Origin of the sequence: Rhodococcus sp. WS1, assembly GCF_003797745.1 — a bacterium.
GTDB lineage: Bacteria > Actinomycetota > Actinomycetes > Mycobacteriales > Mycobacteriaceae > Rhodococcus_F > Rhodococcus_F erythropolis.
The window spans coordinates 2,593,133-2,650,803 of the sequence record NZ_RKLZ01000002.1 but is presented as its reverse complement, the minus strand read 5'-3'; the positions used below and the strand labels follow the sequence as shown (position 1 = coordinate 2,650,803).

Genomic DNA, 57,671 nt, shown 5'->3' with positions numbered 1-57,671 from the left:
CAGTGATGGAGGCGACCGAAACTCCCCGCCCACCTCGATCACAACGCTAGGAACACTTGCTGTCGTAGTCGCCGGATAGAATCAAGATGATTCTGACTTCCGCCCCACGCCCAGTCACGACCACGGTTCGAGGGCAGATTCTCACAAAGACTTTCGTCGCGACATCTACACCAAACGAAAGGCTGTTCGCCATGAGCCACTCCGACCCGATCAGATCTGCATTCGACCAGCTACCTCTGAAGGAAATGGACGCAGCGACGCTGGTCTTCGCGATCGAGAGCGCCGTCGACGAGATGGCTCTCCCGGGTGAAACCTTGCGGCTCGCCATGGAGGTCGCGACCCTCGCGCACCTCGATCAGTTCAGAAAGAACGGGATCAAGTCAAACGAGGATCCCTACATCGTTCATCCCCTACGAAATGTGTTGCGGCTGCTTCGGTACGGGTGCTCTGATGTCGAGATCCTGAGCGCAACCGCGCTTCACGACACGGTCGAGGACCGACCACACGCCGTCATCGCACTCCTCGGTGGCCGGACTGCGGACGACATGTCTGCATCCGAAGCGCAAGAACGTGCGTCAACACTCATCGCCTCGCACTTCGGCCACAGAATCTCCGAACTTGTTGAGGCAGTGACCAATCCAATCGACTACCCGCACGACAACACCACCGGCTACCAGGATCACGTCATCCGCGCGATCGCGGATCCCGCAGTGTTCCTCGTGAAGTTCAGCGACTTCGTCGACAACGCGGGAAGCGTGAAGTACCTGAGCGAGACCGACAGGCTGAGGCTGGTCACGAAGTACGAACCACTCGTGGAGCACTTCAAGCGGGCTTCGCTTGCTCTCGCCAACGCATTGCAGCTCCCTCCCGCAGGACTCGACGCGATCGCACAGCACATTGCAACCATCGAAGGCGATTTCTCGAATACAGTCCGAGGGGACATAGAAAATACTCGCCAGTAGTACCGATCAGTAATAATCGAGCAATCGGGCGAATTCTCCGAATACGCGATTTTGTTACCAGTGAGTATTCACTTTCTTGCCAATTTCATTACCATCGTGATCCGCGTCACAGGGTCGAATTCCATTGCACTGCAATGATTTAACGCTATAAGTGTAACCGTGGTTCACGTTGACTAATATTCTTCAATTCGCCCAGGTGACATGAGCGTCGACATACTGCATTCTTAGATAAACCAGGGATTCCCTGGAAGCAGACACAATATGTTGCTGATTCGTGATTGGAGCGGTTCTGAGTCCACGCCTGCAGGGTGGCGTACAAGGCACGCCGTGCCTGAGCGCAGGGGACTCTACGAACCGGAAGGGCAATCACTTGCCGACGCGCAACCGGGGGAAACACAGCGCATCGCGGCGTAGTTCACGAACCAGGTAATCCGGGTATGTGGGACACGGTCGGCTCATATCGCAACGTACGTGACGAAGAATCTCATCAAGGACGGTGGCAGTGACAATGTTCAAACGAATCGCAGTGGTCAATCGAGGTGAGGCCGCGGTCCGGCTGATCAGGGCTGTACGCGAACTGAACGCCGAACACGACTGCGGCATTCGCGTCATTGCACTGCACACCGAGGCCGAGCGCCGCGCCATGTTCGTCCGCCAGGCCGACGAGGGTGTGACCCTGCGCGGCACCGGCACCGGCAGCCCGTATCTCGACTACGCCGAACTCGAGCGAGCACTCCTCGCAGCCAAGGCCGACGCAGTCTGGGTCGGCTGGGGCTTCGTGGCCGAGGATCCCGCCTTCGCCGAGATCGTCGCGAAACTGGGCATCACGTTCATCGGCCCGAGCGCCGACGCGATGCGCCTGCTCGGAGACAAGGTTGCCGCCAAGATCCTGGCCGAGAAGGTCGGCGTACCTGTCGCCCCGTGGAGCGGCGGACCGGTCGAAACGCGCGCCGACGCTCGTCGTCATGCTCAGTCCATCGGATACCCCCTGATCATCAAGGCCCGAAGCGGCGGCGGTGGACGCGGTATCCGCAAAGTCTGGGCCGAAGACGAACTCGAAGTTGCACTCGAGCGCACGCAGGGCGAAGCAGAGCGGTCCTTCGGCGACCCCGTCGTCTTCCTCGAACGCCTTGTCACCGATGCACGCCACGTCGAGGTACAGGTCATCGCCGACAACCACGGCAATGTCTGGGCTCCGGGCGTTCGCGACTGCTCGATTCAGCGTCGCAACCAGAAGGTCATCGAAGAATCCTCCTCCCCCGTCCTGACCGAAGAACAGTCTGACCACCTCAAGAAGGTGTCCGCCGAACTGGTCAAGGCAGCCGGATACCAGGGCGCAGGCACGGTCGAATACCTCTACCAGCCCGAGAACAAGCTCTTCACGTTCCTCGAGGTCAACACCCGCCTGCAGGTCGAGCACCCGATCACCGAGGTCACCACCGGAATCGACCTCGTCAAACTGCAGATTCTGGTCGCCAGTGGTGACGAATTGGTCGGTGACTGCCCGCCCGCATTCGGCCACGCCGTCGAAGCCCGTCTCAACGCCGAGGACGCGGACAACGATTTCGCGCCGGCACCCGGCACGGTTCAGCTCCTCAAGTTCCCGCTCGGCTCCGGCATCCGGGTCGACACCGGCATCGCTGCCGGGGACGTCATTCCGCCCGACTACGACTCGATGGTCGCGAAGGTCATCGCCTGGGGCCGCAACCGCTCCGAGGCACTTGCGCGCCTGCGTACCGCCCTTCGTGAAACCACAGTCGTACTCGACGGCGGCACCACCACCAAGTCGTTCCTCCTCGATCTACTCGATCGCGACGAGGTCATCTCGGCATCCGCGGATACCGGCTGGCTCGACCGCACGGGCGCCCTCACCGGAACCACGCGCCGCGCGGACGTCGCACTGATCGCCACCGCCATCGATGCTTACGACGCCGAGGAGTCCCTCGAGCGTGCGGCCTTCCTCGCCTCGGCACGTGGCGGCCGTCCCCGCGCCAATCACGCGATCGGCCGTAGTGTCGAGCTCAACTACCAAGGTCAGGCATACAAACTGACCGTCGGGCGTATCGGCCCGCACCGCTACCGCGTCGACGGAGACGCCGGCGACATCGAGGTCGACGTCGATCGTCTCGGCGACTTCGAGTCACGGCTGGTGATCGGTGATCGGCGCTTCCACGTCGTTTCCGTCGTGAGCCCGGCTCGCTATCTCGTCGAGGTCGACGGCATCAGCCACCAGATCAGCCAGGACGACGCCGGAGTGGTCCGCGCGCCGGCTCCCGCCGTCGTGGTGGCTGTACCGGTCGCGGTCGGCGACGACGTCGAAGCCGGCTCCACCCTGGTCGTACTCGAATCCATGAAGATGGAGACCGCAGTTCGCGCACCGTACGCGGGCAAGGTGCGTGAAGTTCTCGCTACCGTCAACTCTCAGGTCGATGCCGGCGCGCCGCTCCTGCGCGTCGACCAGGTCAGCGAGGAAGCTGTCACGGAGAAGGCTCCGCGAGTCCAATTCGATCTTCCGGCAGCAACTTCCGGTTCCGACGCCCGTGACGACGCGTTGGCACAGCTCGAAGCACTGACCGCGATGATCAGTGGCTACGACGTCAGCGGTAAGCACGCAAACGCTGTTCTGGCCGAGTACGACGCACTTCGCAGCGCACTCGAATCCGAGGACCGCGAACTGGTACAGGCCGAACTGGCTGTGCTGACCACCTTCGCCGACATCTGCGAACTCTCGCGCAACAAGCCCACCTCGGGTGAGTCCGCGAAGGACGAATCCGTCCACAGCCCCCGCGAGCACTTCCACACCTTCCTGCACTCACTCGACTCCGAGCGCGAAGGTTTGCCGGCGTCGTTCCGCACGAGACTCGAACGGGCACTTCGCCACTACGACGTCACCGATCTGGAAGATCGCCAGGCCGTAGAGGAAGCGGTGTACCGACTCTTCCTGGCTCTGCAGCGCATGGAAGCCCAGATCCCGGTCATTGCAGCACTTCTCGAAGGCTGGCTCGTCGGCGACAAGGCTCCCGGTTGCTCGGCTCAGGAGCTCAACGAGGTTCTCGATCGACTCATCGTCGCGACGCAGGTCCGCTACCCCGTCATCGGCGACGTCGCCCGCAACCTTCGCTTCCGGTTCTTCGACGAGCCGCGCATCCGCAAGGTTCGCGAAGACGTTTACGACGGAGTACGCGGCAACCTCGCCTACCTCGAAGAGCAGCCGGACGCTGCCGATTTCGACGAGCGAATCGCCAACCTCGTCGCCACTCCCGAACCGCTCCTGGACCTGTTGGGTCGAAAGATCGGCCTTGGCAACCGCGATGGCGGCCCTCTACTCGAGGTCATCACGCGTCGCTACTACAAGATTCACTCCTTCGAAGACGTCCGCGTTTTCGAGCACGTCGACCGCCGTTTCGTGACCGGTAACTTCGACCTCAAGGGCGACGGGCTGCATCTCGTCTCGACGGTGGCCGAATTCGACGCTCTCGGAACGGCTCTCGACGATGTCGCTACGATCGCGCAGGATGCTCCATCCGGTCGCGGCCTGGTAGTCGACATCTACCTCGACTGGCCGAATCAGCCCGCCGACGGCGACACGCTCGTCGAGACGCTGCGCACCGAACTCTCGCGCAACGAGACGATCACCCGGTCCCGCCGCGCGACTGTGATCATCTGCAATCCGAATGGGGAGCCGGTCCGCTGGGTCACCTTCCGCCCGATCGACGGTGAACTGGTCGAGGACAACATCATCCGCGACATGCATCCGCTCACGGGTCAGCGTCTGGACATGTGGCGCCTGAAGAACTTCAACGGCAAGCGTCTGCCGGCTCCGGAGAACACCTACCTGTTCCACCTCTCCGCCAAGGAGAACCCGAAGGACGAGCGCCTGATCGCTCTCGCGGAAATCCGTGACGTGACACCGCAGCTCGACGACGAAGGTCAGATGGTTGCGCTGCCGGCCATCGAGCGCACTCTTGCCGCCTGCCTCGACGGCATCCGCCGTGCGCAGTCCCAGCGCGGAGACAAGCGTCGACTGGCAGCCAACCGCGTCGTGCTCTACGTGTGGCCGGTCGCCGACGTTCCCAGCGAACGCTTCTCCGTGATCGCTCAGAACGCAGCCCGACTGACCGTCGGCGCCGGGCTCGAAGAGATCACACTCATCACCCGCCTGAAGGACCGAAAGGGCGGCGCGCCCAAGGAAGTTGCGCTGCGATTCTCCTACCGCGCAGGTGCCGGTGTGGTCATCAACAAGACCACGCCTCCCACTGAACCGCTGCTCCCCCTCGACGCGTACGCCCAGAAGGTCCAGAGTTCGCGGGCACGCGGCACGGTGTACCCGTACGAGCTGATTCCGCTCCTGACCGGCACCAAGGGCACCTTCGTCGAGCACGACTTCGACGAAGCGGGCGTCCTCTCACCTGTCGAGCGTCCGTACGGGCTCAACAAGGCCGGCATCGTCGTCGGCCTCGTGAACACTCCGACGCCGCGCTATCCCGAGGGAATGACCCGTGTCGCGCTCTTCGGTGACCCCACCAAGGCGCTCGGTACCGTGGCCGAGGCCGAATGCTCACGTGTGGTCGCTGCCATCGACCTGGCCGAGAAGTTGAACGCTCCGGTCGAGTGGTTTGCGCTGTCCTCGGGTGCCACCATCTCGATGGAGAGCGGCACCGAGAACATGGACTGGGTCTCCCGTGGCCTGCGCCGGATCATCACCTTCACCCAGAACGGTGGCGAGATCAACATCGTCGTCACGGGAATCAACGTCGGCGCTCAGCCCTACTGGAACGCCGAAGCCACCATGTTGATGCACACCAAGGGCATTCTGGTGATGACCCCGGACAGCGCGATGGTGCTGACCGGCAAGCAGTCTCTCGACTACTCCGGTGGCGTGTCGGCCGAGGACAACTTCGGTATCGGTGGCTACGACCGCGTCATGGGCCCCAACGGCCAGGCGCAGTACTGGGCCCCCGACCTCACTGCGGCGTGCGAGATCCTGTTCCGTCACTACGCACACTCGTACCTCGCTCCCGGCGAAAGGTTCCCGCGTCGCGCAGCGACCACGGACCCAGTCGATCGCGACGTGCGTAGCTTCCCGCACACCCACCCGTCGAGCGACTTCGAGACGGTCGGCGACATCTTCTCCTCGGCGAAGAACCCGGATCGCAAGAAGCCCTTCGACATTCGCACCGTGATGCGTTCGGTGGTCGACCAGGACCACTCGGTTCTCGAGCGTTGGGCCGACATGGCCGGCGCCGACACCTCTGTCGTTCTGGACGCGCACCTCGCCGGACATCCGGTCACAGTGGTGGGCATCGAATCCCGCGCGATCCCGCGTAAGGGTCACTTCCCCGCCGACGGTCCCGACACCTGGACGTCGGGAACGCTGTTCCCGAACTCGTCGAAGAAGACGGCCCGCGCGATCAATGCTGCGAGCGGCAACCGTCCGATCGTGGTGCTGGCCAACCTGTCCGGCTTCGACGGTTCACCGGAGTCACTGCGCAACATCCAGCTCGAGTACGGCGCCGAGATCGGCCGCGCCATCGTCAACTTCGACGGACCGATCGTGTTCTGCGTCGTTTCCCGCTACCACGGCGGCGCGTTCGTCGTATTCTCCGGTGCGCTCAACGACAACATGGAAGTTCTTGCTGTCGAAGGTTCGTTCGCCTCGGTACTCGGCGGCGCCCCCGCCGCCGCAGTGGTCTTCACCCGTGAGGTGAACACCCGCACCAACAACGACCCGAAGGTGCAGCAACTGGAAGCAGACTTGGCAGCAGCCAAGGACGACACGGAGAAAGCACACCTGCGCGTCGAACTGAACGCTCAGCGCATCGCCGTCCGCTCCGACAAGCTCGGCGAAGTGGCATCCGAATTCGAAGCGATCCACAACATCCAGCGGGCCCGAGAGGTCGGCTCGGTGGATGAGATCGTCCCTGCCGCAGAACTGCGTCCGCAGATCATCGCAGCAGTCGAACGCGGCATGAAGCGCGCACTCGCGCAGTAAGTTTCTCCGCACGTCGAGCGGTCCCGCGAAATGCGGGGCCGCTCGATTCGTGTCCGGACCGCGCCGGCTTCAGACGCCCTCGAGCGCCTCTCCGATCTCTTCGAGGACGTGATTGTGCTGCTCTGTTGCGAGCAGATGCCCCGCCGCGATGGTGACTGCCACGGGCCACTCGATGATCTCGAACGCAACCATCAGTCCCATCACCGCAAAATAGGCGATCTGCTCGGGTCTCGGAACCGGAATGGCACCGACGATCGGTAGCTCCAACTCGAAGCTCCGAGCCGAACGGACGGATTCCACTACCGCGCGGTGATCGACGGGGTTCGTGTGGTCGACGGTGTTCTGGGACATGTCACGATTCCTCAGGATTCATCTCGGGTCGCCCGGGAGTTCGGCGACGTGTCACTTCCAGCAGCGACGCTCACAAGCGTGTCCGATTCACCGGTTTCCGCTTCTTTGATTTCCGCTTCGCTGATTTCCACGCTGTCGCGAGCGCTGACTCCCCCGGTTCGGGAGGTGTACGCGGTGCTCGTCCGCGTCGGGATCTTGCGAATCGTCGACTGACCTTCCGCGCTCTCCTCAGTTCCAGTCTCCTCAGTTGCGGCGATCCGCTCCGACACCCGCGGAGCCAGCGCCGCCAGCAGCGTCGCTGCCGACGCACAGCCCACTGCTTGACCCCACCCAATCGGACCGAGCGGCGTGCAACCGAGAAATTGGCTCACCACCGGTGTGCTGACGAGCGTCGCCAGCGCCGCAGCGGACCCGGCAACTGTTGCGACCACCAGCGGACTGCGCGATTCGAGCAGCGTCTGCCCCAGTTGGGTGCCCACCAGGGCAACCAACGCCACCGTCGACGCTCGCCGCCGCCTGCCGCTCGTCCGGGCCATAAGCCACGCTGCCAGCGCACCGATTGCCGTGGCACCACCGCGGACAGCGATCGTCTGCCACAACGCATGAGTGTCCATCTGTTCGGACTTCTCGGATCCGTTCTCGGACGGGGTGCTCACCGCAAGCGCAGCAGCGGGCAAGGCGTCCGTCATCAGATTGACCAGTAGCAACTGCCTTGCGTTGAGCGGTGATTCGCCGGACAGCGCAGAACCGATCAGAGCGAATGCGACTTCACCCGCGTTGCCTCCGAGCAAAACCCCCACCGCTGATCTGACCCGCCGCCACAATTGACTGCCCTCGTCCAATGCGTCGGTCAATCCGCCGACACGGCCGTCGAGGAGCACGATGTCTGCGGCGCCGCGCGCCGGATCGCTGTCAGTCGACGCCACCCCGATTCCCACGCTGGAAACTCGGATCGCCGCAGCATCGTTCGCGCCGTCACCGACCATGGCGCACACGCGCCCGTCAGTCTCCAACGCTTGCACGATCTCGACCTTCTGCTCGGGTGTCACGCGCGCAAAGACGCTGCTGCCGCGGACGGCGTTCCGTCGTTCTGCGCGAGAGAAGTTCTCCCAGTCCGGACCGGTGACCACGTCCTCGCGCGCCACATCCATCCCCAGTTCGGTGGCGACCGCCGCCGCTGTTGTCGGATGATCCCCGGTCAGCACGCGCACTTGCTGTCCGTTGCCTTGAAGTTCTCGAACAAGTTGCGTTGCTTCGGGTCTGAGCGTGTCCGAGAGTCCGAGAAGGCCGACCGCTTCCAACCCCTCGGAGCAACACTGTTCGAGAAATTCCGAGTCCTCCGCAGCGCGTCGCGCATCGTGTTCCGACAACTCGCGCTGTGCGACGGCAACCACCCGCAGTCCGCGTCCGGCCATGCTCTGAACGTGGCTCGCCGACACAGCATTCGGATCCCGCCCTGCCTCCGCCACGAATTCCGGTGAACCCTTCAGTGCGATCCGTCTGCCCAGTAGGGCTGCCGAGTACGGCCGCCCAGACCTGAACGGAACGAGGTTGAGCGCGTCGGCATCACCGAAAACCCGAGCCTCGTCCAGAGCTTGTTCGGCTGCATCGACGACGGCGGCGTCCGTCGAATGAAAGACGCGATCGTCGCGACTTCCCAGAGCACTGCGCGCCGCAACTTCCAAAATCTCACTTTCGCCCCAACCGTCGACGCGTTCGACCGCGGCCACCCGTAGCTTGTTCTCGCTGAGGGTTCCGGTCTTGTCGAAGCAGACCACGTCGACACGGCCGAGCGCTTCGATCGAACGTGGAGCACGCACCAACACTCCTGCTGCAGTGAGCCTTCGAGCTGCCGCCTGCTGAGCCAGGGTCGCAACCAGAGGCAATCCCTCCGGCACGGCGGCCACGGCAACGGCCACGCCTCCGGTGACGGCGCGGCGCAGACCGGTACCACGAATCAGACCCGCGACTGTCACCAACGCTCCGCCTCCGATACTGGCCGGCAGAGTCGCCCTGGTGAGTTCGCGCAGTCTGTTGGTCAGGCCCACAGCAGGTCCGGATCGGGATACACCGACATCGGCGCGCCTGGTCACCGTTCGAGCTCCGGTGGCCGTGACCACGCCACGACCGGAGCCGGCAAGCACTGTTGTCCCGGTATAGGCCATGCACCTTCGCTCGGCCAGGGGCATCCCAGGGGTCGGGTCGGTCTGCTTGTCGACGGGCATGGACTCCCCCGTCAACGACGACTCGTCGACTTCCAGCGATTCGGCGCTCAACAGTCGACAATCGGCGGGCACGATGTCCCCGGACTCGAGGGCCACGACGTCACCGAGTTCGAGCGCGTCTGCCGCAGTCTCGACCGTGCCGGCGTTGGTTACTCGCCGAGCTACCGGTTCCTGAGTCCGCAAAAGTCGCTGCACTGCCCGTTCCGAATGAAGTCGTTGAACAGCGGACATCGCGGCATTGCCGACCAAAACCGAACCGACCAGGACGGCGTCTACCGGTGAACCGAGGACTGCACTGGCCGCCGAGCCGGTTGCCAACACCGGCGTGAGTGGATCCGCCAATTCTGTTCGCAACGCCGATAATCCGTCACGGATCAACCTGAAGCGTGCGGGCGCTCGCACACGAGCGTCGGCGCGGCGCGGTGTATGCCGGACGGATTCGGCGAGTTCGCGAACGACAGAATCACCGTCCATCTCATGCCAGGTATCGCTCGGAGTACCGACAGGGGCGGGAGCCTGAATCACAGATCGGGACAGGGTGTATCCGGTCCACAGTCCCGCGGCCGAACCAGCCGTGACCGGCCCCGGCCCAGCCCCTCGAATTCCCGGAAGCATAATCAAGGCACCCAATGCCGAAGAACCCGAGGAGAGTTCGACGCCGCGCCTCGTCGCTGTTCGGGCAGCCGAGAGCGCATGGACGACCCGCCACGCCCCGGCCAAGTCGGTGTGGATGTCGGCACTCACGTGCTCGCCACTCGGTGGTGAAATCCCGATGCGTAGCACTGCCTGCCCCGCTATCGCCCTACTCGACACGATCGCAACTGTCCGACCCTCGGCCACCAGTGCCGAGAGAGCTTCGCGCAGGCCGGCTTCGGGAGTCGATGGCGCCGGATAGAGCTCGTCGAATCCGCTTCGCAGTGATCCGAGCCCGTCGTCGTCGATCGTGGCCGCTGCGACTCCGCTCGCGCGTATCTCACCTATCAGTGATTCCGCCAACCCTTTTCGCACCGGTCTTACGACAACTTCGGCGCCGTCGATGCGGTGTCTTCCAACCCCGAGTGAGCCGGCGTCAAGCGCTTCCCTGGCATGTGCCCACACCACGACGCGGTCCGACTCGGACACCTCTCGTATGTCGGAAACCCGGAGCGCGTCTTCGAAGAGGACACTCGGATCGACGAGGACGGTATCGACACGATCGAGCATGCGTAGAGCCGCGGGGTCCGAAACGGCGACGTGGTGCGTCCGCCACAGACCGTATGACAAACCAGCAGCGAACGATTCGCGTGACATCCGAAGCGGCCGCGGCGCCGAAACCTTGATGCTCGTCGCAACGGTGTCACCGCCGGCAGACACGGTAGCCAGTGCAGCCCCAGCCGCCAGCTGAACCCCAGCGATCCTGTCGGCATAACGCTCCCCCGGACCACTCGGGTCACGCCTCGTGGAAGCACCGCGACCGCCAGATTCGAATGGCCGCACCCGCCGAGAGTTTCGCGCCGCCAGAGTTTCGCGTAGCAGCATCGTCCGCAGCCCGAAATCCACGCCCAATGACGCAGGCGCGTAGGTCAGAACATCCGCGAACGACGTCGCCGACTCCAATGCGAAGTCGGTGAGCGAACGGCCAAGGCGCTGTTCGATTCGCCGATGCACCCGGGGTTGATAATTGATCGCCGACGCCGCCGCCGAGACATAGGCGGAACCCGGCATTCGCGGGGCACGAAGAATCGATCCCGCTGCTGCAGGAATCATCCCGACGCCCGCCAGCGCAAGAGTGCCGGTCCGCAGCGCCACGTCACTGACAGCGGTTCGCGGAATCGTCGAACCACCGACCAACGCCAGACCCGACAACGCCAGGCGCGGCGGCAAAGTTGCCACCGACACCGCACGCCGGGCCATCGCTGAGAACATCAGGAAGTGGATCGAGTGTGCGAAGAACTGTGAGTTCGATCCTGCGACCGACTGGCCGCCTTGTGGGAGTTTCCGCTCGATTCCTTCTTGGCCGGTTCCGTCTTGGTCGCGCGCCCAACCGCCTTGACCGCACGATCGGGCCGCGCGCTCTTGCGATCCCATTCGTGAAGTACCAGGGCCGTGCCGCCGACCGCCAAGAGCACCGGCCACTCCACCAATCCCGCCGCGCCGACGGCGGCCATCGTGAGAACCGCGGTCGGCGTCGAGGAACTACCCGCACGAATTCCGTCTCGGACGCCCTCCGCCGTTCCGCGTATCCCGCCCGTCACTCCACCGATCACTCCGCCACCGACGGCTCCAGCCACCGTCGTCGTTGCGTCTGCCACACCACGAACGACGCGGGTGGCTTCGTCGACAATCATCATCGGACGCTCCTATCAGCAGTCCATCGAAGAATTCAGTATTTGAGGCCATACCCAACACCGACGGCGGCAATCACGATCCGATACATTTTTCGGCGAACCTGGCGAGGGCGCGCCATCGTCAGCGCCGTGAGAGGGTACGGTGCGGGATGCAGCGACCACCTTCATCGACGGGAGTTCCACACAGTGGCGATCATCGGAAATTCGGACCTCGACATCTTCCGACTTAGCTTGGGCGGCAACCCTTTCGGATGGACAGCAGACGAGAAGACGTCCTTCGAGATCCTCGACTCGTTCGCCGAAGCCGGTGCAAACTTCATCGACACCTCCGACTCGTACACGGCGTCGGCTCCCGGCAATTCCGGCGGGGAATCCGAAACGATCATCGGGAAATGGATCACCGATCGGGGACTGCAGAACGACATCGTCGTCGCCACCAAGGTGGGTAGCCATCCCGATTTCAAGGGACTGAAGGCCGACAACATCGCGGCCGCAGCTGAGGCGTCGCTGCAGCGCCTGCAGACGGACTGCATCGATCTGTACTACGCACATTTCGACGACCCGCAGACTCCGCTCGAGGAAACTCTCGAAGCCTTCAATGCGTTGGTCGTCGCGGGCAAGGTTCGCTATCTCGGAATCTCCAACTACAGCCCCGACCGCGTCCGGGAGTGGCTGCGGATCACCGAGGAGAACGGTTACGCCGCGCCCATCGCGCTGCAACCGCACTACAACCTGGTGCACCGCAAGTCGTACGAACCCGAACTCGCGCAGATCGCCACCGACAACAACATCAGCGTCTTCCCGTACTTCGCTCTCGCTTCCGGCTTCCTGACGGGAAAGTACAAGACCCGCGCGGACATCGAAGGCAGCTCCCGCGAACGGCTGACCGCCGGATACTTCAGCGACGCCGGACTCGACGTCGTCGCGGAACTGGCAACAATCGCGCAGGCACACGAAAGCGAGATCTCGACCGTCGCGCTGGCCTGGCTGCTGACTCGACCGGGCATCACCGCACCGATCGCGAGCGTCAGCCGGCCGGAGCAACTCCCGGCGCTACTGGACGCCCCGAATCTGGTGCTGTCGTCGAATGAACTGGACACTCTCGAACGGGTGTCGGCGGCAGTCGGCGCCTGAAATCAGGCAGTTTTGAGATGAGCGCCGAGGGCCGTGTTGTTGATCGTCCAGAACGACCAGCCGTCATGGCTCTCGGTGTCGCCTGAAATGTGACCGGTCACGGCATTGGCGGCCGCGGTCGGATCAGGGAATCGGCGGCCTTCCATCGGTCCGCGCATGATCTCGACGACCTCGGTACTTTCGTCGAAGCGTCCGACCCAGCGGTATCCATGGCAATCAGCCGTCATCTCGAGGCGATTGTCGACAACTTCGATCTCCTCGACACCGCTGGCGCGACGCTTCTTCGCGGCGACCGGCGACGTCTTGCGCTTGGTCGCAACCGGGGCCTCCACGTAAATGCTCGGATCCTTGACCGCAGCCAGTCCCAGCGCATCCCAACGATCGTGACCGTGTACGACGCGTCCGCGCGGAATCGCGTGATGTCCGGTGCGATTGCGTCCGGGGCTGTCCATGATCCACAGGTCGACCTCGGCACGGATGTCGTCCGCGACCTCGTTGGAGGGCAGCATGAAGAACTCGTGCGGGTCTGCAGCCAGGTCGACGAACACCCAGAACTCGGAGCGCGTGTCGTCGCTCTCGAGCGACTCGTCCTGACGCCTGGCCTGCCAGTCACCGTCGAGCTTGGAACGCACTCGGACGATTCGGCTGATGCCGTCTGCGCCCGTCACCTCGACGGGATTACGACGTGAGTGCGTGAGGCGGACAGCCTTGCCCCCACGCTGCGTAGCTTCGGAAATGAACGCATTGATGCCGCGGCTTGCGGTGTCTTCCATGATCGACCTGTCTCGAGCGGGTACGCCCGCATCACCGGATCGGCATCGGGGTCGAGCAAAGAGCGAATTCTCGGCCTGTTCTTCGATCGTGCGGCCGGTCAGTACCTTCGACCTTACAGCTCCGGCGACAGCCTGACTACGGCGCCCGACGCTCGTTCCCGGAGGTCAGCAGTGCAATGTCCCCGTAAAGAGCCGCCCGGTGAGCGAACATCAGTTCTTCCACACCGTCGAATTGATCCCCGACGTAGTGCGTGTTGGCAGCCGAAAGTTCACGTGAACCAGAGCGCGCGAGGAGGTCGTCGATCCGGCTGTCGAGGCTCGCTGCATGCGCAACCGCACGCTGCGAACTCAACTGATCCTCGGCCCGTGCGACCAGGTCACCGATCCGCGCGAGCGCCGCGACGCGCTCGACCAGCTGGTCCCAGACCGTGCCGAGCGCTTCCCTTCGCGAAGCGATTCCGGCTCGCGTTCCCTCGTCGCGTGCCAGCGCAGCCGCGTCGTCCAGCTCTGCGAGTATCGAACGCAGCGCTACGGTATCGACCGCGATCTGCGTGATCTCGTCTGCCAAGTCCAGTTGATTACGTTGAATGACGAAGTGATCGGAATGCCACGCGCTGGAACTCTCGATCCGGTCGAAAAGATTCCCGGCGAGGTAAAGCAGTGCGTCGTACTCACCGGCGCGTCCTTCGGGTTCGGAATCGACCAGTCCGTCGAGGACTTCCGCGATACGTCTTCCGGCATCGGCGACGACACCGGTTCCCTGGACCTTCCCGAACTGGGCGGCGAGTTTGTCGAGTGCTGCGTTTCCACTGCTGGCCACGACACCGAGACCCACCGGCAGCTTGGCCGGAACCGGCGTGCGGGTGAGCCCGGCAAAGAGAGCCTCGCGCTGCTCGACGTCGAGATGGAGACCGTCGCGGCGGTCCTTGCGGATGGCACGGACGCTGCTCGCGAAATGACGATTGGAATGCACGATCGCCGATCGCATCGACTGAACGCGCTTGTCCAGCGTCTGCACCCGCCGTTCGAGGACAACCTGAACGGGACCGATGCGTGTCGCGAGCAGTCGACGCCTGGTGCGGGCCAGCTCGTCGGTGAGATACCTCAACTCGGAAAATCCGCCGATCTCCGGGAACGAACGTCCGACAGTGCGCCGGTTCGCCAGGATCGACCGCGTCGACTCGTCCGCATAGCCGCCGGCGATCAGCAATGCGACATCGTCGGACAACTCCGGCCGGTTCGACTCGACGGTCCCCGCCGCACACCACTCCCTGACTCGGGTGGAGATGAGCGTTCGCCGTTCGGTCACCGACGCCACGACAAAGACGTCGCCATTTCCGTCTGCCATCTCACGGCCATCCGTCATCTCACGCCTCCTGCTGGGTGCCGGTTACCACTGTTCCAGAATCTGCCGACACGCGCCCGACCCCTGCTCCCGAAGCCGACGCACCTCTGCCATACCGTAGGCGGGTGACCTCCCTGCGATCAGACGCGCAAGCAGGTCACTCGCGCGCACCGCGGACTCCTCCAGCGGTTCAACCACTACTTCCCGATCTCGCGATCGAACAACTCCAGTCGTTGTTGCAGGTACGTTCCTGGACTCTCGCGGAATGGTTCGCGATGGCCGACCAACGCGGATTCCTCGCGCCCGCGGCCAGTGTTCCGCTCTTCATGGAAGCCGCGCTGAAGTATCCCGAGCACCGCGAGGCGCTCCTTCGCCTCGCCGGCCGACGCGGGCAGTACCTGGCGGAGCAGAATCCCGATTGGGCCCAATTGCGGCGGATCGGGTCACGCCGGGACGAACTGTGGCTATCGCCCGATCCGAACGACCGTACGGCCTGGTTCGATTACATACGTACGGTCGACCCGGAACTGGCGAGCGAGGAGCTCGAGATCGCCTGGGACGACGAGCCCACCGCAAACCGCCTGCACTTCCTCGATCACCTCGAGGTCGGACTGGGTGAACACGATCACACCCTCCTCGAGCGTGCACTCGACGATCCAGCCGTGCGGGTTCGTGAGCGTGCAATTCAACTACTACGGCAACTCCCCCGATCTCCTTTTGCCTCTCGCATGGTCACTCGGGCTAAGTCGTGGGTCCGGCTCGAGACGAAGCCGTTGCGACCGCGCCTTGCCGTCCGATTGCCGGGCTCGCTCGACGACCTCGCATTTCGTGACGGCATCGAAGACGTCCACTACAAGAACAAAGGCATCCGGCGCTGGTGGTTACGGCAAGTCGTGACCGCCACTCCACTGACGCTGTGGGAATCGATGGCCGGTTCGCCACGCGAGGCCCTCACCATCCCCATCGAGAAGCAATGGCGCACCGTGATGATCGAATCATGGACTGCTGCAACAGTTCTTCAGAAGAACACAGCGTGGGCGTCGGCATTTCTGGAGCGGGACGGGCGCACGACCGACCGGAGAATCGTCGCCATCGCAGACCCACGCGAGCGCGTCGAATACATCGTTGCCGGCCACGCGGACGAATACCTTCTGGGCGTCGACGGCAGCGCACTACTCGACGGCATCGACCGTCCATGGCCCCTCGCCGTCGCCGAAAAGTTGTTGAACGCCTTGGAGAACGAAGCGATGGAGCATGCTGCGACGGGTGAGGACTTGGGCATTCACTCGCGGCACAGTCACTTTTCCACTCTGCGAAGCGTGCAGGCGCGCTTCCCTTTCGATGCCGTACCGCTTCTGCAGGACGCGGCGGCACGAACGAGTGACCCCGGGTGGCAACAAGCATTCACCGACAGCGCCGTCAACATCGAGCAGCGTCAACTCCGCTTGGACGTCTTACGCTCTCACCGCTGAACGACGAAGGGTCGCACTCCGCGAACGGAATGCGACCCTTCGGTTGATCGTGAAAGATCAGACGACGCTGACCATCTCGTGATCAGCCACGCCGGCGGCCAACACCCGGAGATGGTCTTCGGTGCTGCCGAGGGTGTGCTCGATGGCGACGAGTCGGCTCACGTAGTGACCCACCGGGTACTCCGCGGTCATACCGATGCCACCGTGCATCTGGATCGCTTCCTGGCCGATGAGCCGAGCCGAACGCCCGATCTGCAACTTCACCCGCGAAGCGATCACCGGATCGACGACGCCGTCGGCAAGGGACATCGTTGCGTACAGACTCATGCTGCGTGCCAACTCGAGCGAGACGTACAGGTCGGCGGCGCGGTGCGTCAGCGTCTGGAACTTCGCGAGCGGAACACCGAATTGCTTACGCGTCTTGAGGTATTCGGTGGTCAGACGCAGCGCCTCTTCCATTGCTCCGACAGCCTCGGCGCACAGCGCGGCCTGCTCACGGATCTGTGCGGCCTGGATCAGAGCAGAAGCGTCTCCGCCCTCACCGAGCGCTTCGGCGGGAGTATCGGTGAACTCGATCTGCGCCCCGCGCAAACCGTCGTGAGTGGCGTAGGACTTGCATACCAAGCCCGAGGCATCACTCTTGACGAGGAACAGTCCGACGCCACCGCCGGGGAGCGCAGCGCTCACGACCAAGATGTCTGCAGTCGCGCCGTGGCCAACGGGATTCTTGATACCGGTGATGGTCCAGCCGCCCTCGACCTGCGCCGCCGCGGTGGCCCGTTCGGTTGCCGGCCAACGGATTCCGGGTTCCTGATCGGCGAACGCGAGGAACGTGGTGCCCTCGGACACTCCGGGAAGAATCGACGAGCGCTGCTCTGCGCTGCCGCCTTCGGAGATGAGCCCGCCCGGCGTCACGACCGCGTCGAGTAACGGTTCGGGGGCCAAGCGTCGACCGATCTCGGTCATGACCGCACCGATTTCCACCGGGCCCGCGTCCATGCCGCCGTCGTCCTCGGAGAACGTCAGGCCGAGCAAGCCGACCTCGGCCAACTGCTTCCAGACCTGCGGACTCCACCCTGGATCGGAGTCGATGATCGCGTTGCGCTTTTCGGCGTCGTAGCTGCGCGAGAGGAGGTCCTTGGTGGTGTCGCGGAGAAGCTTCTGTTCGTCGTTCAGTTCGAAGTCCATGCCACGCCTCACAATCCGAGGATCGAGGAGGCGATGATGCTGCGCTGCACTTCGCTCGATCCGCTGTAGATGGATACCTTGCGGTAGTTCAGGTACGTCGGGGCAGTGTGCTGCGCCCAGCTCGCGGAGGCGATGTCGCTGCCCGCGTCGTACGGCAGTGAATCAGGGCCGGCCACGTCCATCAGCAATTCGACGCTCGCCTGCTGCAATTCGGAGCCACGAAGCTTGAGCAGCGACGACGCCGGGTTCGGCTGGCCGTCAGCGGAACTGGCGACCACCCGGAGCTGAGTGAGCTCGAGGGCAAGCAATTCGTTTTCGAGTTCGGCGAGGCGAGCAGCGAAGAGCGGATCTTCGAGCAGGGTCCCGTTACCGACCTTGACCTCGGCAGCGCGGGCCTTGGCCTGGGCCAGACGAACCTTCGAGAAACCGACGCGGGTGACACCGGTGCGCTCGTTGCCGAGCAGGAACTTGGCGTAGCCCCAGCCCTGGTTCTCTTCACCGACCAGGTTCTCTCCCGGAACGCGGACGTCCTCGAAGAACACTTCGTTGACCTCGTAGCCGCCGTCGATCAGCTTGATCGGGCGGACCGTGACTCCAGGCGTCTTCAGGTCGACCAGAATGAACGAGATACCTGCCTGGCGCTTGGGCGCATCGGGATTGGTACGCACGAGGCAGAAGATCCAGTCGGCGTACTGTCCCAGCGTCGTCCAGGTCTTCTGACCGTTGATGACCCAGTCGTCGCCGTCGCGGACCGCGCGGGTCTTGAGCGAAGCGAGGTCGGAGCCGGCCTCGGGTTCGGAGAATCCCTGGCACCACCAGATGTCGAGGTTCGCGGTCGCGGGAAGGAACTTCTCCTTCTGCTCCTGCGAGCCGAAGGCTGCGATGACCGGACCGACCATGTTGGCGTTGAACGCCAACGGTTCGGGGACCGACGCAAGCTGAAGTTCGTCGAGCCAGATGTTGTGCTGGACCGGGGTCCAGTCCTTGCCGCCCCACTCGACCGGCCAGTGCGGTACCGCCAGACCGTGAGCGTTGAGGATCTGCTGCGCCTCGACCATACGGTCGCGCCCCAATTCCTCGCCGTGGGCGTACGCCTCCCTGATGTCCGCGGGGATTTGCGTACGGAAGAACGTCCGCATCTCGTCGCGGAACGCTAGTTCCTCGTCGGTCAATGCCAGGTTCATCGGGATTCCTTCGCACTCGAAACCGGATTCATGTTCGGTTCGACCGTACCCCGACGACACTGGAGGCGGAACAGGTACCGCGAAAGACGGCACTCGGAACCGAGCTACTACACGGTTTTGAGGACCAACAGGTAACCCCCACCCGCGGCGTCGATGCTCGTTTCCACGTTCAGCGACGGAGCCAAACGTGACAACCGGTCGATCAGCCAGTCCGACGCTTCCTGGGCGTCGTCCTTGCCGGGACAGCGAGCGACGGCGACGCGGCCACCCTTGCGCTCGAGTTGCTCCACGACCCCGATGATCGGGGCGGGATCCACGACGAACAGCCGATCCGGCCACTCCACAACAGGTTTGACCGCACCCTTCTTGGTGTTGCACGCGCGGTGCGCCAAGCGTTCGACGCCACCTTTGGTCTTGCCACCCTTTTTCGCGGTGTTGATGCTGTCGATACTCGGGCCGCGCGGATCGTTGACGGACATGTCGGGATCGACCGGTTCGTCACACAGCCAGCAGCGCCAGGATTCACGTTCGCCGACTTCTTGAAGGGTGCTCATGTGGCAACGGTACCGTGCGCACTTTCGGCTGCTTCCGCTACCAAAAGTGCGCACGGGGCCGAAGGCCCTACATGTCTGCAATCGCCTCCAGCGGCTTCGTCTTGGCCGCTCGGTTGGCCGGCCACAGCGCCGCCAAGACACCGACCACACCCGAGCCGATCAGCATTCCGACCACCTGACCCCACGGGATCGTGATCTTGTCGAGGCCCTGATCCGCGAGAGTGCTCACGAAGGCCCAACCGAACGCGATGCCGAGAACAACTCCGACCGCCGCGCCGTACACCGCGATGAGCACCGACTCGAGGTAGATCGTGCGTCGCATCTGTCCGCGCTGCATGCCGACAGCTCGCAGCATTCCGATTTCTCGTCGCCGCTCGACCACCGACAGTGCCAAGGTGTTGATGATGCCCAGGATTGCGATCACGACCGCGAGTGCAAGCAGTCCGTAGAGGATCGCCAACAAGGTGTTGATCTGCTGGCCCTGAGTTCCCTTGAACTCCTCACGATCCTGCACCTGGACGACGACGTACTTCTCCGTGGCCGTTTCCAGCTCGGATCGCAGCGTAGTCAGATCCGCACCAGGCTTCGCCTTCACCAGCACCACGAAGTCCGGGAGACTCTCGGCCGGCATCAGTTTCCGGTACGCCTCGTCCGAGACGATCCACGAGCCGATCAGCTGGTTGTCCTCGAACACTCCCGCGACAACGGTCTGGTACTCGACGCCGCCAGGACCGGTCAACGTCTGGGTCGAGCCGACAGTCCAGCCCTTGTCATCCGCAGTCGACTTCGAGACGAGCATGTTGTTGCCGGTCAGATCGACCGTGCCCTCGAGGATCTTGTACTCGAGCACGCCTTCGATCGGTCCGTCGAACGAAGCACCCTGCTCGTCCTCACCGTCGACCTTCGCGCGCACCCCGTGCAAGGACGTCGCACTCTGTACGTCGGGCACCTGCCGGACCGCGTCGGCCGCACCTCGCGGCACACCGATCGCGTTGGGACCGGTCAGGATGTAGTCGGCCGAGACACCCACGTCCACAAGAGCATTGATGCTCGCCTTGGCCGAGGAACCGAACACTCCGATGACCGTCACCAGCATCAGACCGAGAGTCAGCGCGAATGCCGTTGCGGCCGTACGGCGAGGATTACGCACCGCATTGGTACGGGCCAATCGCCCGATGGCGCCGAACGGCTTGGCGAACACGGCACCGAGCGCACCGACGATCGGTCGCGACAGCGCCGGAGCCCCGAGAAGAACCGCGATGATCAACGAGAACGCACCGAGTCCGACTATCAACGCAGCCCCACCACCGGTACCGCGAGAGCCGAACACGAGCAGTGCCACACCGATCACGCCGAGAATCGCACCGATCAACGTCCGCACTCGCAGTGAGTCACCGGTAGAGGCGAACTCCTCACGCATGGCCGCTACCGGCGGGATCTTCGACGCACGACGAGCCGGGGCGTAAGCGCTGAGCGTCGTGACGACGACGCCGACCACCAACGCGACGATGATCGTGCGGGCACCCACCTGGAGCGGGCCTTCCGGCAGACCGACGTCGAATGTGTTGAGCAGACTGCGCAATCCGTAGGCGAGACCGATACCGCCGAGCAGACCGATGATGCTGCCGATGAGTCCGACCACGAGCGCCTCGGTGACCACCGAACGGCCGACCTGCGCTCGGCTCGCACCGATCGCACGCAGCAGCGCCAGCTCACGAAGACGCTGCGCCACGATCATCGAGAAGGTGTTGTAGATGATGAACGTTCCGACGAGCAGAGCAATCGCGCCGAACGCCAACAGGAAGTAGTTGATGAAGCTCAGCGCCGAGTCGACCTCGGCCTTGGTCTCCTCACGAACCTGGTCGCCGGTCTGCACCTTGAGATCGGGGAAAACCTGCTCGACGCGTTGCTGCAGTTCCGTCTGCGACACCCCGTCGCCCGCGACGTCGATGTACTCGACGTGTTGGCCGTCGGTGAAGAGTCCACGGGCCTGCTCGTCGGTGAAGAGCGCGCCGATGAACCCGCCGGTGTCACTGCCCGCCCCCTCGTAGATGCCGGACAACGTCACGTCCACGATTCCGCGGGCCGGTGCCAGAACCTTGGCGGAGTCCCCCACCTTCAGTCCGGCTCGCTCGGCGGCGCTGGTGTTCAGCGCGACCTGACCGGTCTGCGTCGGAGGCGCGCCCTCGACGAAGGTGTCGGGTTCGGCAATCGCCTGGCCCGGCGGTAGGTAGGACTGACCGATACTCGGCGCGCCGCCGGTCTGAACAGCGCCGCCGTCTGCGTTGATCAGGACGATCTGTCCACTGACGGCCGGGGCTACCGCTCGGACGCCGTCGACTGCGGCAAGTTTGTCGACATCCTCGACCGGAACGCCACTGGTGTTGCGCTCTTCCATCGATACCCGGACGTCGACGCCCTGGGCGGTGTTCTCGAAGATCGAATCGAAAGTCTTCTGGAGGGTGTCGGTGAAAACGAACGACCCCGCGACAAAAGCCGTGCCAAGCACCACGGAGAGAACCGTCAGCGCAAGTCGCACCTTGTGTGCCGCCAAGTTGCGCAGGGAAACCTTGCGCATCGGCGAGTTGCTTACCGAAGCCATGTGCTCAAGCCCCGGCTTCCACGTTCACGACCGCCTGCGGAGCGTCCAGACGCTTCATCCGGTCGAGGACCGAATCCGCCGTAGGCTCGCGCAATTCGTCGACGATCTTGCCGTCCGCGAGGAACACCACCCGGTCGGCATACGCCGCTGCCCGCGGATCGTGCGTCACGATCACCACGGTCTGGTTGAACTCGTCGACGGCCGCCCGCAGGATCGAGAGCACCTCCCCGGAGGACTTCGAATCGAGGTTTCCGGTCGGCTCGTCGCCGAAGATGATCTCCGGCTGACCCGCCAGGGCACGCGCACACGCCACACGCTGCTGCTGACCACCCGAGAGCTCTCCCGGCCGGTGATCGAGGCGATCCCCGAGACCCAGCTTGGTCAGGACGCTGTTCAGCCAGGTCGGGTCCGCTTTGCGTCCCGCGATGTCAAGCGGCAACGTGATGTTCTCGAGCGCCGTCAGCGTCGGCACCAGGTTGAACGCCTGGAAAACGAAACCGATGCGATCGCGTCGTAATTGGGTCATCTGTTTGTCGGAAAGCGTCGTGAGTTCCGTGTCGCCGATGAGAACGGAACCCGAACTTGCGGAATCCAGACCGGCGAGGCAATGCATCAGCGTCGACTTACCGGAACCGGACGGCCCCATGATCGCCGTGAACTCACCGCGGGCGAAATCTGCGGACACCGAACTGAGTGCGTGCACCTGGGTATCTCCGGTGCCGTAGGTCTTGGACAGGCCGACTGCGCGGGCCGCGACATCCTGGGCGTGCGAACTCATGATCGCCTTTCCTGTTCACTTCGGTACTACTTGTGGGCGTGACGGGCGCCCGTGAAAACACGGACGCCCGCAATGGTTGGTTCCATCCTGTCGGGTGTCGGGCGCGCTCGCCATCGGGGACCACCCTGATATCTGCAGCCGAGCCGGTCAGGGTCGCGGGAATGTGCTCTTTCTGCTTGTGCGCATTGACGAGAAACAGCGATACGAAGACCGGGCGCACATTAACCTTGTGACACCAATCACACGAGAGAGGCGGCCGAATGTCCGACGCCACCGCTGGAATCATTTTCGATCGGCTAGAGCACTGGGCGACGGTCAAGCCTGATCAAACAGCGATGACCTTCCAAGGGACCGAATACACGTGGGCCCAGTGGCGAGACCGCATCTTGCGTATCGCCGCCGCCCTCGCTGAATCCGGCATCGGTGCCGGCGACACTGTCGCGTTCGTCGACAAGAATCATCTGTCCTGCCTCGAAGTCACCTACGCCGCCTCACTGCTCGGCGCCGCGAATGTCATTCCCAACTGGCGACTTTCGGGCGAAGAGCTGGATTACGTCCTCGCGGACTGTGGCGCTCGCATTCTGTTTGTCGGCAGCGAACTACTCCCCCAGATCGTCGCCATGCGCGACCGCTTGACGGCCGTCGAATCGATCTTCGCCGTCGGCGGGGAACACGACGAGTTCGAACCGTGGATCGACGAGGTCACACCGCTGCACTCCCGCCCCGAGGTGAGCCCCGATGCCACCGCTCTGGTTCTCTACAGTTCCGGGACGACCGGTCGGCCCAAAGGCGTACAGCTCACGCATCGAAACCTGTTCGCGCACAGCAACAATGTGCTCGAAATCCTGCCGGCCCACGAGGATCACCGATTCTTGATCGCGATGCCGATGTTTCACGTCGGCGGAACGTGCTACGCCATCATGGCAATTCACACCGGTGGGCGCTGTTACTTCACGAGAGAAGCCGACGGACCGTCGATCTTCGCCGGTCTCGCCGCCGGAGCCAACATCGCCTTTCTCGTCCCACCGGTCATTGCCGGAGTCCTGGCCGCAGGCGAGCAGGCCGTCGCCGCCTTCAAGGCATTCAAACGCATTACCTACGGCGCCGCCCCCATGCCCCTTCCGTTGTTGCGAGCAGCACTCGCGGCTTGGCCGGACACCGAATTCGTCCAGGTCTACGGCATGACCGAAATGGCAGGTGTCATTACCGCGTTGATGCCGGACGTTCACCGCGACGAGTCGCAGGTCGAGCGCATGGCATCAGCAGGCACGGCGATCCCCGGCGTCGAGATGCGTGTGGTGGACCCCGTCACGCTCGAGGACGTGCCCACCGGAACGACCGGCGAACTGTGGTGGCGATCCGAACAGTGCACCCCCGGATACCTGGGCAAGCCCGAGGCGACGGCCGAAACGATTACCGCAGATGGGTGGCTGCGTAGCGGCGACATGGGCCGCGCCGACTCCGACGGCTTCGTCTTCATCGAGGACCGCCTCAAGGACATGATCATCACCGGCGGCGAGAACGTCTACTCCCCCGAGATCGAACGAGTACTGGTGGAGCATCCGGCAATCGCCGAGGTCGCGGTCATCGGCGTTCCCGACGACCGTTGGGGTGAAACCGTCAAGGCAGTCGTGGTTCTCACTGCCGAAGCGCAGATCGACGAAGCCGAACTGATCACCTACACACAGGAACGCCTCGCAAAGTTCAAGTGCCCGACCAGTATCGACGTCGTCGAGATCCTTCCCCGCAATCCCACCGGAAAGATCCTCAAGCGCGACCTCCGCAAACCGTACTGGGACAACCGCGAACACAAACTGGTCTGAGTTCGCGTGCTGTAATGGGGCGGTGACTTCGCGCCGCCCCACCACACCCAATCCGACCGATCCGTGCCCGTGCGGCAGCGGCAACGCGTTGGCCGAATGCTGCGGAAAGTACATCAGCGGTGAAGCGCACGCACCGACTGCCGAAACCCTGATGCGTTCGCGTTACACGGCCTTCGCTGTGATGGACGACGAATATCTCACGCAGACTTGGCATCCCGACCATCGCCCCACCGAACTCGATCTCGACCCCGACCAGACATGGCTCCGGTTGGAGATCCTGGACACCGAACGGGGCGGGCTGTTCGATTCCGACGGCGTCGTGGAATTTCGCGCTCACTACACATTCGGGCGCGAGCGGGGAATGCTCCACGAACGCAGTCGATTTGCGCGAACAGAGGGTAAGTGGCTCTACGTCGACGGCGATATCGGTTAGGTAACTCCGGGCACCGCCGCCGCGGATCCCGATAACACGAGCCCTACGATCGAGTCATGACAACGAACCGGACGAGATCATTTGCCGCTGTCGCTGCCATCGCAGTGGGCGTGAGCCTGACTGCCTGTTCGCAGGACGCGGAGACCACTCCCACGGCAGCCACCTCGGCCGTCACCTCGACCTCGAGTGCAGCAGCGTCGACCACAGAACCAGTCCCGACGGACAGCTCCGACAAGACGTCGGCTGCGGGCACCGAATCCAAGCTCACCGTCGTCGACATCCGAGTGGGCGAGCACGACGGATTCGATCGTGTCGTCTACGAAATGGGCGGAACCGGCACACCCGGATGGCGCGTCAAGTACGTCGACGCGGCGACGCAGGAAGGCAGCGGTAAGCCCGTGGACATCAAGGGTGCCGCAGTGATCCAGGTCCTGATCGACGGTTCCGCCTATCCCTTCGACAGCGGAGTCGAGCAGTACTCCGGCCCCAACCCGGTCCCCGGTGTCGGCGGAGTCGTGACCGAGGTCAACGGGTCCAACGTCTTCGAGGGAGTCACGCAGTCGTTCATCGGCGTGACCGAAAAGCAGCCGTTCACGGTCACGACGCTCAGCGACCCTCCGCGCGTGGTGGTCGACGTGGCCCGCTGAGGCCGCACTTGACCTGAAGTTTGGTTGAGGTTCTACCTTCGTGTCGTACCGGCCACGTAATCTTCGTGGCCGGCGACCGGAGGGGCGAAGTCATGAGTATGGAAGTCACCGCGTGGAACGCGATGTACAACGCGATGCACGCGCAAGAAGATCGGCGCCCGTTCTCGAAGGCGACACTGAAGCGGATCGCGACGTTCGCAGTTCCACAGAAACGCAACCTCAGCTGGTACCTCGTACTCAGTGTTGTCACTGCTGCGCTTGCCGTGGCAACACCCGTCCTGGCCGGGCGCGTGGTCAACGCGATAGTCGGCGGCGACGCCGTCGACGTGGTCGTCAAACTTGCCGCCCTGATCGCACTGGTAGCACTTCTCGAAGCCGCTCTGGGACTGTTGACCCGGTGGCTCTCGGCCAGCATCGGCGAAGACCTGATCCTGCATCTGCGCACCACCGTCTTCGATCACGTCCAGAAGATGCCCATCGCGTTCTTCACCAGAACTCGAACCGGAGCACTGGTCAGCCGTCTCAACAACGACGTCATCGGCGCTCAGCGCGCCTTCAGCGACACCTTGTCCGGAGTGGTCAGCAACCTGGTCACCCTGGTGATCACGCTGATCGTCATGCTCGGGATCTCCTGGCAGATCACCGTCCTCGCGCTGCTACTTCTCCCGATCTTCGTCATCCCCGCACGGCGCATGGGCGCAAAACTTGCAGCACTCAATCGTGAAGCAGCCAACCATAATTCGCTCATGAGCACCCAGATGACGGAGCGGTTCTCCGCTCCCGGCGCGACTCTGGTCAAGCTGTTCGGCCGCCCGTCGCAAGAGTCGGCGGAGTTCGCGGTTCGCGCCAGGCGTGTGCGCAACATCGGAGTCCGGACCGCAATGCTGCAGTCCGTCTTCGTCACAGCACTGACGCTGGTCTCGGCCCTTGCTCTTGCCCTCGTCTACGGACTCGGCGGCTTCTACGCGCTGCGCGGACAGTTGGACGCAGGCGCCGTCGTGGCGATGGCATTGTTGTTGACGCGGCTGTACTCGCCGTTGACCGCACTGGCCAGCGCCCGGGTCGATGTCATGAGCGCCCTGGTCAGCTTCGAGCGGGTATTCGAGATTCTCGATCTGGCGCCGCTCATCACCGAGAAGCCCGATGCACGCACGGTGCCGCAGGGCCCGGTGTCCGTCGAGTTCAAGAACGTCACTTTTGCTTACCCGTCTGCCGACAAGGTGTCACTAGCTTCTCTGGAGGAAGTCGCGATCCTCGACACCCGCGGCGGCGAGGACGTGTTGCACGACCTGTCTTTCCGCACGGAAGCAGGGCAGATGGTCGCCCTGGTCGGCACGTCCGGCGCCGGAAAGTCGACCGTGGCGCAGATGATTCCGCGCCTCTACGACATCGACTCCGGTTCGGTCGAGTTGGGCGGCGTCGACGTCCGCGACCTCAGTGCCGATTCCATCCGCGAGACCGTCGGCATGGTCACGCAGGACGGGCACCTGTTCCACGAGAGCCTTCGATCCAACCTGCTCCTTGCGCGACCGGATGCCACCGAAGAAGATCTGCGCGAGGTTCTGGAGCGAGCACGGCTCACCGACCTGGTTGCGTCGCTGCCCGACGGACTGGAGACCGTGGTGGGTGAACGCGGTTACCGCCTCTCGGGCGGCGAGCGTCAACGCCTGACCATCGCACGACTGCTCCTGGCCCAGCCTCGCGTCGTCATCCTGGACGAGGCCACCGCGCATCTCGACTCGACGTCGGAAGCCGCGGTTCAGGAAGCACTCGGCGAAGCACTCGCCGGACGGACTGCGGTGGTGATCGCTCACCGGTTGTCGACGATCCGTTCCGCCGACCTGATCCTTGTCGTCGAAGCAGGCCACATCGTCGAGCGCGGCAACCATGAGGAACTGCTCGCGCACGGTGGCCGCTACGCCGAGTTGTACCGCACGCAGTTCGACACCAACGCCCGGAAGAACGGCGCCCTCGCACCGACGCCGATCTGATACCGCGCAGCGCCTTGCCCCCCACACAGAAAACAGGCGCTGTCCTCCTCGCGGAGGGCAGCGCCTGTTTCAGTCTTTATGTCAGTCGTTGAAGCTGTAGGTCAGTCGTTGTAGCGATCGCGTCCGCCACCGCGGCGGTCGTCACGTCCACCGCGATCGTCCCGGCCACCACGGTCGCCACGGCCACTCGGACGTCCCTGCGGCGGGCCGAAATCAGGCTGCAGCTGGATCAGGACGCCGGAGATGCGTGTGCGACGCAAAGCTTCGAGAGTCTCGTTGGAGAGGTCGGCCGGCAGCTCGACGATGCTGTGATCCGGGCGAATGCTGATGTGCCCGAAGTCGCTTCGACGAAGTCCACCCTCGTTGGCGATGGCACCGACGATGGCACCCGGAACGACGCGGTGACGCTTGCCGACTGCAATGCGGTATGCAGCCAACTCCTGGCCCTCGGGTCCACGCGAGCGAGGAGCCGGGCCGTCGTCGAAACGACGAGGGGGACGCGGTTCACGCGGCTCGCGCTCACGGCGCGGCGGTGCCGGCGGCTCGGGAGAAAGCAAGAATGCTTCGCCGTCGCGCGACTGCAATGCCAGAGCGGCAGCGATGTCGATGAGCGGAACATCGTGTTCCTGGTCGTAGTCCTCGATCATCTTGCGGAACATCGCGAGATTCTCCGAGGCCAGGCTCTCCGTGATGGAGTCACCGAACTTGGCCACGCGCTGGGCGTTGACGTCGTCGACACTGGGAAGCTGCATCTCCGCAAGCGGCTGACGCGTCGCCTTCTCGATGGACTTGAGCAGATGACGCTCACGCGGAGCGACGAACAGCAACGCGTCACCCTGACGACCGGCGCGGCCGGTACGACCGATGCGGTGAACGTACGACTCCGTGTCATGCGGGATGTCGTAGTTGACGACGTGGGAGATTCGATCGACGTCGAGGCCTCGAGCGGCAACGTCGGTCGCGACAAGAATGTCGAGGGCGCCGTTCTTGAGCTGACCGATGGTCCGCTCACGCTGTGCCTGGACGATGTCGCCGTTGATCGCGGCAGCCGAGTGCCCGCGGGCCCGCAGCTTCTCCGCCAGGTCTTCGGTGGCCTGCTTGGTACGGACGAAGATGATCATCGCCTCGAATGCCTCGACCTCGAGGACTCGGGTCAGTGCATCGAGCTTGCGCTGATGAGCAACCTGAATGTAGCGCTGCGTGATGTTCGAGGCGGTCGACGTCTTGGACTTGACGGTGATCTCGACCGGATTGTTCAGGTACTGCTTCGAGATCCGGCGAATCGAGCCGGGCATCGTTGCGGAGAACAGGGCGACCTGCTTGTCGCCGGGGGTGTCGCGGAGGATGCGCTCGACGTCCTCCTGGAACCCCATCTTGAGCATCTCGTCGGCCTCGTCGAGAACGAGGTACTTGAGATTGGTCAGATCCAGGGTGCCCTTTTCGAGATGGTCGATGACACGACCCGGGGTACCGACGACGACGTGTGCGCCGCGGCGCAGGCCCGACAGCTGGACGCCGTAGCTCTGGCCACCGTAGATCGGCAGCACGTTGAGTCCGGGGATGTGCGCGGAGTACTTGCCGAATGCCTCGGCAACCTGAAGCGCCAGCTCACGCGTGGGAGCAAGCACCAGCGCCTGGGTCTGCTTGATCGACGTGTCGATCCGCGACAGGACTGGAACTGCGAAGGCTGCGGTCTTGCCGGTACCGGTCTGTGCGAGACCGACGACGTCCTTGCCTTCGAGCAGCGGCGGAATGGTGGCAGCCTGAATGGGCGAGGGCGACTCGTAGCCCACGTCTGACAGTGCCTTCAGTACCCGATCATCGATGTCGAGGTCGGCAAATGTTGGGGGTTCGGGGTCACGCTCAATATCACTCATTTGACCAGCAGTTTAGCGGATAGAGTATAGACACGACGACATACCGGGGGTGCATTTACGACAGATCCACCCTCCCAGCGGGTTTCGCCTAGCGTATGGAGCATGACCGAAGCCACCGTTGCCACCCCCGCCCAGACCGTTGTCGCGATTGCCCAATTCGCCCCGGGGACGGACAAGAAAGCCAACCTCGAATCACTGCGATCACTGGCTTCCGATGCAGCAGCACGGGGCGCGAAAGTTGTCGTGGCGCCGGAATACTCGATGTTCACCGCACCGAAGACGGATGAACGACTGATCGAGTCCGCGGAGGACCTGGACGGCGAATTCGGTTCGGCACTGGCGGCGGTCGCCGCGGAGTTCGGAATCTTCCTCGTAGCGGGAATGAACGAGCGGATCGACGACGTGAGCAGAATCTCCAACACCCTCGTCGCGATGGACCCGAACGGCGAACTGGTGGCGACCTACCGGAAGCTGCATCTCTACGACGCATTCGGCTACCAGGAGTCGGCCGTGATCCGTGCCGGCGACATCACGGAACCGCAGACTTTCGGGTGCGACGGCCTGACCTTCGGCCTCCAGACCTGCTACGACCTGCGCTTCCCGGAAGTCACCCGGCGCATCGTCGACGTCGGCGCGGACATCCTGCTCCTGCCCGCCCAGTGGGTGCCCGGGCCACTCAAGGAAGACCACTGGACCACTCTCGTACGCGCCCGGGCCATCGAGAACACGATGTACATCGCAGCGGCTGACCAGAGCGCGCGCGGCGGCGCAGGTGCCAGCATGATCGTCGACCCGATGGGCGTCGTGATGTGTTCACTGGGCGAGCAGGTCGGGGTTGCCGCCGCGACTGTTTCGGCCGCTCGCATCGCCGAAGTACGCGAGAAGAATCCAGCTCTCGCGCTGCGGAGGTTCACAGTCTCGTCGCGGTGACCTGCAGCGGGTAGCGTCGAACAGGTCGGGGTTCGTGCTTCTCGAGGACAACGCAGTGACCCAGTATCGGGATCGATCTTCCGCCGGCAAATTTCTGGCCGGGCGGCTCGAGTCTTTGCGTCTCGACAAGCCTGTCGTTCTCGGACTCCCACGCGGCGGAGTACCGGTCGCAGCCGAGGTGGCTGCGGCACTGAACGCTCCGCTGGACATCGTGGTGGTGCGCAAGCTCGGCAGTCCGTACAACCCGGAACTGGCGATGGGCGCCATCGGTGAGGGTGGCGTGCGGGTCCTCAATCACGACGTCATCGCAGCGGTTCGCGTCTCGAAAAGTGAACTCGTCGCTGTCGAACGCGACGAACGAACCGAATTGGAACGGCGAGCGCGGCTCCTGCGCGAGGGACGGACCCCGGTTTCCCTCCACGGACGCACCGCAGTGATCGTCGACGACGGAATGGCCACGGGTGCGAGTGCCGCCGTTGCCTGCCGCTGCGCGCGCACCGCGGGTGCTGCCTCCGTCATCGTCGCTGTCCCAGTTGCCTCCCCTGAAGCAATGAGAGTGATCGCGTGCTCAGCTGATCGGGTCGTCTGTCCCTTCGTTCCTGCCCTGCTGGGCGGCGTCGGTGCTGCATTCGAGGACTTTCATCAACTCAGCGACGACGAAGTGCTGACCTTCCTCGCCTGAGAGGACACCCCTCCAGCCTGAGCGCAGTCCAAGAGATCTCTGAGAATTTGTGATGTGTGCAACATTTCGCTCCTCGGTGCCGATAGCCCAAATGGAACAAAAAGAATTCGGCTTTCTGGAGGAACCGTGACCATCTCGACCGATACCGTCGACGCCGTCGCAGCTGCGTGCCGTGACCGCCTGGGCGACCCTTCCGCCTGGGTTGCGTCAGACGCTTATCGACAGAGCCTCGCCCTGTGCATCATCGAATCCGTTCAGTCCACGTCGGGCCACAGCGAAGTGACCGTCGTAGATCGCTACCTGGCCTACCGGAAAGCCCGCGAAGACAAACCCGTCACGGACGGCGCACGCGAACTACTCCGCACCTTCGAGGAAGCCGGGAGTTCGGACCAGTGGGCAGGCAAGATCGGCTCGTACAAGCGTCGCTACACGGCGACGGGTGTCCCGATCGAGGCACGTCACATCCAACAGGTCGCCGAAAAACTCCATCACTTGCGGATCAACAGCGTCGAGGACCTGCTCTCTGCTGCCGATTCCGACAACGCTCTCGACGCGGTTCACCTTGCCTGGGTGGACGCCTGCGGAGACGGTTCCGAAGTGACCTGGGCACACCTGTTGATGTTGGCCGGAATTCCACACACCGATCTGGGTACCGCTGCCGACACGTTCATCAGCGCAACACTCGGCACCACCGAGTTGCCAGGAGACACCTCGGAGATCCTTGCAGCTACTGCAGAGCAACTCGGAGTGGATCCGGACCGATTGGACTACGCAATTCGCCGGTGGTTGTCCGTGCACGGCCGCATGCTCCAACACGTCGCCTGAGTACCTGTAAACAAGCGGTCACACTAAACTGCAGGTCAGCGCCCGACCAGTTCTACCGAATAGTAACGACAGTGCAAAATGACGACTAATGTGATGCAATGCACATCAGAAATGTCAGTAGTCACTGGAGGGGTCAATAGTGCGCGAGTTCTCAGTTCCACAGTCGTTCTCAATTCCGGAGAACGTATCCATGGCCGACTCCGTGTTCCGTCACGCCGAAGAAGACCCCACATTCGTGCCGTTCAAGAGGCCGTCGAACGGTGGATGGGTCGACGTCACTGCAGCTGAATTCGCGAAGCAGGTCTCCGCAGTTGCCAAGGGCCTGATCGCTTCGGGCGTCGAGCTCGGCGACCGCGTCGCTATCCTGTCAGCAACTCGCTACGAGTGGGTCGTTCTCGACTACGCCATCTGGACTGCCGGCGGATGCACCGTCGCGATCTACGAGACCTCCTCCCCTGATCAGGCGCAGTGGATCCTCGAGGATTCCGCGACAACACTTCTGGTCGTCGAAACGGCCAAGCACGCGGAGACTCACAAGGAAGTCACCGACGGTGCAGAAGCCCTCCGCGAGGTTCTGGTCATCGAGTCGGGTGCTATCGACGAGCTGTCCAGTCGCGGTTCGGCAAGCACCGACGAAGAACTGCACACTCGTCGTCACCAGGTCACCGCTGCCTCGCCCGCGACCCTGATCTACACCTCCGGAACCACCGGACGCCCCAAGGGCGTCCAGCTGACGCACTCCAACTTCTACGCCGAGTCCAACGCCTGCCGCCTGGCGATGCCGGAGTCGATGGTCCCCGGCAAGAAGACGCTGATGTTCCTGCCGCTCGCCCACGTATTCGCGCGAGCGATCTCCTTCGGCGCTTTCGACGCCAAGGTCACCGTCGCCCACACGTCGGATCTGACGACGCTCCTCGAGCAGTTCGCCGGTTTCAAGCCCAACTTCATCCTCTCGGTACCGCGCGTGTTCGAGAAGGTGTACAACTCGGCTCGCCAGAAGGCAGTCGACGGCGGTAAGGGCAGCATCTTCGACAAGGCTGCCGCCACTGCCATCGAATACAGCGAGTCCCTCGAAAAGGGTGGCCCCGGGCTGGCACTCAAGCTCAAGCATGCGGTATTCGACAAGCTCGTCTACTCGAAGTTGCGCGCAGCTCTGGGCGGCGAGTGCGAGCGTGCAGTCTCCGGTGGCGCCGCCCTCGGCGCGCGTCTCGGCCACTACTTCCGCGGCGTCGGCATCCCGATCTACGAGGGCTACGGACTCACCGAGACCAGCGCCGCAATCACCGTCAACACCTCGAGCGCGCAGCGCGTCGGCACCGTCGGCAAGCCGATCAACGGCCATGCAGCACGGATCGCCGAGGACGGCGAACTCCTCCTGCAGGGCCCGGTCGTCTTCGCCGGCTACTGGCACAACGACAAGGCGACGGCCGAATCGATCGTCGACGGCTGGTTCCACACCGGCGACCTCGGATCGATCGACAACGAGGGCTACGTCTCCATCACCGGGCGCAAGAAGGAAATCATCGTCACGGCCGGAGGTAAGAACGTCGCACCGGCAGGCCTCGAGGATTCCCTGCGTGCGCACGCTCTGATCAGCCAGTGCCTCGTCGTCGGCGACGGTCAGCCGTTCATCGGTGCACTGATCACCCTCGATCCGGAGACTCTGCCCGGTTGGGTCGAGCGCAACGGCCTGCCCGCCGGCACCGCGATCGCGGATCTGGTGAAGAACGCCGACCTGATCGCCGAGATCGACTCGGCCGTTGCCGACGCGAACAAGAAGGTCTCCAACCCCGAGCAGATCAAGAAGTACACGATCCTCGAGGTCGACTTCACCCAGGAGACCGGTGAATTGACGCCGACGCTCAAGCTCAAGCGCAACATCATTCACGAAGCTCACAAGACCAAGATCAGCGACCTGTACGCCTGATCGATCGTCTTTCACGAGTCTGGCCCGGTTCGAATGCGAACCGGGCCAGACTCGTTTCACTCTCCGGCGGAGAGTAGTTCCTTTTCGATCTCGGATGGAAGGCCGTGCACCGCACGATCCTCCCGCTGGGTCGGCAGAGTTTCCCGCTGCATCCACTCCCAGGTATCGCGCACGGTGTCTTCGACGGGACGGCACCGCAACCCTGCCCGCGCCGCCTTGGCAGTGTCGGCTTCGAGGAAACCCGCGAACTCGCCCTCTTGCGGGACCCAACACGGCAGTTGTGTCCACGGTTGCGCTCCCGCTGCTGCAAGTCGGTCCTCGTCGATCCACACCAACTCCGCACCCGAACCGGTGGCGTCCACGCACGCCTCGAGGAGCCCGGAGGTAGTGGTGTGCCCGGACGCACTGATGACGTCGTACGTCCCGCTGATTTCGGCCGCCAGTCCGGACAGGACAAACGATGCGATGTCGCGGGCATCGACGTACTGCAACGGTCTGGTCGGCGCTCCGGGAGCAACGACGCGTCCGCTCTCAGCGATGCGCTGCAACCACCACGGCAACCGCCCGATGTCCTCGTGCGGGCCGAGGATCAACCCTGCCCTCGCGAGCAGCGCGTCCGGGAAGGATTCCAGGACAGCGAGTTCGGCCCCGCGTTTGGCGGACGCGTAATCGCTGTAGTCATCGGACGTCGCAGATGCGGCAACCACCGGCGAGCCCTCGTCCACGTGCAAGCCCCATTGGTAGACGGATCCACTGGAGATGTATGCGTACCGGTCGACGTGACCGTGCAAGACGCGTGCATTCTCACCGACCACTCGGGGGCTACCCGACCAGGTGTCGACGACAAAATCCCATCGACGATCACCGAGCGCCTCAACCATCGCTCGCTGATCGGTGCGATCCGCGAACAGAACCTCCGCGGTAGGTGGTGGCGCTCCGGTGAGCCCCCGATGGAGCACTGTCACTTCCCAGCCCCGCGCCAGGGCGTCGTCGACGAGGGCACGGCCGAGGAACCGTGTTCCTCCGAGCATCAGCAGCTTCATGACGGCCATCGTCACTCGAAAAGCGTCGTGCAGCAACAAGTTCGTCTGGTAGCGCAATTTCCGACGAGTGAGGGTCGGACGAAGCGCTCAGATACCCCGTCCGGGATTGAGAATGCTCTTCGGATCGAATGCGGCCTTCACCGCAAGCATCAACTGGCGTTCGGTCTGGCCGACCATATCTGCCATGTACGGCGCTTTGAGAACCCCGATACCGTGTTCACCGCTGATCGTTCCGCCCAACGCCAGTGCGCCGGCAACGATATCGTCGAAAGCTCCGCGCGCACGATCCTGCGCTCCCGATTCGGCAGCGTCGAACACGATGGTCGGGTGAAGATTGCCGTCGGCGGCGTGGCCGAAGGTTCCGATCGTGACACCGTGGCGATCGGCCGCTTCACGAATGCATTCCAACATGGACGGCAACGCCGGCACCGGCACCGCGACGTCGTCGAGAAGTACCGTGCCCAACGCCTCGAGAGCTGGCAACGCCATCCGGCGGGCGGCAGTGAACTCTTCACCTTCCACGGGATCGTCGGTGTGGAAAACCTCTCGAGCCCCGGCACTTTCGCACGCCGCGGCGCAGTCCGCTGCCTCGGCGGCCGCCGACCTACCGTCGCACTGGATGAGCAGCATCGCCCCGGCCGATTCGTCCAACCCCATCTTCGTCAGCCGATTGACCGCGCCGATGGTGACGTCGTCCATCAACTCCATCTGACACGGTTCGGCCACTGCCGACACGGCGAGGACGGCATCGATCGCGGACTCCGCGGAATCGAAGAAGGCGACGACGGTGGTCGCCGCAGTGGGCGCCGTACGCAACCGCATCGTGGCTTCGACGATGACCGCGAGCGTTCCCTCCGAGCCCACGAGCAGATGTGTCAGGTCCAGCCCCGCAACATTTTTGCGCGTCCGTGCACCGGTACGGACCACACGCCCGTCGGCGAGTACCGCCGTCAGGGCCGCGACGTGATCACCGGTGACGCCGTACTTGGCGCAACAGATGCCGCCTGCATTTGTCGCCAGATTGCCGCCGATACTCGAGATGGCCCGGCTTCCCGGATCCGGTACGTACCAAAGACCCTGCTGTGCAGCAGCTTCCGCCAGGTCACCATTGATCACTCCGGGCTCCACCGTGGCGGTGCGCGCGGCAGGATCGATCTCGAGAATGCGATCCATGCCCGCGACGCTCAAGACGATGCACCCGTCGAGCGCATTGGCAGCGCCGGCCAACCCGGTACCTGCCCCTCGTGTCACCACCGGAACGGAGAGTTCGTGCGCCACTGTCATAACCGCGACGACGTCGTCGACCGTCTTCGCCTTGACCAGCGCGGCGGGCCTTCCGGCTGCAGTGAGCAGTGATTGATCCCGGACGTACGCGCCCATCCGGTCGGGATCGGTTGTCGCCCTGTCCCCCACCGCTTTCTGCAAGCGTTCGCCCAACAGATCGATACTCGTGGTCATTCCGTTCGTCCTTCGTAGAATCCGCGCACATGGCGCTCGACCAAATCGGCGGCCTCGTCAGCTGCGCCGCGCTCGATCGCGTCGGCGATACCCTCGTGCTCGGCCAGCAGTGAGCCAAGCGTGGCCGCCGAGCTCTCGCGCGAGTCGAGTTCGCTCAGCAGGTAGCCGGCGATGCTGTCGCGGAGAACCGTCATGACCAACCCGAACGCCTTGTTTCCGCCCGCTCCGGCGAGCGCAACGTGAAAGTCGACGTCGGCGTCGTGGAATGCGACCGAGTCGTCGGCCCGGGTTGCGATGCGCATTCGCTCGATCGCAGCCCGGGCGTCCTCTGGCACGGCGGCGACGGTTCGTAGCGCAGCAGCTTCGAGCAGCACTCGCAATTCGACAAGATCGCCGAGCGGAACCGCGCCCACTTGCAGTGCCGTACTGAGAGCGGTGGCCGCAGAATCGGCGGTGTGCTCGTGCGTCACCCGAGGCCTGGCAGTAGAGGTGGTGTCCGCGCCGGTCAACAATCCCTGTGCTTGCAGGACACGAAGTGCCTCGCGGACCGTCGATCGTCCCACCGAAAACGTCTGCGCGAGTTCCTGTTCGGTCGGCAACGCCTCGCCGACGGGAAGCGAGCCGTCGAGTATGGCAGCACGGATTCTTCCCGACACGGCAAGGCTGAGCGGCATGCGCGACAACGGAGTCGTATCCATGCCGCGACGCTACCACCCCTTGCCTGCTTGTCTGACAAACTGTTTAATTGAGGAGATTCGTGACCCGGACCACAACAGACAAGGTGTCGACCATGACCGACAAGCTCGAATTGGATCCAGCAACCACAGCCGTCGTGCTCATCGAGTACCAGAACGACTTCACCACCGAGGGCGGTGTTCTTCACGAGGCCGTCGCTCCGGTCATGGAATCGAACGGACTCCTCGCGAACACCACTGCGCTGGTCGATGCGGCTCGGGCGGCAGGTGTCACCGTGATGCACGCACCGATCACCTTCGCCGAGGGATACAACGAAATCACCTCGCATCCGTACGGCATCCTCAAGGGCGTCGTCGACGGCAAGGCTTTCGTGAAGGGTTCCTGGGGAGCTGCGATCGTCGACGACCTCACCCCGAAAGACGGCGACATCGTCATCGAGGGCAAGCGCGGACTCGACACTTTTGCCAGCACCAACCTCGATTTCATTCTGCGCAGCAAAGGAATTCGCACGATCGTTCTCGGCGGCTTCCTGACCAACTGCTGCGTCGAATCGACCATGCGCACCGGATACGAGAACGGTTACCGGGTCATCACACTCACCGATTGCGTGGCAGGCACCTCGGTCGCCGAACACGAGAACGCGATCACCTACGACTACCCGATGTTCTCGCACCCCGTCACGTCGAAAGAGGTGCTCGGCGCGCTCTCCTGAGAGGACTACCTGGAATGCGCGAGAAGGAATTCACGGCTGACGTTGGTGACACTGGCGTGAACCTTCTCGTGCAGCAGGTCGTGACCGGCGTCCTCGAACTCGCGCATTTCGACGTTGCGCAGCGTCCGCGCCCAGTCCCGGACGGGATCGACCGGGGCGATCCGGTCGTCGGTACCGTGAACGACCAGGACTGGGATGCCCGCGTCGGAGAGTTCCGCCCACCCGTGTTGCTCCACCGCGCTGCGCGGAATGCCGCACAACACGGCGGACGCGAATTCGTGATCGCGATGAGCCAGCACCGTCAGCGCAGTCACAGCACCTAACGAATGACCCATCACCGCCTGCGGAACTTCGGGCAGTTCCGCCAAGGCGATGTCAGCCAGCGCGGCTGCATCTGCAGCAAGATCGGAGAGCGGAGCCCCGACTCCCGGATCACCCTCCGACAAGCCGTGTCCGGTGTGATCGATCGCCCACACGTCGATCCCCGACGCCGTCATTGCGCCCGCGAAACGGTGATACTGCCCGCTGTGCTGACCGAGGCCGTGCAGAAAGACCAAAGACACAGTGGGCACTGCGCCCCCTGCCGCCGGCCAATGCCGAAAGTGCACCTGACCGGTTCGTCCGTCGAAGAAGGGCATGCTCGTCATTCTGCACTCTCCTACGGGTATCCGCGGGCGGTGGGCGATTACTGGTGGGTTGCCTTGTCGGTGAGCGATGGCACAATCTCCGTGTGTTCCTACTCGATGATCAGATCGTCTACAGCGCCAGTGACCTCTCGGCCGCGGCCTCGTGCGAGTTCGCACTGTTGCGGCAACTCGACGCCCGCACCGGTCTGATCTCAGCCGAGGCGGTCGAGGCAGATCCGATGCTCGAGCGGACGTCGAGCCTCGGCGACTCGCACGAGCGCGAACAGCTTCAGAAGTTCATCGATCAACACGGAGACGGCGTCGTCGTCATGCCGCGACCGGAACACTCACGCGCAGGCCTGACCGCTGCCACGTTGGCCACCGTCGAGGCAGCACGATCGGGCGCGCCCGTCATCTATCAGGGAACCTTTTTCGACGGCCGATTCCTCGGGTTCTGCGATTTCCTCGTCCGCGAAGGCGACACCTACGCGGTCTACGACAGCAAGCTCTCCCGGCACGCCAAGGTGTCGGCACTTCTACAACTCGCCGCATACGCGGATGCGTTGGAGCGCAATGCAATTGCCGCCTCCGATCAGGTTCATCTACTGCTCGGCGACGGCAGCACGTCGTCGCACGACATCGGAGACATCGCGCCGGTATTCGCAGCACGCAGAGCTGAACTCGAACGAGTCCTCGACGAGCACCGCGCCGAGGGGAAACCGACACAGTGGCTCGACGATCGGTACCTGCGTTGTGGTCGATGCAACACCTGCAGCGTCGAAGTCGAAAGTCATCGGGACCTGCTGCTGGTTGCGGGCGTCCGCGGCAATCAGCGTGAACAACTGATCGTCTCGGGGATCACGACAATTGACGAACTCGCCGCGAGCACCGGCCCTGTCGAGGGAATTCGACGGGAAACACTCGACAAACTCCGTGCACAGGCAGCGGTTCAACTTCGTCAGGAACAATCCGGCAACGCCGAATTCGAGGTCTACGAACCCTCGGCACTCGGCGGACTACCCGTCCCCGACGACGGCGACATCTTCTTCGACTTCGAGGGCGATCCCCTATGGGCCGAGGACGGATCCACCGACTGGGGGTTGGAATACCTTTTCGGTGTGGTCGAAGGGCCGGCGGACGACTACGTGTTCAAGCCGTTCTGGGCACACGATCGCGACGGTGAACGCCAGGCACTCCTCGACTTCCTCGACTACGTCACCGCGCGCCGAGAAGCTCACCCCGGCATGCACATCTATCACTACGCCGCGTACGAGAAATCGGCGCTGTTGCGCTTGGCCGCACGTCACGGTGTCGGCGAGCAAACGGTGGACACGCTGCTCAGCGAGAACGTGCTCGTGGACCTGTACCCGATCGTCCGTGCCTGCCTGCGGATCGGACAACGCTCGTACAGCATCAAGAAACTCGAGCCGCTCTACATGGGTGAGCACGGCCGCGACGGCGACGTGACCAATGCCGCCGCTTCGGTTGTCGCTTATGCCGACTACTGCCAATTGCGCGACGGCGGACAAGCCGACCAGGCCAGGGAACTTCTTCAGGGCATCTCCGACTACAACGAGTACGACTGCGAATCCACTCTGCGCCTGCGCGATTGGCTTGCCGAGCGCGCCGCAGAACACGGCGTCGAACTTCGTGAGCCGACCGGGCAGATCAAGATTCCACTCGAGGAGCTCACCGAATCGGAGATCGCACTCCGCGAATTCGCAGGACACAAGGCAGGTTCGGCGCGTACCCCCGATCAGCAGGCAGCTGCTCTACTGGCTGCTGCGGTGGGGTACCACAATCGTGAGCGGAAGCCGTACTGGTGGGCCCACTTCGACCGATTGGTCACACCGATCGAAGACCTGGTGGACATCCGCGACGTCATGGTGGTCGAACAGTCCGAAATCGAGGCGGACTGGCACAAGAGCACCCCACGTCAGAAGAAGTTCCGTCGACACATTCAGCTGACCGGAAGTTTCGGCACCGGAACGTCTTTGAGCCCGGGCAGTGATCTGTTCGCTCTCTACGCAACCCCCTCCCCCGATGCTGTTGCAAGCGAGAACCCCACCCAACGCGGCACCAGCAGCGTCAAGGTCACGGCCGTGGTCAAGTCCGAAGGACTCGACGTGGTCACCGTCGAAGAACTGCTCGGCGGTGACGAATACCTCGATGCCCCAGTCGCATTGGCACCTGGACGTCCGATTCCCACCGGACGCATGGAGAAGTCCATCGCCGCTGCCGCATCCGGCGCCAGCGAGATCCTGCCCGAACTGCCACCCGTAGCAGCGGTCGACATTCTCCGGCGCAGCACCCCGAGGACACGCTCGGGTTCACCGCTCCCGCCCGTCGGCACCGACAACAACTACGCGGACGCCATCACCGCCGCACTTCTCGACCTCGATGATTCCTACGTGGCAGTACAGGGTCCCCCTGGTACGGGCAAGACCTACACGGGTGCTCGTGTCGTCAAGACACTGATCGAACAACATCAGTGGCGAATCGGAGTCGTGGCTCAGTCACATTCGGTGGTCGAGAACATGCTCGGCGGCATTCTGAAGGCCGGCGTGGACCCTGCACTGGTCGCGAAGAAGGGCAGCCGCAGCAAGACCGCAGAATGGCAGGACATCGCATCCGAAGAATATGCGGGATTCATCGCCGAGGCCGAAGGCGTCGGCTGCGTCATCGGCGGCACTGCGTGGGACTTCGCGAACACCGATCGTGTTCCAGCGGGCAGCTTGGACCTGCTCGTGGTCGACGAGGCGGGCCAGTTCGCGCTCGCCAACACCATTGCCGTCGCGATTTCCGCGCGAAACCTGTTGCTGCTGGGCGATCCGCAGCAGTTGCCGCAGGTAAGCCAAGGTACTCACCCCGAACCTGTCGACGAATCGGCGCTCGGTTGGCTCGCCGAGGGACACGGCGCACTGCCACCCGAACTCGGCTACTTCCTCGAGAAGACTTGGCGGATGCACCCGGATCTGTGTGCGCCCGTGTCCGCACTGTCGTACGAGGGCAAGCTCCATTCTCAGGAAACCGTGAGTGCGGCAAGGAAACTCGACGGACTCGCTGCCGGAGTGCACACAGTGTTCGTCGATCACCGCGGCAATTCCACGTACTCCCCGGAAGAGTCCCAGGAAATCGTTCGCCAGATCCAGGGCCTTCTCGGTACGCCATGGACCGATCCGAGCGAGTTCGAGGGAACCCGGCCCCTGGAGCAGTCGGACATCCTCGTGGTCGCGGCATACAACGCCCAGGTCGGTACCGTCGAGCGCGATCTCACCGAAGCCGGTCTCACGGAGGTCGAGGTCGGGACCGTCGACAAGTTCCAGGGCCGCGAGGCCGCGGTGGCAATCGTGTCGATGGCCGCATCTGCCGTCGAGGACGTCCCGCGAGGAATGTCGTTCCTCCTGTCGCGGAACCGCCTCAATGTTGCTGTCTCCCGCGGCAAGTGGTGCGCGATCATCGTCCGATCACACGCGTTGACGCAGTACATGCCGAGCACGCCCGCAGGATTGGTGGAGCTGGGCGCGTTCATGAGGTTGACGAGCTAGCCGAATATTTTCACAGCCAAACGCTGCCCTACCCGAAACACTGCCTTACCCGAAGCACTGTCCTACCCGAAACACTGCCCTTCGCCGCGGTAGGTGGGAACCGAGGTTCGGGTGCCGTCGGCTTCGACCACATACACGCGGTCGAAGCGCTCGCACAGCTCGCCGGCTTTGGCGTGACGGAACCATACGCGGTCGCCGATCGCGATGTTTCCGGCTTCCTTCCCGGTGACCGGTGTCTGGACTTCGCCGGCTCCTTCGTTGCGGAGCAGTTTGAGACCAGCGGGCCAGACCGGTGACGGAACGCGGGTGGCTCCGGCAGGTCCCGACGCGATGTATCCGCCGCCGAAAAGGGTCGTGACCGACGGCGTCGGCTTGCGCACGGCCGACAGTGCGAAGAACAGCGCCGGATCGGGACGGAAGGCACGGTAGCGGTCGAACAGGGTCGGTACGTACAGTCCGGAGCCTGCTGTTACCTCGGTCACCACAGGATCGGCCGAGCTGACCTCCAGCGACCCCGTACCGCCGCTGTTGACGATCTCGAGTGCACCCACGGCATCGGTGACGGCCGCGACCACAGCGCCCCTTCTGGACGCCAGTTCGCGGGCAGAGGCCTTCTTGACCCAACCGATCGGAGCGCTGGTGTCCGGGAGGCCGGCGATCTGGGCTTCGTAGAACATCACGCCGACGACGGAGAATCCGCGCTGACGAGCACGCGCCGCGAGTGCGGCGACCGCGGCAGGTTCGCGCAGCGGCGAGCGTCGTACGCCTAGATGAATCGGACCGATCCGAAGTGACGCATCGACGTCGAGACACACCCGGACAGGCGCATCTCCCGTCGACGCCGAACGAATGAGATCCAACTGCGCATCGTCGTCGACCATCAAGGTGATCGATTGGAGGGCGGTGTCATCGGCAGCGAGATCCGCGATGGCGCCACGATCGGCGGTCGGGTATCCCATCAGGATGTCCCGTGCGCCGAGCCCGACCAGCCACAGAGCCTCGCGCAGTGAGTACGCCATGATTCCGCGGAACCCGCCGGATGCAGTCAGTGTGTCACCGAGAGTTTCAGTCAGAACCGTACGACAACGAACCGATTTGCTCGCCACTCGCACCGGGGTTCCACCGGCGCGGCGCACCAGGTCGGCTGCATTACTGCGCAGTGTGGTCAGATCCAGAGCAGCCAGAGGCGGGTCGAGTTCTCGCGTGGCAGCAGTGAGTCGATCGAGGGTCCTGGTCACAGATGATCCAATCGTCGCGGCGTGCGACCAGTCAATCACCAATCCTGGACGTATGTCCAGGATGGCGGTTCTACTGAGGCGCGACCACTGCTTTATTGGCGATTACCTGAACCATTTCTCCGAACTCGGCAATGGTCGCGTCGGAGTCACGATCAACCAGCCAACGCAGAACAAGGCCGTCGATCATTGCAAGACTCAGTCGCGCAATCGAACTCAACGGCTCCGTCCACACCGTGCCCGATATCTTGGCGCACTCTTCGAGAAACGACACCGCGAGCTCATCCATGATTCGGTACTGCTCAAATGCAACTGCCCCAGCACGTTCGGCTCCGAGATTGCGACTACGCAGTGCCTGCGCGGTAATTTCGTAGGTCAACAACTGGCGATCCGGGGTTGCTTCGATGGTCGGCCACATTCCGGTCAGGCCGATATGCAGCAATTCCCTGAGCCCCTGCACGCCACTGAGATCCGGCGCATGGCGGACCTGCGCGAACGCATACTGCATCGACGCACTGAGCTGCAGAATGAGCGTTTCACCCATTGCCGCGATCAGCGCTTCCTTGCTCTCGAAGCAGTAATGAACGACGCCGAGCGATACGCCGGCCTCCTCTGCCACCGCCCTTACCGTCACAGAACTGACACCGCGCTGTTCCGCAATAGACAAAGCGGACTCGACCAATTGTGTGCGGCGTTCGTCCGCCGGAAGCCTGTTCAGCATCCAATGATCGTAGAACGCAAATGACAAAATCTTCGCGCAATACTTGCCTGGACGACCGTCCAAGTACATTATTGCGTAATGGCTTCGGACACTTGGCAGAACTGGGCGGGCACTCAAAGTGCCGCGCCGCGTCGCTTTGCGACGCCGACAAATACCCGTGAACTTTCGTCGTTGGTCGCCGAGGCCGCGGCGCGCGGCCAACGCGTGAAGGCCGTCGGCGCCGGCCATTCGTTCACCGGTGTCGCGGTCACCGACGGTGTCCTCGTCAGCCTGGACAACTTGAGCGGAATCGACTCGATCACGCCGACCGACGACGGTGCGCTGGTCACTGTTTTTGCAGGCACTCGCCTTCATGCTCTCAACGACGCCTTGTGGCAACGCGGATATGCGATGGCCAATCTCGGCGACATCGACGTCCAGTCACTGGCCGGCGCGACGTCCACCGGCACACACGGCACCGGCGCACGATTCGGCGGTATCGCCACACAGATTCGCGGAATCGAGATCGTTCTCGCCGACGGATCCGTCGTTACCGCAAGCGCAGACGAAAACGTCGAATTGTTCGAAGCAGGCCGCCTCGGATTGGGCGCAATCGGCATCATTTCGAAGATCACTCTCGCCTGCGTCCCGCGATTCACACTTCGCGCAATCGAGGAACCCGACACGCTGTCTCACATACTGGACACCCTCGAGAGCGATCGTCTGGGCTTGGACCACTTCGAGTTCTACTGGTTTCCGCACACCGACCGTGTCCTGACGAAGAGCAATACGCGACTGCCCGGAGATACCGAACCCGATCCAGTGGGCAAGGTCCGCGCGTTCGTCGACGACGAACTCCTCTCGAACACACTCTTCGAAGGTGTCAACCGCGTTGCCACCCTGGCACCGGCCGCGATCCCGAGAATCAACAACGTGTCGTCTCGATTGCTCGGCGCCCGGGAGTTCACCGATCGCAGCTACCGAGTATTCGCGTCTTCGCGCCGGGTGAAGTTCAAGGAGATGGAATACGCGATTCCCCGCGAACACGTCACCGAGACACTCCACGAAATCGACCGCTGGATGAAGAAGTCCGGAACTAACGTCGCGTTCCCCGTCGAAGTACGTTTTGCTGCCGCCGACGACCTCTGGCTCTCGACTGCTCACGGACGCGACACCGCATACATCGCCGTACACCAGTACCACCGACGACCCGAAACCGAATACTTCGCCGCAGTGGAAGCCATCGCCCGCGCCGTCGACGGCCGGCCGCATTGGGGAAAAATGCACAACCGGACCGTCGACGACCTGCGTCCTACGTACGACCGACTCGACGACTTTGTCGCCGTGAGAGACAAGTACGACGCGAATCGTGTGTTCGACAACGAATACTTGCGTCAGGTACTCGGCGACTGACGGTCAGCGCCGCAGCAGTTCCGCTTTTCGTGCATCGCTCGCAAACGAGGCTTTGATCGAGTTCCGGGCGAGGGTGTCTCGCTCGGCCTCGGTCAGACCCAAGGCTCGGCCCAGTTCGGTGAAATTGTCGTCGACGTATCCCCCGAAGTAGGCCGGGTCGTCGGAGTTGACCGTGACGATCAAACCCATCTCGAGCATCGATCGAAGCGGATGATCCGACAGCGAATCGAACACCCGCAGACGAACGTTCGACAACGGGCAGACCGTCAGTGGAATCTCCTCGTCGACCAGACGCTCGATCAGGGCAGGATCCTCGAGTGCCCGGACTCCGTGGTCGATCCGCTCGGCGCCGAGAATGTCGAGCGCCTGCCAGATGTACTCGGGCGGTCCCTCCTCGCCGGCGTGAGCGACGACGTGCAAACCCTCGGCACGCGCGCGGGCGAACACGTCCTCGAACAGTGACGGCGGGTTGCCGACCTCCGCGGAGTCGAGTCCGAGCCCGACGATCGGAGCCTGCAGGCGAATTATCTCGGAGAAGATCTCCTCGGCGTCCTTGACGGGCTGATCTCGGAGGATGGCGGCGATTGCCGCGCTGCTGAGCCCGAACTCGCGCTCGCTCGATGCCACCGCATCCATGATCCCGTCCAGGACCTCGGTCAGCGGAACACCACGGACTACGTGCGCCTGTGGATTGAAGAAGAACTCGGCATGCGCGACGCCGGCCGCAGCCGCCCGGCGGAAGTACGCTCGCGTCAGGTCGGCAAAATCCTCCGCGGTGCGCAGGACGGCCATGTTGGCGAAGTAGAGATCGAGGAACGACTGCAAGTCGGTGAACTCGTACCTCGACTTCAGATCGTCGATGTCCTTGTACGGCAGATCCATTCGATTGCGCTCGGCAAGTCGGTAAATCTGTTCGGGCTCCAGAGAACCCTCGATGTGCATGTGCAGTTCTGCGACAGGTGTAGCCATGTCGGTGTTACCGCCCCTTCCAGACCGGGGCGCGCTTCTCGGCGAACGCCGTCGCGCCCTCGCGTGCATCTTCGGATGCGAACACCGGCGCCATGACCTGCAACTGCTTCGCGAAAGCTTCGTCGTCGGACCAACCGCCGGCCTTGACGACGATCTCCTTGGTGACCGCTACCGCGAGCGGTCCGTTGCGGGTGATTCGATCAGCCAGCTCCAGTGCGCCGTCGAGCGCCTTGCCCGGTTCGGTCAACGTGTTCACGAAGCCGTAGCGGTATGCCTCCTCGGCGGTGAAACTGTCGCCGGTCAGCGCCAGTTCCAGAGCCTTCTGGTACGGAATCCGCTTGGGCAGGCGCAACAATCCGCCGCCACCTGCAACCAGTCCTCGCTTGACCTCCGGGATACCGAACTTCGCTTCGGACGACGCCACCACCAGGTCGGTGGCAAGCACGAGTTCCGTGCCGCCTGCCAACGCGAAGCCCTCGACCGCCGAAATGATCGGCTTACGCGGTGGCCCTTCCGTGAATCCGAGACCGCGTCCCGGCACGAGGACGTTCTCGCCGGCCACGAATGCCTTCAGATCCATACCGGCACAGAAGTTTCCGCCGGCTCCTGTCAGCACGGCCAAGGACAGATCGTCGTCCGCATCGAGCTCTTCGACCGCGGCGGCCAACGCGTGACTGACCGCCGAGTTGATGGCGTTACGCGCCTCGGGCCGGTTGATGGTGATGATCAGTGTCCGCCCGCGCCGCTCGGTGAGAACCTCGTCCGCCATGATGTCCCTCTCGTTTGTCGACCACGCTCGCGTGACTACGCGACGTTGCGTTCGACAATACGGACGAAGCCATCGGGGTCGATCTGCGCGGTGTCGTGAGTGCAGAACCACCCCTGGGTGAACCTCGTCGAGGTCGCTTGCGGCGAGTTCCAATACCGACGCGTGACACTCGGTCCACGGCACAACAACTCGCCGAAACCACCTGGCGCATCCGGGCCGTACAACGCCACTTCCATTCCACCGAAAGCGATTCCGACGCTTCCGAGGTGGGTGGGCGCCGACTCGGTTGGCAGAATGAGACCAGCCCCACAGGTTTCGGTTTTACCCCACCCGATCACATGCCGAGCGGCCGGGAACAGAGTCAGCAGCTTGGATTCCTGTTCGGCCGTGATCGGCGACCCGCTGCAATCGATCCACTGCACCGACCTCGAACCGGCACGTGCCGCCGGTCCGAGCGTGAGCAACCGTGGCTCGAGCAAGTCCTCGGGCCGCCCGGTCACGATGTCGACGGTATGCACACTCTCACGCCAGAAGTCCCCGGCGAGGACCACCGTTCCACCGACCACCAACGTCGCGAGCACGTGCACGAAGTGCCGCACCGACTTGAAGTCGTTGTCCACCAGCAGATTCCGCACACCTTCGACGCCGTAGTCACGCGAGTGCAGAATTCCGACGATGGCAGAAAGCACGTTCTCGTTACTCAACTCGACGCCAAGCATCTCGCCCGAAGAATCCGCGGTGTACGCGAGGATCGCCATCTCGTCCGGGGCGGCGCCGTCGTCGATGAACGGAACACCGTGCGGGAGTTCCCCGTCGAGCACCAACACCGAACCACTGTCCGCGATGACGAAGTCCGCCGCGTCATCACTCAAGTGCACACCGACGGAGACCGGAACGCCGCCGGCGAGGATGACGCCGAGGCACGCCTCCATCCATCTCACCCCAGCGGCGACACGAATGGCCACACGGTCACCGATCTCGACGCCTCGCGACTTCAGCCCTCCCGCGACCCGCGACGCCTCGGCCCACAGCTCCGCGAAGGTGACCTGCTCGCCGTCGACCTCCTCGACCGCGACGCGCGAGGAGAACCGATGGACGGCGATGTCCAGTAGTTCGGACAACGACGGGTCCAGTTGGCTGTACCGAAGCACCCCGTCACCGGCGCGGGTGACGCGGGCGTCGGCGAGGAGCTGATTCGAACACGGGTATTCCACAAGCGTCGACCGCATCGATACCTCCACGTCACTGACAACCCACCGGCCATTCGACTATATGACGTGGATCACAGTTCGTGGAGGTCTCTGGCGATAATCGTCGCAAACTTACTTTCCGGAGTAGACCGCTTTGCCCGGTCCGACGTCGAGGAAACTGCGGACAGCGCCGCGTAGGTCATCGGTGGCGAACAGCGCACCGGACACCCCGGGGGTCACCGAATCCGCGTGGGCGATCCCGCCGGAACGCCAGGCCGCGACGATCTGTTTGGTGGCGTCGTGGGCTCGCGTGGGTCCGTCCGCCAACCTGGTCGCCAGGGCACGCGCCGCAGCATCGACATCGTCGTGAACTGCATTGACGACGCCCCACGAGTGCAGGGTTACGGCGTCGTAGAGATCGCCGGTCATGACCAACTCCCGAGCCCGTCCGGAACCGGCACGCTCGGCCAAACGCTGCGGTCCACCCATGGACGGCGTCAGACCGACCACTGTCTCGACCAGTCCGAACTTCGCCTTGGGCGCCGCGAGGATGATGTCGCAAGCCAAGGAGATCTCGAATGCAGCAGTCAGCGTCAACCCGTGCGCCGCATAGATCACCGGGCACTGCAATGCCTCGAGCGGATGGCAGATCTGGGCAAACAGTTGGCGCCACAACTCCGCGCCCTGCTCCGGGTCGAGGCCGTCGAACACATGGACGTCGACGCCGGCCGAGTTGACCTTGCCCTCGGCGCGCAGAAGCACCGCGCGCGGTGGGTTTTCGGTCAGCGCCGCAACATCGGCGATGACCGCGTCGAACATGGCCTGATCGAACAGATTGAGTGGTCCGTGCGCGAACGTCAGGACAGCCACCTCGGCACCACCATCGGTGGTGAAGCGCTCGAGACGGGTGGGATGCGATTCGGGAGCAGTCATGCCGCCACACTGCCACATCGAACCGGCCTACGATCGTCGGGTGGACGGTCTGAGAAATGCGCTCGCGGACGTTGTGGGACACCGGTTCGTCGTCACCGACGCCGACGTGTTGACGACCCGTTCCACCGATCAGACAGGGCGGTACACGGGCCGTGCCTGCGCCCTGGTCCGACCGGCCGATACAGCCGAAATCGCTGCACTGCTGAACGTGTGCCGCTCCCGCGGTGTACCGGTCACCGTTCAGGGCGGGCGAACGGGCCTGGTCGCCGGCACGGTGCCCGAACACGACGACGTCCTGCTCTCCACCGAACGCCTCGCGGCGATCGGCGACGTCGATCTTGCCGCCGGGCGGATCACCGTCGGGGCGGGAGTGACACTCGCGCAGGTACATTCCGCGGCGGCCGCCGCCGGTTTGAAGTTCGGTGTCGACATAGCCTCGCGGGACACTGCGACGATCGGCGGCATGGTGTCCACCAATGCCGGTGGCCTGCACACGGTTCGATACGGGAACATGGCCGAACAGGTGCTCGGACTCGAGGTGGTACTCCCCGACGGAACTACTGTGCGCCGGTCACCGAAAGTGCTGTCGGACAACTCCGGATACAACCTGCCCGCGCTGTGGGTCGGTAGCGAAGGAACTCTAGGGGTGGTCACTTCCGTCGACCTGAAATTACGGAAGATACCGACCTACCGCGTGACGTCGCTGATCGGTTTCGACGCACTCCAGGACGTCGTCGAGGCGGGGCGAGTGTTGCGCGCTCTCGACGGCGTCGACGCACTCGAATTGTTGGACGGGCGCGGTCTCGAACTGGCCGCACGCCATTTGAACGCCGCGGTTCCGACGGGGCGACCGTGGTACCTCCTCGCCGAGGTGTCCGCGGCCCACGATCCGCTGGAAGACCTGGCCGAGCTGCTCGAACGCATCGGCCCACCGCAGACCCCGGCCGTGGCGGTCGACGCCCCCGGCTCGACGCGCTTGTGGGCGGCACGCGAATGCTTCGCCGAGGTGGTCGGATTGTTCGGTCCCCCACTGAAATTCGACGCGGCGCTACCGCTGGACTCGCTTGCCACCTTCACCGAGGACGCAACGGCGGTGATCGCGAGCCGAGCGCCCGAGGCAATTCCGATCCTGTTCGGACACGTCGCCGAGGGAAACATCCACCTCAACGTCCTGAACTGTCCGAACGCCGACACCGTGTATCGCAGTGTCCTCGAGCTGGTTCGCGATCACGGCGGAAACGTCAGTTCCGAGCACGGGGTGGGCTCGCTCAAACGCAACTATCTGGACCTGGCCCTCTCGGCGCAGGACATAGCCACGATGTGGGCGATCAAGCGAGCCCTTGACCCGAGCGACTATCTCAATCGCGCAGTGATGTTTCCCGACGCGCTTCGGCACTGACGGCCATCGCGTCGTCGTGCGCGTCCCCGCGTAAAGGCCGGGCGAAGCACACCGACGCGACGAAACCGATGAGCAGCACACCCGCAGGTAGCCAGATCGACTCCGACATCGCCGTGCTGAACGGTTCACGGACGAACTCGGGGAGGTGACCCACGCCGGCTTCCGAACTGCCGCCGGTCAGTCCCTGAGCCGCCAATCGTGCAGTGATCAGAGCGCCGATCGCAGCGCTGCCGAGAACTGCACCCACCTGCCGGGTGGTGTTGTAGACGCCGGCGCCCGCGCCCGCCTGCATCGGAGGCAGGTTGTGTGTGGCGGTGGCCGCGAGCGGAGACCAGATGCACGCGTTGGCGAAGCCGATCAGGCCGATCGGCAGGAGCAGTTCCCAGATCGCGACGTCGGGAGACATCACCAGTGCCAGCCAACCCAAGGCGACGGCGAACAGCAGGAAGCCGGTGCCGGCGATGTAGCGCGGATGTGTCTTGTCGACGAGCTTGCCGATGATCGGGGCGAAGATACCGGTCAGCACTGCCATCGGAACGAGCAGCAACGCCGACTGCGTCGGGGAGAGGCCACGAACTGCCTGTGTGTAGAACATCAGCGGAAGGACCATCGACGTGATCGCAAAGCCCATCGCGGTGATGGCGACATTGGCGAGTGAGAAGTTGCGATCCTTGAAGAGCTCCAAGGGAAGCAAGGGTTCGTTCTTGTTGCGCGACTGGTAGAACACGAACACCGCGAGCAACACCACACCGGCGCCGATCAGGCTCCAGACGAATCCGTTCCAGTCGTACGAACTGCCTTCCTGGATTCCGAACACCAGAAGGAACATGCCTGCGGCACTGAGAATCACGCCGGGGATGTCGAACTTGTGCTCGCTGGTCGGCAACGACGGAACGAGCTTCCACGCGAGCAGGAAGGCGATGACACCAACCGGGACGTTGACGATGAAGATCCATTCCCAGCCGAGATTGTCCACCAGGACGCCACCGGCAAGCGGACCCACCAGGGTGGCAACACCGGCAACGGCGCCCCACAGACCCATTGCGGCGCCACGCTTGTTCGGCGCGAACGTGCGTGTGATGACGGCCATCGTCTGAGGCGTCATCATTGCAGCGCCCAGGCCCTGGAAAGCCCTTGCGACGATGAGCATCTCGACGCTGCCGGACAGACCGCACCACAGTGATGCGCCGGTGAACAGTACGAGGCCGATCATGTACAGGTTCTTCGGACCGAACCTGTCACCGAGTCGGCCGGTGACGAGCAGCGGCACCGCGTACGCCAGCAGGTACGCGCTGGTGACCCAGACGACCTTGTTGATGTCGGTGCCGAGGTCCTCCATGATCGCGGGGTTGGCGACAGCGACGATGGTGCTGTCCACCAGAATCATGAAGAACCCGATACACAGCGCCCACAGCGCGTGCCAGGGATTGACCTGCTTTTCCATCTTCAGTCCTTAGGTAGTGCGGACGAGCCTGCGGAGCCGGCCAGCCGGTCGAGAAGTTCTTGTGAGAGCCAGGGCATTTCGCCGCTCTCGATGTCTGTCACCAACGCGCCGATCCACTCTCTTTCGGCGACGGTCAGTGCGTGGGCGTAGTCCGCGCCCACCGTGAAGATTCGTGGTTTCTCCGCGGCCTTCACCGCTTCGTAGTCGACCTCGAATTTCGCAATCGTCTTGTCGAGGTGCGCGAGACGGATCCGAAGCATCTGACACGCAGTCGATGCGGAGAGGTTGTGCATCTCGGCAAGCGCGAGCGGCAACCGCGGATACTCCCGCACCGGAACCGCCAACATCTCGCGTAGTTGATGTTCGAGGGCATCACGGCCACGGGCAGTGATCTCGTACGTCGTCCGCTCCGGGCGGTTGCCCTCACGATCGGTCCCGATCGAAGCCAGAAGTTCCTGCTTCTCCAACCGGGAAACCGTGTGATAGAGCGATCCCGGCTTGATTTTCACCAGCTGATCGCCCCGCCGCACCGAGGCGAGTTGGTACATCTCGTACGGGTGCATCGAACGCTCGGACAGCAGGCCCAGCACGGTGATTCCCAAGGGCGTCAGTGACACGTCACCCATGAGTCCCCCTCCCTGACAAGCCGTAGTTGACTGACGAGCCGCAATTGACCATTTCTTGACTATTCCACCCGAAATAGTCCACATGGAATATACGACCTCTGTCCGTCTCGATCAACCCGTTCGAATCGGACTAGCCTGTAGCGAGTGGACGATCATCACCTCGACATCATCCGACTTGCCTGGGCGCGTGAGCTGGGACTCGGCGACTCGGCACTGCGTCCGGCGCACACGGCCCGGGTCGTCGGCGACGACATCCACGTTCTCGACCTGGCAGGCTCCGGTGCGATCGTCGGGCCACAATGGTTCATCGAGCGCACAGAGGGCATCTCGGTCGACGCACTGCTGCAACCGGCGCGCCTCCTCGAGATCGCCGGCGATCACGGCGGGCGAATCACCGGTCCCGTCGATCTCGCTTTCCTCGGCGACTACACGGACGCGCCACCCGACGAGCAACTGCTGATTTCCCACGAGGTCGACGACGCCCTCGCCGTCGCTGCGCTGTGCCCACCCGACGACAGCACCACGGCCGACCTCGAGAACCGGACGCGGTGGTTCACCGCCGTCACCGATTCCACCGAGGTGCTCGGATGCGCGGCGTACTCCGAATTTCAGGGATTCGTGGCAGATCTCACGACCCTGACTGCTCCTGCGCATCGCCGTCACGGAATCGGCTGCGCAGTAACGCTTCTCGCCGCGGAGGACGCTCTCGATTCCGGGTTGATCCCGCAGCTACGCACGAGTCGCGGCAGCGCGATCGCCGCGACGCTTCCACGTAAAGCCAAATTCGACGTTCTGGGGGCATACGCTCGGGTACACGTGCACCTGCCCAGTTGACACTCGAAATGACACTCGAACGAGAGGGACCGCAGATGAGTACGGAAGACGGCGCGAGCGAACCGACATTCGTCGAAGAGGGTCGTGAATTCAAACGCGACACCAACTACATCCCGACCCGGATCACCGAGGACGGTCGCGACGGTTACCCCGTCGAACCGGGGCGATACCGGTTGATCGTGGCACGTGCCTGCCCGTGGGCAAACCGCGCCATCATCGTCCGCCGTCTACTCGGCCTCGAAGACGTACTGTCGATGGGCATCTGCGGTCCGGTTCACGACAAGCGAAGCTGGACTTTCGATCTCGACCCGGGCGGCGTCGATCCCGTACTGAAGATCCCGCGACTACAGGACGCGTACTTCGCCCGAGATCCCGAATACCCCAGGGGAATCACGGTGCCCGCCATGGTGGAGATCGCGACGGGCAAGGTGGTCACGAACGACTACCCACAGATCACCCTCGACTTCTCGACGCAATGGAAGAAGTACCACCGCGAAGGCGCACCGGATCTGTACCCGGAGCCTCTGCGAAACGAAATCGACGAAGTGGCCGAGTACGTGTTCCGCGACGTCAACAACGGCGTCTACCGCTGCGGTTTCGCCGGTTCACAGCAGGCGTACGACGAGGCATACGACACGCTGTTCGCCCGCCTCGACTGGCTCACCGAACGTCTTGCCCGGCAACGCTTCCTGGTGGGAGACACCATCACCGAGGCCGATGTGCGCCTGTTCACCACGCTGGCGCGATTCGATCCCGTCTATCACGGCCACTTCAAGTGCAACAGAAGCAAACTCAGCGAGATGCCGGTGCTGTGGGACTACGCACGCGATCTGTTCCAGACTCCCGGATTCGGTGACACCATCGACTTCACACAGATCAAAGCGCACTACTACATCGTGCATTCCGAGATCAATCCCTCCGGAATCGTGCCCAAGGGACCGGAATTGACGCACTGGCTCGAACCGCACGGCCGCGAACAGTTGGGTGGCCGACCGTTCGGGGACGGCACACCGCCTCACCCGCCCATCCCGTCGGAAGTGGTTCCAGCAGAGCACTGGGCCACCAGATAGGTCGCGGCGGCTACTCCCCTGCGTACGTGCCGAAACTCCAGTACACACCTTCGGGATCACGGCAGGTGAACCCCCGCGAACCGTAGTCCTCGTCGCGCAATCCCTGCGTGATCGTGGCGCCCGCCGCGACAGCGCGTTCGTGGAGTGCATCAGCTGCGTCCGCGTCGTCCACGACGATGTACACCGAACCGATTCCAGGCGGCAGGCCGGCGATCGCCGAATCGGTGCGCGGCGAACCCAGCATGATGCCGCCACCGCCCGGCCAGTCGAGTTGGGCGTGGTCCACCACGTCTCCCTCGCCGTAGACGACCTTCTCCACGAAACCGAAGGTGCTCACCAGAAAGTGGATTGCAGCCCGGGCGTCGAGGTAGCGCAGTGTCGGCCAGATGGTCGTCGAACGAGATTCCGAAGTGGCGGTCATAACACTCGAACTCCTGCCTGTGAAAACTCACGAAGAAAACCGAGTCTCGTACGAGCCTATGGCCCCTGCGATCACCGCCGCTACCGAAAACTTCACCTATTCTCGAGATACGGTCCACCTCGCTTCAGAGGAGGACAACTGTGGAGGGGCAGCAATGAGCAAGTCGACGAACAACGACAGCGGGCGTATCGAGAAGGTCCTCGTTTCCGTTCTCGACAACGGAAGCCGCCTGCAAGCGCCCGCAGTGGCCAAATACGTCAACCACGTCCGTAAAGCGCACCCCGACGAGTCACCTGCTCAGATCGTCGAGCGGATGGAAAAGATGTTCATTCTCGCCGTGACCGGAAGCGGCAGCGCCGTCGGTGCCACGGCCGCGGTGCCGGGCGTCGGAACAGTCGCGTCCATCGCTGCAGTCGGTGCGGAATCGGCTTTCTTCCTCGAAGCGTCGGCGCTGCTCACATTGGCAATCGCGTCTGTGCACGGAATCTCCGTGCAGGATCATCAGCAACGACGCGCCCTGGTCCTGGCAGTCGCACTCGGCGAATCCGGCATGGAGATCGTCCAGAAGGCCACCGGAATCACGGCCAAGAACTGGGGAACGGCAATCACGAGCAAGATTCCCGGACCCACGATGAGGGGAATGAACAGCACCCTCGTGCGGAAATTCGTGACCAAGTACGCCGCCAAGCGCAGCGCACTGATCCTCGGCAAGCTCGTTCCCGCCGGAATCGGTGCGGTCATCGGCGGTGCGGGTAACCGTGCCATCGGCAAGGGAGTCGTCAAGAATGCGCGCGAAGCCTTCGGACCGGCACCGGCCAGGTGGACCGATCACCTGATCGTGATGCCTGCCGACGATGCCGCAGTGCTTCCCCAGACGGAGTCACGCCGGGCCATCCGCAGATAGCCGTCCGGGCCGTAGGCTCGCATCACGTATTCGCCGCCGACCCGGGAGCAGCATTGACGAACACCGCAATGGGATCCTTCTCTGCCCCCATCGAGATTCGTGGGTTGACGAAGACGTTCAAGGCGGCGCGCGCGGTCAACGACCTGAGCTTCGACGTTCAGGCGGGCTCGATCACCGGGTTTCTCGGCCCGAACGGTTCGGGCAAGACGACCACGTTGCGGATGCTCCTCGGACTGGTGTCACCGACGTCGGGATCGGCCACGATCAACGGCACTCCGATGCGTTTGCTGCCCAACCCGGCCCGGACCGTCGGCGCAGTACTCGACGTCGGCAGTCTCCATCCGAAACGAACGGCGCTCGGACACCTCGAGATCTACGCGGCCGCTATCGGCATGCCGACTCAGCGCGCAGCGCAGGTTCTGGACATGGTCGGTCTGAGTTCGGTCGGAGCCCACAAGACCGGCACCTTCTCACTCGGGATGCGCCAACGCCTGATCCTTGCCACCGCGATGCTCGGTGATCCCGAGATCCTCGTCCTCGACGAACCCGCGAACGGACTCGACCCCGAAGGCATGGCGTGGCTACGTCAGTTCCTGCAGACCTTCGCCGGTTCCGGCCGAACGGTTCTGATCTCGAGCCACGCGCTTCGTGAAGTGGAAGCGACGGTCGACAGCGTGGTCATCGTCAGCGCCGGCTCACTCGTCTACCAAGGGACCATGGACGAACTTCGTCGCTCCCAGCGCAGTCGACTGCTCGTCTCGTGTTCCAATCCAGCGCTCCTCGCCACGGCATTGGCCGCTCGCGGAATCATCGACGCCCAGATCACGCAGGACGGACGGCTCGCCGTGGGCGGCACCGACACGTCGGTGCTCCCACCGGTGGCGTCGGCGGCCGGTGTCACGATCTTCGGTGTCGCGACCGAAGGCGCAGATCTCGAGCAACTGTTCCTCGCGATGACAACACCGCAGTACGCGGTTCCCCAGGTCGGATACCACCGCCCACCCGGTCCCGGTTCCGGACCGGGCTATTACGGCCCTGCCGCATACGGACCTTCCGGAGGACACAGATGACCACGCTCGTGCGCGCGGAGACACTCAAAGTTCTCACCTTGCGCTACTGGTGGGCACTGGCCATCGCACCGGTGGTCGTGGCCGTGCTGATTGCTGCCTCGACTCGGACGTTCGTCGAAGTTGTGGCCGATTCGGCCGACACCACTTTCGACGTCGATGTCGTGTCCACCGGCGTCAGCCTCGGTGTCTCCAACACGCTTGTCCTGGTGTTCGCGGCCGTCTTCGGAGCGCTCACCGCCGGATCCGAATTCGGCTACAAGACTCTCACCACGACGTTCCTCACAGCTCGCGGCCGCGACGGAGTTCTCGGCGCAAAGCTTGCCGTCGTCGCGGTATTCGCCGTCGGCTACGCACTGGCGGTCGAAGTAGTCAGCATCGGCGCGATGTTGCTCTTCGGCCGGGACTTCAGCTTCACCACCGATCTCTTCGCCATCTGCGCCGCAGGCATTCTGGCGTGTGCGCTGTGGGCACTACTCGGCGCCGGGGTGGCCCTGCTCACCGGTTCGTCGATGGCCGGTGCCCTCTCGGTCATCCTGTGGTTCGTCTTCGGTGAATGGATCGTCCGCGCCGCGCTGCTCGCGATGGATCT

At 63.6% G+C, this 57,671-nt stretch carries 45 protein-coding genes (1 of these 45 cut by a window edge); 21 read left to right on the top strand and 24 right to left on the bottom strand.

Annotation, left to right across the window (positions count from 1 at the left end; genetic code table 11):
- Positions 1 to 191 precede the first annotated feature (191 nt).
- Both EEB12_RS25140 and EEB12_RS25135 read left to right on the top strand, forming a co-directional pair.
- Positions 192 to 962, top strand: coding sequence for an HD domain-containing protein (locus EEB12_RS25140; RefSeq protein WP_019749288.1), 771 nt, complete (start codon positions 192 to 194; stop codon positions 960 to 962).
- Positions 963 to 1,470: 508 nt separating this feature from the next.
- Positions 1,471 to 6,954 (top strand): carboxyl transferase domain-containing protein, encoded by a 5,484-nt coding sequence (locus tag EEB12_RS25135; RefSeq protein WP_141488732.1) that lies wholly within the window; start codon positions 1,471 to 1,473, stop codon positions 6,952 to 6,954.
- A gap of 69 nt (positions 6,955 to 7,023) precedes the next feature.
- Here the strand turns inward: EEB12_RS25135 and EEB12_RS25130 are convergent, their stop codons facing one another.
- The 3 genes from EEB12_RS25130 to EEB12_RS25120 are packed head-to-tail and all read right to left on the bottom strand — an operon-like array spanning position 7,024 to position 11,860.
- Positions 7,024 to 7,305: a hypothetical protein gene (locus tag EEB12_RS25130; protein ID WP_030536904.1), complete on the bottom strand. Its 282-nt coding sequence runs from the start codon at positions 7,303 to 7,305 to the stop codon at positions 7,024 to 7,026.
- Between the two features lie 11 nt (positions 7,306 to 7,316).
- Complete coding sequence (locus tag EEB12_RS25125) at positions 7,317 to 11,435, bottom strand: cation-translocating P-type ATPase (RefSeq protein WP_141488673.1); 4,119 nt, start codon at positions 11,433 to 11,435, stop codon at positions 7,317 to 7,319.
- The gene (locus EEB12_RS25120) at positions 11,435 to 11,860 is read right to left on the bottom strand and encodes a hypothetical protein (protein ID WP_020908416.1); all 426 of its coding nucleotides are present in this window, start codon (positions 11,858 to 11,860) and stop codon (positions 11,435 to 11,437) included. The genes EEB12_RS25125 and EEB12_RS25120 overlap by 1 nt, the downstream gene beginning before the upstream one ends.
- A gap of 183 nt (positions 11,861 to 12,043) precedes the next feature.
- Between EEB12_RS25120 and EEB12_RS25115 the strand changes: the two genes are divergently transcribed.
- Positions 12,044 to 12,991, top strand: a complete 948-nt coding sequence (locus tag EEB12_RS25115) for an aldo/keto reductase (protein WP_141488672.1) — start codon at positions 12,044 to 12,046, stop codon at positions 12,989 to 12,991.
- Between the two features lie 2 nt (positions 12,992 to 12,993).
- On the opposite strand, the gene EEB12_RS25110 is transcribed toward EEB12_RS25115, so the two are convergent.
- Both EEB12_RS25110 and EEB12_RS25105 read right to left on the bottom strand, forming a co-directional pair.
- Positions 12,994 to 13,764: a hypothetical protein gene (locus EEB12_RS25110; protein WP_019749294.1), complete on the bottom strand. Its 771-nt coding sequence runs from the start codon at positions 13,762 to 13,764 to the stop codon at positions 12,994 to 12,996.
- Positions 13,765 to 13,900: 136 nt separating this feature from the next.
- Entirely contained in the window at positions 13,901 to 15,130 is a 1,230-nt protein-coding gene (locus EEB12_RS25105; protein ID WP_141488671.1) for a hypothetical protein, read from the bottom strand.
- A gap of 104 nt (positions 15,131 to 15,234) precedes the next feature.
- On the opposite strand from EEB12_RS25105, the gene EEB12_RS25100 reads away from it, so the two are divergent.
- Positions 15,235 to 16,581 carry a DUF5691 domain-containing protein gene (locus EEB12_RS25100; RefSeq protein WP_141488670.1) on the top strand — a complete coding sequence of 449 codons (1,347 nt, stop codon included), beginning with the start codon at positions 15,235 to 15,237 and terminating at the stop codon, positions 16,579 to 16,581.
- Between the two features lie 57 nt (positions 16,582 to 16,638).
- On the opposite strand, the gene EEB12_RS25095 is transcribed toward EEB12_RS25100, so the two are convergent.
- The 5 genes from EEB12_RS25095 to EEB12_RS25075 form a co-directional block, all read right to left on the bottom strand.
- Entirely contained in the window at positions 16,639 to 17,769 is a 1,131-nt protein-coding gene (locus EEB12_RS25095) for an acyl-CoA dehydrogenase family protein (protein WP_141488669.1), read from the bottom strand.
- Positions 17,770 to 17,777: 8 nt separating this feature from the next.
- Positions 17,778 to 18,953 (bottom strand): acyl-CoA dehydrogenase family protein, encoded by a 1,176-nt coding sequence (locus EEB12_RS25090; protein WP_007736177.1) that lies wholly within the window; start codon positions 18,951 to 18,953, stop codon positions 17,778 to 17,780.
- A 107-nt stretch (positions 18,954 to 19,060) separates the two neighbouring features.
- Entirely contained in the window at positions 19,061 to 19,507 is a 447-nt protein-coding gene (locus EEB12_RS25085) for a hypothetical protein (RefSeq protein ID WP_020970172.1), read from the bottom strand.
- A gap of 67 nt (positions 19,508 to 19,574) precedes the next feature.
- Positions 19,575 to 22,109, bottom strand: a complete 2,535-nt coding sequence (locus EEB12_RS25080; protein WP_019749299.1) for an ABC transporter permease — start codon at positions 22,107 to 22,109, stop codon at positions 19,575 to 19,577.
- 4 nt (positions 22,110 to 22,113) lie between these two features.
- Positions 22,114 to 22,887, bottom strand: coding sequence for an ABC transporter ATP-binding protein (locus EEB12_RS25075; protein WP_003945134.1), 774 nt, complete (start codon positions 22,885 to 22,887; stop codon positions 22,114 to 22,116).
- 260 nt (positions 22,888 to 23,147) lie between these two features.
- On the opposite strand from EEB12_RS25075, the gene EEB12_RS25070 reads away from it, so the two are divergent.
- From EEB12_RS25070 to EEB12_RS25055, 4 genes are all read left to right on the top strand, one after another.
- Positions 23,148 to 24,710 carry a long-chain-fatty-acid--CoA ligase gene (locus EEB12_RS25070; RefSeq protein ID WP_020970174.1) on the top strand — a complete coding sequence of 521 codons (1,563 nt, stop codon included), beginning with the start codon at positions 23,148 to 23,150 and terminating at the stop codon, positions 24,708 to 24,710.
- A 22-nt stretch (positions 24,711 to 24,732) separates the two neighbouring features.
- Positions 24,733 to 25,143, top strand: coding sequence for a YchJ family protein (locus EEB12_RS25065; protein ID WP_020970175.1), 411 nt, complete (start codon positions 24,733 to 24,735; stop codon positions 25,141 to 25,143).
- A 56-nt stretch (positions 25,144 to 25,199) separates the two neighbouring features.
- Positions 25,200 to 25,790 carry a hypothetical protein gene (locus tag EEB12_RS25060; RefSeq protein WP_019749302.1) on the top strand — a complete coding sequence of 197 codons (591 nt, stop codon included), beginning with the start codon at positions 25,200 to 25,202 and terminating at the stop codon, positions 25,788 to 25,790.
- A gap of 92 nt (positions 25,791 to 25,882) precedes the next feature.
- Entirely contained in the window at positions 25,883 to 27,781 is a 1,899-nt protein-coding gene (locus EEB12_RS25055) for an ABC transporter ATP-binding protein (RefSeq protein WP_020970176.1), read from the top strand.
- A 101-nt stretch (positions 27,782 to 27,882) separates the two neighbouring features.
- Here the strand turns inward: EEB12_RS25055 and EEB12_RS25050 are convergent, their stop codons facing one another.
- Positions 27,883 to 29,658 carry a DEAD/DEAH box helicase gene (locus EEB12_RS25050; RefSeq protein WP_003945121.1) on the bottom strand — a complete coding sequence of 592 codons (1,776 nt, stop codon included), beginning with the start codon at positions 29,656 to 29,658 and terminating at the stop codon, positions 27,883 to 27,885.
- A 102-nt stretch (positions 29,659 to 29,760) separates the two neighbouring features.
- On the opposite strand from EEB12_RS25050, the gene EEB12_RS25045 reads away from it, so the two are divergent.
- The 4 genes from EEB12_RS25045 to EEB12_RS25030 all read left to right on the top strand — a co-directional run bounded on the left by EEB12_RS25045 (position 29,761) and on the right by EEB12_RS25030 (position 34,022).
- Positions 29,761 to 30,588, top strand: a complete 828-nt coding sequence (locus EEB12_RS25045; RefSeq protein WP_020908425.1) for a carbon-nitrogen hydrolase family protein — start codon at positions 29,761 to 29,763, stop codon at positions 30,586 to 30,588.
- A gap of 55 nt (positions 30,589 to 30,643) precedes the next feature.
- Complete coding sequence (locus EEB12_RS25040) at positions 30,644 to 31,270, top strand: phosphoribosyltransferase (RefSeq protein ID WP_024487772.1); 627 nt, start codon at positions 30,644 to 30,646, stop codon at positions 31,268 to 31,270.
- Positions 31,271 to 31,396: 126 nt separating this feature from the next.
- Positions 31,397 to 32,095, top strand: a complete 699-nt coding sequence (locus tag EEB12_RS25035; RefSeq protein ID WP_019749306.1) for a hypothetical protein — start codon at positions 31,397 to 31,399, stop codon at positions 32,093 to 32,095.
- Positions 32,096 to 32,234: 139 nt separating this feature from the next.
- Positions 32,235 to 34,022, top strand: a complete 1,788-nt coding sequence (locus EEB12_RS25030) for an AMP-dependent synthetase/ligase (protein ID WP_141488668.1) — start codon at positions 32,235 to 32,237, stop codon at positions 34,020 to 34,022.
- 56 nt (positions 34,023 to 34,078) lie between these two features.
- On the opposite strand, the gene EEB12_RS25025 is transcribed toward EEB12_RS25030, so the two are convergent.
- The 3 genes from EEB12_RS25025 to EEB12_RS25015 all read right to left on the bottom strand — a co-directional run bounded on the left by EEB12_RS25025 (position 34,079) and on the right by EEB12_RS25015 (position 37,221).
- On the bottom strand, positions 34,079 to 35,065 hold the full coding sequence (locus EEB12_RS25025) for an NAD-dependent epimerase/dehydratase family protein (protein WP_024487773.1): 987 nt from the start codon (positions 35,063 to 35,065) through the stop codon (positions 34,079 to 34,081).
- 87 nt (positions 35,066 to 35,152) lie between these two features.
- A complete protein-coding gene (locus EEB12_RS25020; RefSeq protein ID WP_020970179.1) occupies positions 35,153 to 36,523 on the bottom strand; it encodes an FAD-binding oxidoreductase in 1,371 nt (456 codons plus the stop codon).
- Entirely contained in the window at positions 36,520 to 37,221 is a 702-nt protein-coding gene (locus tag EEB12_RS25015) for a FadR/GntR family transcriptional regulator (protein WP_020970180.1), read from the bottom strand. Before EEB12_RS25015 ends, EEB12_RS25020 begins: the two co-directional genes overlap by 4 nt.
- Before the next feature lie 92 nt (positions 37,222 to 37,313).
- Here EEB12_RS25015 and EEB12_RS25010 point away from each other — a divergent pair, with 92 nt between their 5' ends.
- Positions 37,314 to 37,931, top strand: coding sequence for a cysteine hydrolase family protein (locus tag EEB12_RS25010; RefSeq protein WP_021344969.1), 618 nt, complete (start codon positions 37,314 to 37,316; stop codon positions 37,929 to 37,931).
- A 5-nt stretch (positions 37,932 to 37,936) separates the two neighbouring features.
- Here the strand turns inward: EEB12_RS25010 and EEB12_RS25005 are convergent, their stop codons facing one another.
- Positions 37,937 to 38,578 (bottom strand): alpha/beta hydrolase, encoded by a 642-nt coding sequence (locus EEB12_RS25005; RefSeq protein WP_020970182.1) that lies wholly within the window; start codon positions 38,576 to 38,578, stop codon positions 37,937 to 37,939.
- 83 nt (positions 38,579 to 38,661) lie between these two features.
- Here EEB12_RS25005 and EEB12_RS25000 point away from each other — a divergent pair, with 83 nt between their 5' ends.
- Positions 38,662 to 42,105 carry a TM0106 family RecB-like putative nuclease gene (locus EEB12_RS25000; protein WP_141488667.1) on the top strand — a complete coding sequence of 1,148 codons (3,444 nt, stop codon included), beginning with the start codon at positions 38,662 to 38,664 and terminating at the stop codon, positions 42,103 to 42,105.
- Between the two features lie 62 nt (positions 42,106 to 42,167).
- Here EEB12_RS25000 and EEB12_RS24995 read toward each other — a convergent pair whose 3' ends face one another.
- Positions 42,168 to 43,343, bottom strand: a complete 1,176-nt coding sequence (locus tag EEB12_RS24995; protein WP_020970184.1) for an amino acid deaminase/aldolase — start codon at positions 43,341 to 43,343, stop codon at positions 42,168 to 42,170.
- A gap of 70 nt (positions 43,344 to 43,413) precedes the next feature.
- Positions 43,414 to 44,061 (bottom strand): TetR/AcrR family transcriptional regulator, encoded by a 648-nt coding sequence (locus EEB12_RS24990; protein WP_020908434.1) that lies wholly within the window; start codon positions 44,059 to 44,061, stop codon positions 43,414 to 43,416.
- A 78-nt stretch (positions 44,062 to 44,139) separates the two neighbouring features.
- On the opposite strand from EEB12_RS24990, the gene EEB12_RS24985 reads away from it, so the two are divergent.
- Entirely contained in the window at positions 44,140 to 45,453 is a 1,314-nt protein-coding gene (locus EEB12_RS24985; protein ID WP_019749315.1) for a D-arabinono-1,4-lactone oxidase, read from the top strand.
- Between the two features lie 3 nt (positions 45,454 to 45,456).
- On the opposite strand, the gene EEB12_RS24980 is transcribed toward EEB12_RS24985, so the two are convergent.
- From EEB12_RS24980 to EEB12_RS24965, 4 genes are all read right to left on the bottom strand, one after another.
- Positions 45,457 to 46,422, bottom strand: a complete 966-nt coding sequence (locus EEB12_RS24980) for an adenosine deaminase (protein ID WP_019749316.1) — start codon at positions 46,420 to 46,422, stop codon at positions 45,457 to 45,459.
- Between the two features lie 7 nt (positions 46,423 to 46,429).
- Positions 46,430 to 47,191, bottom strand: a complete 762-nt coding sequence (locus tag EEB12_RS24975; RefSeq protein ID WP_141488666.1) for a crotonase/enoyl-CoA hydratase family protein — start codon at positions 47,189 to 47,191, stop codon at positions 46,430 to 46,432.
- Positions 47,192 to 47,226: 35 nt separating this feature from the next.
- Positions 47,227 to 48,420, bottom strand: a complete 1,194-nt coding sequence (locus tag EEB12_RS24970) for a class I adenylate-forming enzyme family protein (protein ID WP_020970185.1) — start codon at positions 48,418 to 48,420, stop codon at positions 47,227 to 47,229.
- A gap of 93 nt (positions 48,421 to 48,513) precedes the next feature.
- Positions 48,514 to 49,314, bottom strand: a complete 801-nt coding sequence (locus EEB12_RS24965; protein ID WP_141488665.1) for an enoyl-CoA hydratase/isomerase family protein — start codon at positions 49,312 to 49,314, stop codon at positions 48,514 to 48,516.
- Here EEB12_RS24965 and EEB12_RS24960 point away from each other — a divergent pair.
- Positions 49,313 to 50,713, top strand: a complete 1,401-nt coding sequence (locus EEB12_RS24960) for an FAD-binding oxidoreductase (RefSeq protein WP_141488664.1) — start codon at positions 49,313 to 49,315, stop codon at positions 50,711 to 50,713. The genes EEB12_RS24965 and EEB12_RS24960 overlap by 2 nt on opposite strands.
- Here the strand turns inward: EEB12_RS24960 and EEB12_RS24955 are convergent.
- Together EEB12_RS24955 and EEB12_RS24950 are read right to left on the bottom strand one after the other, a co-directional pair.
- On the bottom strand, positions 50,673 to 52,157 hold the full coding sequence (locus EEB12_RS24955; RefSeq protein ID WP_019749321.1) for a DHA2 family efflux MFS transporter permease subunit: 1,485 nt from the start codon (positions 52,155 to 52,157) through the stop codon (positions 50,673 to 50,675). The two genes, EEB12_RS24960 and EEB12_RS24955, sit on opposite strands and share 41 nt — an antisense overlap.
- A gap of 2 nt (positions 52,158 to 52,159) precedes the next feature.
- On the bottom strand, positions 52,160 to 52,783 hold the full coding sequence (locus EEB12_RS24950) for a PadR family transcriptional regulator (protein WP_019749322.1): 624 nt from the start codon (positions 52,781 to 52,783) through the stop codon (positions 52,160 to 52,162).
- Between the two features lie 144 nt (positions 52,784 to 52,927).
- Here EEB12_RS24950 and EEB12_RS24945 point away from each other — a divergent pair, with 144 nt between their 5' ends.
- Both EEB12_RS24945 and EEB12_RS24940 read left to right on the top strand, forming a co-directional pair.
- On the top strand, positions 52,928 to 53,617 hold the full coding sequence (locus EEB12_RS24945; RefSeq protein ID WP_141488663.1) for a GNAT family N-acetyltransferase: 690 nt from the start codon (positions 52,928 to 52,930) through the stop codon (positions 53,615 to 53,617).
- Between the two features lie 35 nt (positions 53,618 to 53,652).
- Positions 53,653 to 54,687, top strand: coding sequence for a glutathione S-transferase family protein (locus tag EEB12_RS24940; protein WP_029255797.1), 1,035 nt, complete (start codon positions 53,653 to 53,655; stop codon positions 54,685 to 54,687).
- Positions 54,688 to 54,697: 10 nt separating this feature from the next.
- Here the strand turns inward: EEB12_RS24940 and EEB12_RS24935 are convergent, their stop codons facing one another.
- Positions 54,698 to 55,108 carry a VOC family protein gene (locus EEB12_RS24935; protein WP_019749325.1) on the bottom strand — a complete coding sequence of 137 codons (411 nt, stop codon included), beginning with the start codon at positions 55,106 to 55,108 and terminating at the stop codon, positions 54,698 to 54,700.
- Between the two features lie 154 nt (positions 55,109 to 55,262).
- On the opposite strand from EEB12_RS24935, the gene EEB12_RS24930 reads away from it, so the two are divergent.
- The 3 genes from EEB12_RS24930 to EEB12_RS24920 form a co-directional block, all read left to right on the top strand.
- Complete coding sequence (locus tag EEB12_RS24930; protein WP_029538444.1) at positions 55,263 to 56,012, top strand: hypothetical protein; 750 nt, start codon at positions 55,263 to 55,265, stop codon at positions 56,010 to 56,012.
- A 68-nt stretch (positions 56,013 to 56,080) separates the two neighbouring features.
- Positions 56,081 to 57,082 (top strand): ABC transporter ATP-binding protein, encoded by a 1,002-nt coding sequence (locus EEB12_RS24925; protein ID WP_020723663.1) that lies wholly within the window; start codon positions 56,081 to 56,083, stop codon positions 57,080 to 57,082.
- On the top strand, positions 57,079 to 57,671 hold the 5' portion of the coding sequence (locus tag EEB12_RS24920; RefSeq protein ID WP_141488662.1) for an ABC transporter permease. 181 nt of this gene lie beyond the right edge of the window; 593 of the gene's 774 nt are visible here — the first part of the coding sequence; the start codon lies at positions 57,079 to 57,081; the stop codon falls past the right edge of the window. The genes EEB12_RS24925 and EEB12_RS24920 overlap by 4 nt, the downstream gene beginning before the upstream one ends.

Coding starts and splice junctions, on each gene's coding strand:
- EEB12_RS25140 (WP_019749288.1), top strand. CDS start 192: ATGAGCCACTCCGACCCGATCAGATCTGCATTCGACCAGCTACCTCTG.
- EEB12_RS25135 (WP_141488732.1), top strand. CDS start 1,471: ATGTTCAAACGAATCGCAGTGGTCAATCGAGGTGAGGCCGCGGTCCGG.
- EEB12_RS25130 (WP_030536904.1), bottom strand. CDS start 7,305: ATGTCCCAGAACACCGTCGACCACACGAACCCCGTCGATCACCGCGCG.
- EEB12_RS25125 (WP_141488673.1), bottom strand. CDS start 11,435: ATGTTCTCAGCGATGGCCCGGCGTGCGGTGTCGGTGGCAACTTTGCCG.
- EEB12_RS25120 (WP_020908416.1), bottom strand. CDS start 11,860: ATGATGATTGTCGACGAAGCCACCCGCGTCGTTCGTGGTGTGGCAGAC.
- EEB12_RS25110 (WP_019749294.1), bottom strand. CDS start 13,764: ATGGAAGACACCGCAAGCCGCGGCATCAATGCGTTCATTTCCGAAGCT.
- EEB12_RS25105 (WP_141488671.1), bottom strand. CDS start 15,130: ATGACGGATGGCCGTGAGATGGCAGACGGAAATGGCGACGTCTTTGTC.
- EEB12_RS25095 (WP_141488669.1), bottom strand. CDS start 17,769: ATGGACTTCGAACTGAACGACGAACAGAAGCTTCTCCGCGACACCACC.
- EEB12_RS25090 (WP_007736177.1), bottom strand. CDS start 18,953: ATGAACCTGGCATTGACCGACGAGGAACTAGCGTTCCGCGACGAGATG.
- EEB12_RS25085 (WP_020970172.1), bottom strand. CDS start 19,507: ATGAGCACCCTTCAAGAAGTCGGCGAACGTGAATCCTGGCGCTGCTGG.
- EEB12_RS25080 (WP_019749299.1), bottom strand. CDS start 22,109: ATGGCTTCGGTAAGCAACTCGCCGATGCGCAAGGTTTCCCTGCGCAAC.
- EEB12_RS25075 (WP_003945134.1), bottom strand. CDS start 22,887: ATGAGTTCGCACGCCCAGGATGTCGCGGCCCGCGCAGTCGGCCTGTCC.
- EEB12_RS25070 (WP_020970174.1), top strand. CDS start 23,148: ATGTCCGACGCCACCGCTGGAATCATTTTCGATCGGCTAGAGCACTGG.
- EEB12_RS25060 (WP_019749302.1), top strand. CDS start 25,200: ATGACAACGAACCGGACGAGATCATTTGCCGCTGTCGCTGCCATCGCA.
- EEB12_RS25055 (WP_020970176.1), top strand. CDS start 25,883: ATGAGTATGGAAGTCACCGCGTGGAACGCGATGTACAACGCGATGCAC.
- EEB12_RS25050 (WP_003945121.1), bottom strand. CDS start 29,658: ATGAGTGATATTGAGCGTGACCCCGAACCCCCAACATTTGCCGACCTC.
- EEB12_RS25045 (WP_020908425.1), top strand. CDS start 29,761: ATGACCGAAGCCACCGTTGCCACCCCCGCCCAGACCGTTGTCGCGATT.
- EEB12_RS25025 (WP_024487773.1), bottom strand. CDS start 35,065: ATGAAGCTGCTGATGCTCGGAGGAACACGGTTCCTCGGCCGTGCCCTC.
- EEB12_RS25020 (WP_020970179.1), bottom strand. CDS start 36,523: ATGACCACGAGTATCGATCTGTTGGGCGAACGCTTGCAGAAAGCGGTG.
- EEB12_RS25015 (WP_020970180.1), bottom strand. CDS start 37,221: ATGGATACGACTCCGTTGTCGCGCATGCCGCTCAGCCTTGCCGTGTCG.
- EEB12_RS25010 (WP_021344969.1), top strand. CDS start 37,314: ATGACCGACAAGCTCGAATTGGATCCAGCAACCACAGCCGTCGTGCTC.
- EEB12_RS25005 (WP_020970182.1), bottom strand. CDS start 38,578: ATGACGAGCATGCCCTTCTTCGACGGACGAACCGGTCAGGTGCACTTT.
- EEB12_RS24990 (WP_020908434.1), bottom strand. CDS start 44,061: ATGCTGAACAGGCTTCCGGCGGACGAACGCCGCACACAATTGGTCGAG.
- EEB12_RS24985 (WP_019749315.1), top strand. CDS start 44,140: ATGGCTTCGGACACTTGGCAGAACTGGGCGGGCACTCAAAGTGCCGCG.
- EEB12_RS24980 (WP_019749316.1), bottom strand. CDS start 46,422: ATGGCTACACCTGTCGCAGAACTGCACATGCACATCGAGGGTTCTCTG.
- EEB12_RS24975 (WP_141488666.1), bottom strand. CDS start 47,191: ATGGCGGACGAGGTTCTCACCGAGCGGCGCGGGCGGACACTGATCATC.
- EEB12_RS24970 (WP_020970185.1), bottom strand. CDS start 48,420: ATGCGGTCGACGCTTGTGGAATACCCGTGTTCGAATCAGCTCCTCGCC.
- EEB12_RS24960 (WP_141488664.1), top strand. CDS start 49,313: ATGCCGCCACACTGCCACATCGAACCGGCCTACGATCGTCGGGTGGAC.
- EEB12_RS24965 (WP_141488665.1), bottom strand. CDS start 49,314: ATGACTGCTCCCGAATCGCATCCCACCCGTCTCGAGCGCTTCACCACC.
- EEB12_RS24955 (WP_019749321.1), bottom strand. CDS start 52,157: ATGGAAAAGCAGGTCAATCCCTGGCACGCGCTGTGGGCGCTGTGTATC.
- EEB12_RS24950 (WP_019749322.1), bottom strand. CDS start 52,783: ATGGGTGACGTGTCACTGACGCCCTTGGGAATCACCGTGCTGGGCCTG.
- EEB12_RS24940 (WP_029255797.1), top strand. CDS start 53,653: ATGAGTACGGAAGACGGCGCGAGCGAACCGACATTCGTCGAAGAGGGT.
- EEB12_RS24935 (WP_019749325.1), bottom strand. CDS start 55,108: ATGACCGCCACTTCGGAATCTCGTTCGACGACCATCTGGCCGACACTG.
- EEB12_RS24930 (WP_029538444.1), top strand. CDS start 55,263: ATGAGCAAGTCGACGAACAACGACAGCGGGCGTATCGAGAAGGTCCTC.
- EEB12_RS24925 (WP_020723663.1), top strand. CDS start 56,081: ATGGGATCCTTCTCTGCCCCCATCGAGATTCGTGGGTTGACGAAGACG.